The following is a 55,073-nucleotide window of genomic DNA, read 5'->3' on the forward strand; positions in this document are numbered from 1 at the left end:
GAACCCCAGCACGGCGATGAACCAGTAGCCGATATGAAACTGCGCCTGTTGCTTCACTATGCCTCCGATGAATATCCGCCCGCCTCCCGCGAGCCTCGCCCGCGCATTATCTGCGCAGCGGGCGGAAAGCGGGCAAGCCGGACGACGTCTCTGACCTTTGCATTATGGCCCGAACCGATAACGGCCATATGCTATGAAGCCGGCGGCATGGCAGGGACTCCATGACGCGTCCAGGAATCGATGCCCGCCCCGCACGGAAGGGGGATGGCCGTCCCTTGCCAGACATGTCCATGCGTATCCACACCCGGCTCGACCTTCGCCGCCTGATTCTCCTGCTCAGCCTGGCGGTCGCCCTGTTCAGCTTCTTCAACAGCTTCCATGCCAGCTACCGGACCCAGCGCGACCTGCTGATCGACCACACCCTGGAGTCCAACCGCGTCTATGCCGCCAAGCTGCGCCAGAGCGCCGAACAGCTGCTCGGCAGCATGCACCAGCAGCTGGCCTACAGCGCCGGCCTGCTGGCGGAGCGGATGAGCCAGCCGGAACGGCTGGCCGGCGAAACCGAACGCCTGACCCGCCAGAGCCGCCACTTCAACTCGGCCTTCGTGGTCCGCCATGACGGCAAGGTGCTGGCCGCCTCGCCCGAGAGCCTCGGCCTGCTCGGCCAGACGCTCGACAGCGCCGGCGCGCGGGAGGCCCTGGACAAGCGCCGCCCGCTGATCAGCGATCCCTATGTCAGCGCCACGAACAGGCTGGTGGTGTTCGTCTCGCAGCCGATCTTCGCCAGCGACGGCAGCTATCTCGGCTACGTCGGCGGCAGCATCTACCTGCAGCACGAGAACATCCTGCACAGCCTGCTCGGCGAGCACTTCTATCAGGATGGCTCCTATCTCTACGTAATCGACCGCAATCGCCGGCTGATCTACCACCAGGACCAGGAGCGGGTCGGCGAGATCGCCACCGGCAACCCGGTGGTCGAGCGGCTGATCCGCGGCGAGGAAGGCACCCTGGCGCTAACCAACTCCCGGGGCGTCGAGATGCTCGCCGGCTTCGCGCCGGTGGCGGCGACCGGCTGGGGCATCGTCGCCCAGCGCCCCCTGGACCTCGCCCTGCAGGAGCTGGACGGCCTGATGCTGAACATCCTGCGCCTGTCCCTGCCGCTGCTGCTGCTGTCCCTGGCCGGCATCTGGTGGTTGTCGCAGCTGATCTCGCGACCGCTCTGGCAACTGGCGAAAAGCGCCCAGCAATGGGAAACCGAGGCCTCGCCGGAGCAGGTGCGCCGCATCCGCGCCTGGTATTTCGAGGCCGACCAGCTCAAGCGCGCGATACTCGCCAGCCTGGCGCTGATCCATCAGCGCCTCGGCAGGCTCAGCCAGGAAAGCCTCACCGACCCGCTGACCGGGCTGGGCAACCGCCGCTGCCTGCAGGCGCAACTGGAGCGCTGGCAGGAACAACAGCAACCCTTCGCGGCCATCGCCCTCGACATCGATCATTTCAAGCAGGTCAACGACAACCACGGCCACGAATTCGGCGACCGCGTGCTGCAGCATCTCGCCCAGCAGATGAGCGACTGCTCGCGCGCCAGCGACCTGCTCTGCCGCAGCGGCGGCGAGGAATTCGTCATGCTCCTGCCGGGCGCCAACCTGGAGGCCGCCCGCCAGGTCGCCGAGCGGGTCCGTGCCAGGATGGGCGGCACCTGCTGCGAAGAGTGCCCGAGCGTCACCGTCTCGGCCGGCGTGGCGCACTGGCCGGACAGCGCCGCCAGCGTCGAGGAGGTTCTCAAGCGCGCCGATGCCGCCCTCTACCAGGCCAAGCACGCCGGGCGGAACCGGGTGGAGATGGCCTGAGCATCCGTCAGGCTCAGAGGCCGCCGGACACGTTCAGCGCCACCCCCAGTTCGGCGGCCAGGGTGAAGGGCAGGAACAGGGTGTCGAGCAGGACGCTGGCCGGCAGGTCGACGGCAGGATAGCGCGGCGGCTCGGCGCCGAAGCGGTCGAGCGGGCAGCAGCCGCCGTGCATCGCGTACCAGTCCAGACGGGTGCCGGAGTAGACGAGCGGCGTGTCGGGCTTGCCGGCGTTCAGGGTACGGAAGGTGGCGCAGCCGGCGAGCAGCTCCAGCGAAACCAGCAGGACTCCCGCAGCGATTCGACGAGACATGCGCGGGAGAGTTGTCGAAGCCAATGGCCATTGCTCCAGGTGGATGGCTGCCATGCAGGACGCTCCGCCTGCAGCCACATGGATTGTAGAGCACGGCTCCGCCCCCGGCGCATGCCTATCTGCGGCCGAACAGTCTGAGAATCTGCTGCTTCCAGACGTACTGCACCGCTTTCAACCACTTGCGCCCGCTCATTATCTTGAGTTCCTTCTCGGTGAGCGGCTGGTTCAATAGCTTCTTCTTGATCTTGAGAGCGCTGGCAAGATCGAGGCAGCGCAGCCGCGTCTTGAGAAAGCGCAACGGCCTTGGAATGACGATGGCCGAGGCGAAATCGACGATGAAAATCCCGCCCTGCCGGTCAACAAGGATGTTCGCCCCGCGCAGATCGTTGTGAATGATGTCGTTGCGGTGCAGCATGTTGATCGCCTTCAGGATGTCGTGAAACCTGATCCGGGCTCCGTCCCTGACCGACTCCCTGACGTTCTTCCCGTCAATGTACTCCATCGTGAAGCTGAACTTGTCGTCCACCCTGACGAGATCCGGGCAGCACGGGATATCCCTGACCCGCTGCAGAAGCTTGGTCTCTCTCCCGATGATGAAACTGGCTATGGGCGACAGCAGGGTGTTCCTGTATCTGCTGTAGTCCTTTCTGACGACCATCCGGTCCTCAAAGGGGCTGACGACAACATCTGCCTTGAACAGGCCCTTTCCCTTCTGAATTGACGCCTCTTCGCTATGCATATTGGTCATGGGGAAAACTTCGGCTGAGATTCGCGACAAGATTCCTTGAGGAAACCCTGAAAAAACCCCCTTTCACCCCAAAGGCACGCGCGGAAAGCCGCTCGCTCACGGAGTTGGCTGTTTATAGGTCTTATAAGTCGCGAAAACAGGCTTTTTCAGATCCTCCCTGACCCGCCGGGATCTTAACAAATTTTTCACATTCACCGACAAACCAATGGCTAATTGCTCTCCCGAAAGCCACGACGGCGCGACGGGAACTATGCGAAACGGCTCTTGCGGGGTGGTTTTGGCGGCAAATGGGCCGTCCCGCGCATCCACGGGCACAATCCACCGGCGACGCGGCACGCCGGCGAACCGGCCGGGGGCGTTGTCGATATGGCGCGGTTATCGCGGGGTACGGTGCAGAAAGTGCCAGGCTACAGGCCGGCGGCCCGAGGCAGAGCCACAGGCTATTCCTCGCCGCTGGCCCGATAGTGCTCGCCCCAGCGCGGCAGCATGTCCTGGGGGATCTCCAGCAGGTTGAGGATGCGCGCCACCACGAAGTCGACCAGGTCGTCGAGGCTCTGCGGCTGGTGGTAGAAGCCCGGCGAGGCCGGCAGGATGATCGCGCCGAGGTTCGACAGCTTGAGCATGTTCTCCAGGTGGATGGTCGAGTACGGCGCCTCGCGCGGCACCAGGATCAGTTGGCGGCGCTCCTTGAGGGCCACGTCGGCGGCACGCTCGATCAGGTTGTTGCAGGCGCCGCTGGCGATCGCCGACAGGCTTCCGGTGGAACAGGGCACCACCACCATGGCGCTCGGCGCACTGGAGCCGGAGGCCGGCGGCGCCAGCCAGTCCTCCTGGCCGAACACGCGGATCTGCCCCGGCGCCGCGCCGGTGTACTCGCTGAGGAAGGCCTGCATGGCCTGCGGCTTGGCCGGCAGGGTGACGTCGGTCTCGGTGGCGATCACCAGCTGCGCGGCCTTGGAGATCAGGAAATGCACCTCGCGCTCCTCCTGTACCAGGCAGTCGAGCAGGCGCAGGCCGTACTGGGCGCCGGAGGCGCCGGTCATCGCCAGGGTGACGCGTTGCGGTCCGGCCATGCTCAGTCCTCCAGGGCCTTGGCCAGCTTGCCGTGCAGGCCGCCGAAACCGCCGTTGCTCATGATCACCACCTGGGTGCCGGGCGCCGCCTGGCTCGCGACCCGCGCGATGATCGCCTCCAGCGAGTCGCAGACCACCGCCGGCACCGGGCAGGCGGCGGCGGTCGCGGCCAGGTCCCAGCCGAGGTTCGGCGGCGCGTACCAGACCACTTGGTCGGCCTGGGCCACCGACTCCGGCAGGCCGTCGCGGTGGGCACCGAGCTTCATGGAGTTGGAGCGCGGCTCGATCACCGCGATGATCGGCGCCTCGCCGACCCGCTTGCGCAGCCCGTCGAGGGTGGTGGCGATGGCCGTCGGGTGATGGGCGAAGTCGTCGTAGATCGTCACGCCCCTCACTTCGGCGACCTTCTCCATCCGCCGCTTGACGCTCAGGAACGAACCCAGCGCGGCGATGCCCTGCTCCGCCAGCACGCCCACATGGCGCGCTGCGGCCAAGGCGGCCAGCGCGTTGGCGACGTTGTGCCGCCCCGTCAGCTCCCAGTCGACCACGCCCTGCAGGGCACCCTCGAACAGCACCTCGAAGCGCGAGCCGTCCTCGGCCAGCAGGCGCGCCTGCCACTGGCCGCCTTCCCCGGTGGTCTGCACCGGCGTCCAGCGGCCCATGGCCAGCACCCGCTCGATGGCCTGCTCGGTGGTCGGGTGGATGATCAGCCCCTGGCTGGGAATGGTCCGCACCAGGTGGTGGAACTGCCGCTCGATCGCCGCGAGGTCCGGGAAGATGTCCGCGTGGTCGAACTCCAGGTTGTTGAGGATGGCGGTCCGCGGCCGGTAGTGGACGAACTTCGAGCGCTTGTCGAAGAAGGCGCTGTCGTATTCGTCGGCCTCGACCACGAAGAACGGCGTGCCGCCCAGGCGCGCCGAGACGGCGAAGTTCTGCGGCACCCCGCCGATCAGGAAACCCGGGCTCATCCCGGCGTGCTCCAGCACCCAGGCCAGCATGCTGCTGGTGGTGGTCTTGCCGTGGGTGCCGGCCACCGCCAGCACCCAGCGGCCCTGCAGCACATGGTCGGCCAGCCACTGCGGACCGGAAACATAGGGCAGGCCCTGGTTCAGCACGTGCTCCACCGCCGGGTTGCCGCGCGACAGGGCGTTGCCGATCACCACCAGGTCCGGCGCAGGCTGCAGATGCTCGGCAGAGTAGCCCTGCAGGAGCTCGATGCCCTGGGCCTCCAGCTGGGTGCTCATGGGCGGGTAGACGTTGGCGTCGGAGCCGGTGACGCGATGGCCCAGCTCCTTCGCCAGGACGGCCAGCGAGCCCATGAAAGTGCCGCAGATGCCGAGTATGTGGATGTGCATGAATGAATCCTGGCCTGAAAAGCGATGCGCGGCAGGTTAGCACAGCGCCCGGCGCCGCAGCAGGCGGCTGGGCGCTGCGGCGAGGCCTGCCTCATTGACATCCTCCCCGCCCTCTCGCTTCGCTCGCAGCCAAGCTGGAAGGGCGGGGATTCCTACCATGTTCAGCCCAACAGGGCCGACTCACCTCGGTGGGTTCCTGCTGCTGGCGGCATTACCGCACCGCTCACCTCACAGGCGAACCGGGCATCGTCCTGCCCTTCGAGCGTTTTCAATCCGCGCTCACGGATGTTCCTTGCCGCAACCCGGTCGGCGTTCTCGCTGTGGCCGCAGGCCACACAGAGAAACAACGATTGGGTCTGGCGATTGTCGGCGTCAGTATGTCCGCACTCGGGGCACTGCTGGCTGGTGTGCTGGGGCGGCACGGCCACCAGCCAGCCACCGGCCCACTGAGCCTTGTAGTCGAGCTGGCGGCGAAACTCGCCCCAGCCCTGGTCCAGGATCGAGCGGTTGAGCCCGGTTTTCTGCCGGACATTGCGCCCTGGTTGCTCGGCGCTGCCCTTGGCCGACCGGCTCATGTTGCTGACCTGCAGGTCTTCGACACACGCCAGCGCGTGGCTTTTGCTGATGGCGTGTGACGCTTTGTGCAGGTAGTCCTGGCGGGCGTTGACGATCTGGCGGTGGATACGCCGGACCCGAGCCTTGGCCTTGAGCCAGTTGCGGCCGAACTTGGTCTTGCGGGCCATCTGCCGCTGTGCCCTGGCCAGCCGCTGCTGGTGCCGGGCGAAACTGCCCAGCGGTTCCAGCACGGTTTCCTTGTGGCCATCCCAGAGCGTGGCGAAGCGCACCACCCCCAGGTCGATGCCGACCGCGCCACCGTTCGGGATGGGTTGCGCAACCTCGCGCTCGGTCTGGATCGACACGAACCACTTGCCGCAGCTGGCCGACACTGTGACCTGCCTCACCTCGCCCAGCACCTCGCGGCTGTTGCGATAGCGCAGCCAGCCGAGCTTGGGCAGGAAGAGGCGGCCGTTGGCCTGGTCGAGCTTGATCTGGTTCGGGTCGGGATAGCGGAAGCTGTCGCCCTGGCCTTTCTTCTTGAAGCGCGGAAAGTCGGCCCGCTGGGCGAAGAAGTTGGCGTAGGCCTGCTCCAGGTCCTTGAGCATCTGTTGCAGCGGGTGGGTCGGGGCGTCCTTGAGCCACGGCGTTTCCGTACCGTTGCGCCACTCGGTGAGGCGCTTGCACAGCCCGGTGTAGCCGAGCTTCTTCTCGCCGTGCTCGTATCGCTCCTTCTGCAGCGCCAGCGCCAGTGCCTTGTTGAACACGAACCGGCACGAGCCAGCGAAGCGGCGCATCTGGCGCTGCTGCTCGCCGGTCGGCTCGATGCGGAACTTGAAGGCTTGGCGTCTAAGCATGGGGATGCTGGCTATCCGTACAGACATAAATATAGGGCCGCTTCGCATCCCGCGCTATCCTTCCCCGCCCTGAAGGGCGAGGCTTGCCGCGCGCACTGGGTCAGTCGCCTTCGCGGCGGATGCCGTGGCGCTGCAGCTTGCGGTAGAGGGTGTTGCGGCTGATCCCGAGCTGCTCGGCGGTACGGCTCACGTGCCAGTGATTGGCATCGAGGGTGGCCAGCAGGGCGTCGCGCTCGGCCTGCTCCAGCAGGCCGCTGGCCTCCAGCGGCGCCGGCGCCGGCAGCACCGGGGCCAGGCGCAACTCCGCCGGCAGGTCGGCCAGACGGATCAGGCCGTCCTCGCAGAGCGCCGCCTGGGCGCGCAGCACGCTGCGCAGCTGGCGCACGTTGCCCGGCCAGGCATAGCCGAGCAGGGCCTGGCGCGCCGCCGGCTCGAGGCGGATCGCCTCGCCGCGCGCCTCGCGCTCGAGCAGGTGGTCGATCAGTTCGCCCTTGTCGGTCCGCTCGCGCAGCGGCGGCAGGGTCACCGCCAGACCGTCCAGGCGGTAGAACAGATCCTCGCGGAACAGCCCGGCGGCGACCCGCTCGCGCAGGTCGCGGTGGGTGGCGCTGATCACCCGCACGTCCACCGGCTCCGGCTCGCCGCCGATCGGCACCACCTGGCGCTCGTCGAGCACGCGCAGCAGGCGGGTCTGCAGGGCCAGCGGCATATCGCCGATCTCGTCGAGGAACAGGGTGCCGCCGTCGGCCTGCTGCAGCTTGCCGCGCATGCCTTCCTTGCGCGCGCCGGTGAAGCTGCCGCCGCGGTAGCCGAACAGCTCGCTCTCGATCAGGTTCTCCGGGATCGCCGCGCAGTTCAGCGCAACGAACGGCCGCTCGGCGCGGCGGCCGGCCTGGTGCACGGCCTTGGCGAAGGCCTCCTTGCCCGAGCCGGTCTCGCCGTGCAGCAACAGCGGCACGTCGCGCTCGACCACCCGCAGCGCGCGGCGGAAGGCCTGCTGCAGATTGAGATCGCCCAAGCAGATGCTCGCTGGCACCGCGGGCACAGCGGTGCCCTCCACCGCCACCGCGCTCACCGGACGGCGCGGCCGCCCGCGCAGCAGGGCAAAGAGCATCCGCCCGTCCTGGGTGCGCAGCGGCCAGCTGGCGTTCGGCTGCTCGCTGGCCAGCGCCAGCAGGTCGTCCAGGCGGCTGGCGAAGAGGGCCTCGACCGACTGGCCGAGCAGCTCGCGGCGGCTGCCGCCGAGCAGGTTGATGGCGGTCTGGTTGACCGCCAGCACCCGCCCCTCGCCGTCGAAGGCCAGCAGCCCCTCGCTGAACAGCCCGACGTATTCGGCCTGCAGATGGAAGCGCAGCAGCCACTCGTTCTCGAAGCGGCGCAGGAAATAGCAGCTTTCGATCACCTTGGCCGAGAGGTTGACCAGCGCCATGGTGTGGAACTGGCTCTGCCGCGACACGTTGCCCTGCAGCGAGGACACGTCGAGCACCGCGAGCAGTTCGCCGTGCGGATCGAACACCGGGCTGGCCGAGCAGGTCAGGCCGGTGTGGCAGCTGCGGAAGTGCTCCTCCTGCTGGATGGTCAGCGGCTGGCGCTCGACCAGGCAGGTGCCGATGCCGTTGGTGCCCTCGCAGGCCTCGCTCCAGTCGGCGCCCAGCCACAGCCCGGCGTGCTCGAAGGTCGACTGTTCGGCGGCGGCGCTGACGCGGTTGAGGATCACCCCGCGGGCGTCGGTCAACAGCACCGCATGGGCGCTGCCGGCCAGCTGCAGGTGAAGGCTGTTCATCTCGCCGCTGGCGATCTCCAGCACCTGCTGCAGGCGTTCGCGGCGCTCCAGCAGATGGGCGTGCTCCAGCACGCTGGTCGTCAGCGGCAGCGACGGGTCCAGCCGGTGCTGCTCCAGGCAGCGCAGCCAGGAACGGGCGATGGAGGGATCGTTGGCCGGTCCGATGGCCCTTCCCTCGGCCAGGGTCCGCACCTGTTGGGCGTGGCGCAGCATGCGGTTCGCTTGCATTGTCATTGTTGTCTCCGCGTTGATCGGCGGGCAGCTCCCGTAGTGACCGCACAGCATCGTCCAGCCGTGGCGGCTTTGCAATGGCGTCACGTCCGGACTCGAGTGTCACTGTCAAGCTTGCGGGACAAAATGTCACGCCCCTGTTCCAGCCATGCCACAGAACACCCCGGCGCAGGCCCGGCAAAGCGCGGCAAATCCGCGCAGCTACTGGGGTTGCGGTGACTTGGCCCACCCCTTGCTATATTCCTTTGCAGACGTGCTCTTGCGCACTCCCCAGAAAATCCAAGAACCACAAGAATCAGGAGAATCCTCCATGCGGTATGCCCATCCCGGCAGTGAAGGCGCCATCGTTTCCTACAAGGTCCGCTATGGCAACTATATCGGCGGCCAGTTCGTGTCCCCGGTGAAAGGTCAGTACTTCACCAACAGCTCGCCGGTCACCGGCGAGGAATTCGCCGAATTCCCCCGCTCCACCGCCGAGGACATCGAGAAGGCCCTGGATGCCGCCCACGCCGCCGCCGGCGCCTGGGGCCGCACCTCGGTGCAGGAACGCGCCGCCGTCCTGCTGAAGATCGCCGACCGCATCGAGCAGAACCTGGAAGTGCTGGCCGTCACCGAAACCTGGGACAACGGCAAGCCGGTCCGCGAGACCCTGAACGCCGACGTGCCGCTGTCCGCCGACCACTTCCGCTACTACGCCGGCTGCATCCGCGCCCAGGAAGGCAGCGCCGGCGAGATCAACGAGAACACCGTCGCCTACCACTTCCACGAGCCGCTGGGCGTGGTCGGCCAGATCATCCCGTGGAACTTCCCGCTGCTGATGGCCGCCTGGAAGCTGGCCCCGGCCCTGGCCGCCGGCAACTGCATCGTGCTCAAGCCCGCCGAGCAGACCCCGCTGTCGATCACCGTGCTGCTCGAACTGATCGGCGACCTGCTGCCCCCGGGCGTGCTGAACGTCGTCCACGGCTTCGGCCGCGAGGCCGGCGAAGCGCTGGCGACCAGCAAGCGCATCGCCAAGATCGCCTTCACCGGCTCCACCCCGGTGGGCGCGCACATCCTCAAGTGCGCCGCCGAAAACATCATCCCGAGCACCGTCGAGCTGGGCGGCAAGTCGCCGAACATCTTCTTCGAGGACATCATGCAGGCCGAGCCGGCCTTCATCGAGAAGGCCGCTGAAGGCCTGGTGCTGGCCTTCTTCAACCAGGGCGAGGTGTGCACCTGCCCGTCGCGCGCGCTGATCCAGGAATCCATCTACGACGACTTCATGAAGGTCGTGATGAAGAAGATCAGCCAGATCAAGCGCGGCCATCCGCTGGACACCGAGACCATGGTCGGCGCCCAGGCCTCCAGCCAGCAGTTCGAGAAGATCCTCTCCTACCTGGAGATCGCCCGCAGCGAGGGCGCCGAGGTGCTGACCGGCGGCGCCGCCGAGCGTCTGGAAGGCAGCCTGGCCAACGGCTACTACATCCAGCCGACCCTGCTCAAGGGCCACAACCAGATGCGCGTGTTCCAGGAGGAGATCTTCGGCCCGGTGGTCGGCGTCACCACCTTCAAGAACGAAGCCGAAGCCCTGGCCATCGCCAACGACACCGAGTTCGGCCTGGGCGCCGGTGTCTGGACCCGCGACATCAACCGCGCCTACCGCATGGGCCGCGGGATCCAGGCCGGCCGCGTATGGACCAACTGCTACCACCTGTACCCGGCGCACGCCGCCTTCGGTGGCTACAAGAAGTCCGGCGTCGGCCGCGAAACCCACAAGATGATGCTCGACCACTACCAGCAGACCAAGAACCTGCTGGTCAGCTACGACATCAACCCGCTGGGCTTCTTCTGATGCACTGCCCCCGTCCCCGGCCCTTCACGGGCAGGGGACGGGATTGAATCGAGACGGTCAGGGCGAACCCTCGCCCGAATCACGATAAAAACCTGGTCGATGGCCGCACCTCCCCGCCAGTGCCCGCGTGCGCGACCCGCGCGGGCATCGGGAAGGTCCGGCGCGGCCGCCTGGTGTGCAAGGTCGCCTTAAAAACAAGACAACAACAGAGAGGAAATCCTCATGAGCAGCACCTTCTTCATCCCTGCAGTGAACATGATGGGCATCGGCAGCCTCGACGAGGCCATGGGCGCAATCAAGAACCACGGTTTCCGCAAGGCGCTGATCGTCACCGATGCCGGCCTGGCGAAAGCCGGCGTGGCCGACAGGGTTTCCCAGTTGCTGGCCCAGCAGGATATCGACTCCGTTCTCTATGACGGCGCCAAGCCGAACCCCACCGTCAGCAACGTCGAAAACGGCCTGACCCTGCTCAAGAGCAGCGGCTGCGACTTCGTCATCTCCCTGGGCGGCGGCTCGCCCCACGACTGCGCCAAGGGCATCGCCCTGTGCGCCGCCAACGGCGGCCACATCAGCGAGTACGAGGGCGTCGACCGCTCGGCCCGCCCGCAGCTGCCGCTGGTCGCCATCAACACCACCGCCGGCACCGCCAGCGAGATGACCCGCTTCTGCATCATCACCGACGAAACCCGCCACGTGAAAATGGCCATCGTCGACCGCAACGTCACCCCGCTGCTGTCGGTCAACGACCCCTCGCTGATGGCCGCCATGCCCAAGGGCCTGACCGCCGCCACCGGCATGGACGCCCTGACCCACGCGGTCGAGGCCTACGTCTCCACCGCCGCCACGCCGATCACCGACGCCTGCGCCCTGAAGGCCGTCGAGCTGATCTCCGCCAACCTGCGCAACGCAGTGGCCAACGGCAGCGACATGACCGCCCGCGAGAACATGGCCTATGCCCAGTTCCTCGCCGGCATGGCCTTCAACAACGCCTCCCTCGGCTACGTGCACGCCATGGCGCACCAGCTGGGCGGCTTCTACGACCTGCCCCACGGCGTCTGCAACGCGGTCCTGCTGCCGCACGTGGAAAGCTTCAACGCCAGCGTCTGTCCGGACCGCCTGCGCGACGTCGCCAAGTCCATGGGCGTCGACGTCCAGGGCATGAGCGCCGAACAGGGTGCCCAGGCCGCCCTCGCGGCGATCCGCACCCTGTCCAAGGACATCGGCATCCCGGGCGGCCTCGGCGAGCTGGGTGCCAAGGCCGACGACATCCCGGTCCTGGCGGCCAACGCCCTGAAGGACGCCTGCGGCCTGACCAACCCGCGCCCGGCCGACCAGCAGCAGATCGAGGAAATCTTCCGCAACGCCTTCTAAGGCGCGCGGATCGCCCAGGCCGGCCGCCCCGCTCCGGCCGGCCCGGGCGCCCACGGACTCACCGTCACTGTGCTCCCCGCCACGGTCACCCCTCTGGTGGCGGGGGGCAACTTTTTCGCCCCCCTCCGCACTCCGTCCGCTGCCCTGGCGAGCCAGCCCGATCCGGCATTTACTGATTGGGTCACCCATCCGCTCCACGAGGGCCACCACCATGGCCAAGACGATGAAGGCTGCCGTTGTCGTCGCGTTCGGCAAGCCGCTGGAGATTCGCGAAGTACCGGTGCCCACCCCCGGCCCCGGGCAACTGCTGGTGAAGATCGCCGCCTGCGGCGTCTGCCACACCGACCTGCACGCCGCCGAAGGCGACTGGCCGGTCAAACCCAATCCCCCCTTCATTCCCGGCCACGAAGGCGTCGGCCAGGTCGTCGCCGTGGGCGCCGGCGTCAGCCACATCAAGGAAGGCGACCGGGTCGGCATTCCCTGGCTGCACTCCGCCTGCGGCCACTGCGAGCACTGCCTGGGCGGCTGGGAAACCCTCTGCCACGCGCAGAGCAACACCGGCTACTCGGTGAACGGCGGCTTCGCCGAATACGCCCTGGCCGAGGCCGAATACGCTGGCCGCCTGCCGGACAACGCCGACTTCATCGAGATCGCCCCCATCCTCTGCGCCGGGGTGACCGTCTACAAGGGCCTGAAGATGACCGACACCCGTCCCGGCCAGTGGGTGGCGATCTCCGGCGTCGGCGGCCTCGGCCACATGGCCGTGCAGTACGCCCGGGCCATGGGCCTGAACGTCGCCGCCGTGGACGTCGACGACGCCAAGCTGGAGTTCGCCCGGCGGCTTGGCGCCAGCCTCACCGTCAATGCCCGCCAGCAGGACCCGGCGGCCTTCCTGCAGCAGGAAATCGGCGGCATGCACGGCGTGCTGGTCACCGCCGTCTCGCCGAAGGCCTTCGAGCAGGCCCTGGGCATGACCCGCCGCGGCGGCACCGTCGCCCTCAACGGCCTGCCGCCCGGCGAGTTCAGCCTGTCGATCTTCGACATGGTGCTCAACGGCACCACGGTGCGCGGCTCCATCGTCGGCGCCCGCCTGGACCTGCAGGAAGCGCTGGACTTCGCCGGCCAGGGCAAGGTGCGGGCCACGGTCGCCAGCGAGCCTTTGGAAAACATCAACGACATCTTCGCCCGCATGCACAAGGGGCAGATCGAAGGCCGCATCGTCCTCGACCTCGCCGCCTGAACCTCCGGCCTGCGCCAGCCGGCGCAGGCCTTGCTCCTGGATCACGGCGCCCTTAAGGTGAGCCCTCCGTGTTCTGGAGCCTCTGCCGATGTGGTCCTTCCGCGCCTGGCGCCGCCGGCGCATCCTCGCCCGCTTCCCGGTCGATGCCGAACTCTGGCGCCAGGTCCTGGGCAGCCTGCCGATCCTCGACGGCCTGAGCGCCGAGGAGACTGGGCGGCTGCTCGAGCGCTGCGTGCTCTTCCTGCACGCCAAGCGGCTCACCGCGCTGCCGGGGGTCGAGCTGGATGGCTTCGCCCGCCTGCGCCTGGCCGCCCAGGCCGAGCTGCCGCTGCTCAACCTGCCGGAGTTCGACTGGTACCGGGGCTTCCACGAACTGGTGCTGTACCCCGACGACTTCCTCAGCCCGCAGAAGCACCGCGACGCCACCGGGGTGGTCCACGAATGGGACGCCGAGCGCAGCGGCGAGGCCTGGCACCAGGGGCCGGTGATCCTCGCCTGGCCGGGCATCGCGGCCAGCGGCGAGTGGGACGGCTACAACCTGGCGATCCACGAGCTGGCGCACAAGCTGGACATGCTCAACGGCGAGGCCAACGGCCTGCCGCCGCTGCACGCCGACATGCGCGTGCAGGACTGGGCCGCCGCCCTGCAGGCCGCCTACGACGACCTCGACGCCCGCCTGGAGGCCGACCCGGACGCCGAGACGCCGATCGATCCCTACGCCGCCGAGGACCCGGCGGAATTCTTCGCAGTGACCAGCGAGTACTTCTTCAGCGCCCCCGACCTGCTCGTCGAGGCCTACCCGGCGGTCTATGACCAATTGGCGACCTTCTACCGCCAGGACCCGCTGGCACGATTGCGCCGCCTGCAGGTCGAAGATCCCCAGTACCGCGCGGCGGCCGAGCCTGCAACCAAGGGCTGAGCCGGCCGTCATGGCAAGCGCACGGAAATCTACCTATAATCCCGGCCACTTTTTGGCCTTCCCTGAGAGTCAATCCATGAGCTACAGCAAGATCCCCGCGGGCAAAGACCTGCCGAACGACATCTACGTCGCGATCGAGATCCCGGCCAATCACGCGCCCATCAAGTACGAGATCGACAAGGACAGCGACTGCCTGTTCGTCGACCGCTTCATGGCGACTCCGATGTTCTACCCGGCCAACTACGGCTACATCCCCAACACCCTGGCCGACGACGGCGACCCGCTGGACGTGCTGGTGGTGACCCCCTACCCGGTCGCCCCCGGCTCGGTGATCCGCGCCCGTCCGGTCGGCGTGCTGCACATGACCGACGAAGGCGGCGGCGACGCCAAGCTGATCGCCGTACCGCACGACAAGCTGACCGTCCTCTACCAGGACGTGAAGGAATACACCGACCTGCCGGCGCTGCTGCTGGAGCAGATCAAGCACTTCTTCGAGAACTACAAGGACCTCGAAAAGGGCAAGTGGGTGAAGGTGGAAAGCTGGGGCGACGCCGAAGCGGCTCGCGCCGAGATTCTCAAGGCGGTCGCGGCTTACCAGAAGTAAGCCAGCCTCCCCTTGGAAAAGCCGGCCACAAGCCGGCTTTTTTCATTTCCGCAGCAATTCGAGCTTTTCCGCGAACCCTAGCTAGCATGCGGGTTCCAGCCTATCATCCGTCCGTAATCGTCCGATCTTCACTGTCGCTTTCCGCGAAAAAGTGGGGGAACAAATGGGGGAACAGAATTCGTTCCCCCACCTGTGGAGTGGAGCATGGGCAAGCTGAACCCGAAGCAAGTCGAGAACCTGACGGAGCCGGGCACCTACGAAGACGGTGACGGCCTGCGCCTGATCGTGAAGGCCACCGGGAGCAAGTCGTGGGTACTGCGTTTCCAGATCAACGGCAGGCGCCGCGAGATGGGATTGGGTAGCTACCCTGAGGTGGGCTTGAAGGACGCCCGCCTGGCCGCTGGGGATCAACGTAAGCTGCTGGCTGCCGGCACCGATCCGATGGCCGCCCGCGATGCCGAACGCGAGCGCCAGCGGGAGGAACAGCGGGTCAAGGAGGCGCGCAAAGTCACCTTCGATGCGCTGGCCACCGAGTATTGGCAGGCGCATGGTTCGTCCTGGTCGGAGAAGTGGCGGGCCGGCTGGCTGCGAAAGCTGGAGCTGTACGCCTTTCCCGTCGTCGGCAGGATGCCGACCTGCGACATCGAAACGGAACACGTCCTGCGCGTGCTGCGCCCCATCTGGACGGAGAAGACTCGCACCGCCGACGAGGTGCGCGGACAGATCGAACAGGTATTGGACGCGGCCAAGTCCCGCCGCCTGCGCGATGGCGACAACCCGGCCCGCTGGCGTGGGCACTTGGCAAACCTGCTGGGCAAGACCGAGAAGCGCAAGGCCCGCCAGCGCCAGCACTTCACCGCGATGGCGTGGCGCGATGTGCCGGCACTGATGACCGCGCTTGCCGGGATCGACAGCCACACCGCCGCAGCGGCCCGCCTGCTGATCCTGACCGGCGCCAGATCGCACATGGTCCGCTTCGCCGCCTGGTCGGAGTTCGACCTAGAGGCCGGCGTCTGGTCGCTGCCTGCCGAGCGAATGAAGATGCGCCAGGCATTCGCCATTCCCCTCGCCCCGGAAGTGGTCGAGCTGCTGGAGAACATCCCGCGAATCGACGACAGCCCCTATCTGTTCCCCGGCCAGGGCAAGTCCGGCGTCATGCACGCCAACGCGATCCGCAATCTACTGCATGGCCTCGGGCACGACGACGTGACCCGCCACGGCTTCCGGTCGAGCTTCCGCGACTGGGCAAACGAGCGCACCCACTACCCGCGGGAGGTCTGCGAGCTGGCGCTCGCCCACGATGAGCGCGACCAGACCGAGGGCGCCTATTCCCGGTCGGACTTCATCGAGAAGCGCCGCGCCCTGATGGCCGAATGGGCGAAGTTCATCACCACACCGCCAGCGGAAAACGTCATTCAAGGCGACTTCAAACGCGCCTGATCGAGTTACCGGCTGGCCTAGGGTCGCCCCCGAAAAGCGGACTTCCCACCCGCCTGACCAGCCGATCTATTCAAGAAGTGGGAGCGCCTGGGAGGGCGTGATATGGCGAAGATTGACCGAGTGGAAGAGCTGCCAGAGTGGTTCAACTTGGAGAAATACCAAGAAGCTGAATCGTTCGGTGCGCCTGAATGGCACTATGAACTATCTAGACGGAGCCAATTATTTAACATTGGCCAGAGGTATAAATCTAACCCAAGCAAAATAGGAGAAGCAGAGACTTCTATGTTTAAAAGGCACGCCGAGTACGTGCGACAAAATCCCATTGGAATTATGAAATTTGATTCCGCCGATCTAGAACTTGAATTTATGCCCGTAAAAAGCATTCGCACATTTGATCTGAGAATGCAGGCGCATAGGGATGAAAGAGCAAAAAAACATGGCCTGTGTCATCCAAGCATGGCTGCCCGCTGGGCTGCCATTGGAGATCCAACATATTCAATAAAGTCAGCAGTCGAAGTAACAGACCTACCTATTGAGATCGACTTTTATGACTCCCGGCCCCCGTCAGCTGTTGTAAAAGTTGATCTATCTGCATCAGATACAAAGCTCAAAGCGGCGTTTGAGGTCTGGCTAAAGGCAGCTAGAAAAAACCAAAAAACTGTCACTACGAAGCTTCGCAAGCCGCTCTATGCCCGCTGGGTACGTTATGGATTGCTGCCCTATCTAGACCTACTGATTTGGGCGATGGAAACCAACATACATATTCCAGATCGCGTAATGTCCGCAGCTATAAGCCGCTATGACGCCGGAGAGGCAAATCTACGTAAGACCATTGCCCCTTTAGCGGCTGACATCATGCGCGACTTATCAGAGCTTGAAACATTTGCCTTCCTCGAAACAGCAACCAGAACGCTAGCCAAGCTAGAAACTGTTACGGACTGAAAACTTCCGGAAGCTTTTCTAGCCTAAAGTTTCCGGAAACTTTCGACAACTGAAACTCGGATCGAAATCACTCGCCCCGCTGTATCAAATAGCCATCGTCCGCCCCGCACCGGGGCATGCCTAGAGGTATCGACGATGGCCAAAGCCGTTCAACAACCCCGCTGTATCTGGCGCTTGCCGACCGTGAAGGAGCGCACCGGCCTGGGGCGCACCACGATTTACGATCTGATGAAGGATGGCCGCTTCCCGAAGAACCGGCGCATCGCTGGCGCCCATGCGGTCGGCTGGGATTCGCTGGAGGTAGAGGCGTGGATCGCCGAGCAGCTTGGCAAGGTGGCCTGAAATGAAAAAGGCGACCCGTCCCGAAGAACAAAGCCGCCTGCTGCAAGGCCAGTCTATCACCACCAGCGCCAGCCCCGCCGAGCTGCAGGACAAGGCGCCGACCAAGATCGCCCGTGTGCTGGCCTACCTGCTGGCGCCGTGCAACTCGCTGAACCGCTTCGAGGCCGAACTCCTGGGCGATCACTGCCTCAACTCGACCATTGCCAAGCTGGCGCACAGCTACGGCCTGGAGTTCCAGCGCCAGCCGGAGAAGGTGCCAAACCGCTGGGGCGCCCCCTGCGATGTGACCCGCTACAGCCTGCCGGAGAGCCAGCACAAGCATGCCCGTACCGTGCTGGCGCTGCTGAACAAGCCGGCTAGGGGCCGCAAGGAGGCGGCGGCATGAGCGCACGCATCATCCCCTTCGACTACGAAGGCCAGCCGGTACGGTTCAACGCCGATGGCTGGCTCCATGCGACCGAGATCGCCGAGAGGTTCGGCAAGCACCTGCGCAACTGGCTCGACAGCGCCGAAACCCTGGAGTACGTCCGTGCCCTGGACGAACTCCAGCACCCTGATGATGGGCCGTCCGCAATCTCAAATGTCCGTGATTCCGGATATTTGAAGACCCGACGCGGGAACAACGGCGGAACGTGGCTTCACCCGAAGTTGGCCGTCGCGTTCGCCCGCTGGATCAGTCCGAAGTTCGCCGCCTGGTGTGACATGCAGATTGACGCCCTGCTGCGCGGTGACGGGAAGCCTTGGGCGAGCGCCAGGCGCGAGGCTGCCCTCGGCTACCGGGCCATGTGCGATGCGCTGGCGCTCCACCATGAGGCCCGTGGCAAGACGCCCCAGCGCCATCACTTCATCAACGAGGCCCGGCTTATCAACGAGACGATCACCGGGGCTTTCGCTGGCCGTAGCCGCGAGCAACTGAGCGCCGCCGAGCTGGAGCTTGTCACCCTGGTCGAACTGTGCGACACGGCGCTGATGGGCACCGGCATGCCCTACGCCGAGCGCAAGGCCAACCTGAGCCAGTACATGCAGGCGTTGCAGGGAAAGCGTCTAGCGGGAGGGCGTGCGGCATGATCGCCTCCAATGAAAAACGCGGGGCCACGGCAGATCGCCGCCCCCGCGTTGCTGGCCCGATGCGGACGGCCAGCGGATGCCCTCCTGTCGGAGCCGAGAGCTACATCAGCGTCCTGGCTGGCGAGTTCATCCGCAACCAGTCGGCCAGAGCGGCATCCATCCGGGCCTGCCAGCCGTCGCCCGTGGCGCGAAAGGCCTCCACCAGCTCGGGTGGTAACCGAACGGTGACGGAAACCTTGCCATCTGGTGGTAGCTCTACCGCCTCGCCGGCCTCCATCTGCCGCACGGACTCCACCAAGGCCTGTACAGAGTTCAGCAGATCGGTTTGGAACCGCTCCATTACCTTCTCCATGCTCGATCACCTCTTTCTGGTGGTTCATGCTGAAAGGAATGACACGGCCGAACGGCATATGCAACAACCGGGTGGCTATGGTCCCGATAGCCTGAAACCGGGGGTTGCACGCGCCAGCAGCTGGCGCTACTCTGCGCCGGTCACGGTCAATCCCGTGGCCGGGCGTCGCGGCCCGCTGGAAAACTTGGCGCACAAGCGCCCCCATCCCATTGCAGGCGCTTTTTTTGTGCCCGCAATGTCGTGTTATGGCGGCTGTGCGTGGGAGGGCTTCGGCCCTGCCGGGTTCCAAGTTTCCCGGTCCGCGAACCTGCGCACAGCTGCCACCCTAAATCGCGTCGCGGCGATTCGTGGCAGCTCCTCAATCAAACTTGGAGCTATACCCCATGAAGCACGACCCCGCCCTCAATCTGTCCGCACTCCGGCAACGCGCCAGCGCCCACCGCGCTATGGCCATGGCTGCCCTGCACGCCGACTCCTCCCTGTCCGTCCGCCTGCGCCGCTACAACGACCACATGGCCAAGGCCCGCGCCTTGGAAGCGCAGGAGGTGGCCCTGTGATCGCCGTCCAGCTGATCGACAGCACCGGGCGCGTCCTGGGCAATCTGCGTCTACCTTCCCACCTGAGCCTCGCCGATCTGGATCAGCTGGCGCTCGCTGCCGGCCACCAGCCCCTGCCCGAGCACATCGAGGAGCACACCGCCGCCAAGGCCCACCCTCAAGCCCCGAAAGCCGTGGAGGTGGCCCAGTGAGCCAGCGCACTACCCACACCACCGTCAACGCCGTGGCCGTCGCCGACGAAGCCCTGGAGCTGCTGGAGTCCACCCGCGAGCAGCTCGACACACTGGCCTCCCTGCTGCGCGCCATCTACCGGGCAACGCCTGGCGTGCTCGCCACCCTGAGCAGCCCCAGCCGCAGCGGAGCGCTCGACACCCAGTATCTCGCCGGCCTGGGCGAGCAGGCCGCGGTGGACTGGTCCGAGTACTTGGAGCAGCAGACTGAGCAACTGAAAAGCCAGCTCGACGCCGCAGGGGGTGCCCAATGACGCCCACCTGGCACAACCTCACTCGCGCCATTACCACCCGCGCCGGCCTGAGCTTCACCGGCTACACCGCCGACGAGGATCCGCGCTTCATCAACTGGGCGCCCGCCCGGGTGCCGCCCCAGCCCAACCAGTGGAACATCGAGCACCGCCTCGGCGAGTCCCTGCTCGAGGAGGTGCGCACCCTGCACGCCGTTGACGAGGTGGAGGCCTTCGAGGCGATCCAGTTCGCCCTGATGTCCCCCTACTGGAAGACCGGTGGCGCTGGCGCCGAGTGCGGCTTTGCCACGGGCCTGGCTGCGCTGGCCGTAGTCGGCATGCGAGCCCTGCGAGCGGGCGCCGAGCCCTTCGACCCCGAAGCCTTCGAGGACTGACCCATGCGTGATTTTCAACGCTGCCAACCGGCGGCGACGGGATCGGCTTGCCCGGAGAAAGGCCCGGCCCTGCAACTGACCCCGCACCACCTGGAGCTGATCCGCACCGCGCAGCAGGCGCTCCACCGTGCCACCGACCAGACCAGCACCACCGCCGAGCACGGCGCCGCACTCGCCGACTGGCAGGCCGCTGCCGAGCGGCTGGCCGTGGCGCTGATCGCCCGCCTGGAGAGCATCGAGGAGGTCCGCCCATGACCGTTGTCCCGTTCAATCGCGGCGGAGGCGAGCCGCCGCACATCGACGCCCGGAGCTTCCGCCTGCTGATAGACGCGCAGATCGAGGCCCGCGTGCTGGCCGACGAGGAAACCGACCCGCAGCGTCGCGCCGACCTGGAACGGCTGGCCGGGCAGTTGCTGGCGCTGGTCGAGCGGCTGATGCCACCGAAGGGGGCCGCATGAGTCTCGATTGCGTGACCGCCTTCCGTGACGCCCTGCAAGGCGCCTTCGGCCCGCTGGAGTGGCTGCCCGAGCCTGATGCCCAGCTCCACCGCTTCCACGTCCCCGGCGACCGCAGCGGCAGCCGCAACGGCTGGTATGTGCTGTTCCCGGACGGGCTGGCCGCTGGCGCCTTCGGCAGCTGGAAGGCTGGCGCGGTCCACCACTGGAGCAGCCGCCAGCCCACCGACCCGCAGGAAGCCGAGCAGGTGCGCCAGCGCATCGAGCAGGCCCGGCGCCAGCGAGAGGCCGAGCAGCGCCGCCGCTGGGCGGCTGCCGAAAGCTGGGCCGCCCGCTGCTGGCAGGGAGCCCGCCGCGCCGAAGCCGGCCACCCGTACCTGGTCGCCAAGGGTGTGAAGCCCCACGGCCTGCGCCAGCGCGGCGGCGAGCTGCTGGTGCCGCTGTTCCATGCCGCCCGGCTGGTGAACCTGCAACGCATCGCCCCGGACGGCGGCAAGCGCTTCCTGCCCGGCGGGCGGGTGACGGGCTGCTACTGCGCCCTGGGCCGGATCGAGGCCGGCCGGCCGCTCTACCTCTGCGAGGGCTGGGCGACCGGGGCGACGCTCCACGAGCACAGCGGCGCCGCCGTAGCCGTGGCCCTGAACGCCGGCAACCTGCTGGCGGTCGGGCAGCACCTGCGCCGCCGCTACCCGGACGCCGTGCTGATCGTGGCCGGCGACGACGACCGCCAGACCGAGGGCAACCCCGGACGCACCAAGGCCAACCATGCCGCCGGCCTGCTCGGCTGTGGCGTGGTGTTCCCGCCCTGGAGCGGGAAAGAACCCCTGTCCCTGTCCGACTTCAACGATCTTCGCCAGTGGCGAGAGGCCAACCAATGACACCGACCAATGCAACCATGCCGCCCACGGATGAGGCCGGAGCGCTCATTCCTGCGCCAACCTATCCCGAGCCGCTGCCGCTGCTGCCCAACCTGGAGGCCGCCGCGCCCTATCCGCTCGCTGCCCTGGGCGATCTGCTGGGAGGAGCTGCCGCCGCCATCATCGAAGCCGTACAGGTTCCCGATGCCCTGGCCGCTCAGTCCGTTCTGGCTGCTGCCGCCATGGCCGCCCAGCCCCACGCCAACGCCCAGCGCGCCGGCCAGTTGATCCCGCTTTCCCTGTTCGCGCTGACTGTCGCCGAGTCGGGCGACCGCAAATCGGCCGCCGATCGCCTGGCACTGCGTGCCCACCACGACCGCCAACGGGAGCTGCTGGACTCCTACAAGGCGGAGGCGAAGGCATACCGGGACAACCGGGACGCCTACCAGCGCGTGCGCGCCCTGGTGCTGGACAAGGCCAAGGGCACGCCAGAGGCCGTCGCCGCCGAGCTGGCCAGACTGGAGGAGCCTGCGCCGCCGCTGCTGCCGTTCATCCTGGCCGAAGAGCCGACCCTTGAAGGGCTGCAAAAGTCCCTGCTGAACGGCCACCCCTCGCAGGGGCTGTTCAGCGACGAGGGGGGCCAGTTCTTCGGGGGGCATGCCAGCAAGCCCGAGAACATGCTCAAGAGCGTGGCGGGCCTGTCCAAGCTGTGGGACGGGGCGCCAATCACCCGCACCCGTGCCGCCGAGGGCGAGAGCGCATCGCGCAGCGGCTGCCGCCTGAGCGCGCACCTGATGATCCAGCCCATCGTGGCGCAGGAAGTGCTGGGCAACCCGCTCATGCAGGGGCAGGGCTTCCTGGCGCGCTTCCTGATCGCCTGGCCGCAGTCGCTGGCGGGTAGCCGCTTCTACCGCGACTCGGACCCAGCCAAGGACGCCCGGCTTGGCCACTACTGGCAGCGTATGGCCAGGCTGCTGGCGCTGGCCCCGCCGCAGGATGAGCGCGGCGAGCTGGCGCCCCCGGCCCTGCCCCTGGAGCGGGAGGCGCTGGCCGCGTGGATCACCACCCATGACGCCATCGAGGCCGAGCTGGGCAAGGGCGGTGACCTTCAGGAGATCAAGCCGACCGCGGCCAAGGGCGGGGAAAACGTGCTGCGCATCGCCGGAGTGCTGGCCGTCATCGAGGAGTCCGGCGCCATCACCCGGCCCATCCTCGAGCGTGCCGCCATCCTGGTGCGCTGGTATCTGGTCGAAGCCCTGCGTCTGACCAACCCGGCCAAGGCAGAGCCGCACCTGATCCAAGCACAGCGGCTGTTCGACTGGCTGGGCGCCAATGGCTGGCAGACCTTCGAGGCGCGCACCTTGCAGCGGGAGGGTCCTCCCATCGCCCGCAAGAGCGCCAAGCAGCGCGACCAGCTGTTGGCCGTGCTGGTCGAGCACCACCACCTTTTGACCAGCGACGGTAAGCACTTCCGAATCAATCCGGCTGCGACTGCGACAACTGCGACAACTGCGACAACTGCGACAAAGCCCGCACAGCAAGGCCCGGAGGGTTGCGACACCCTTGCGACAAGCTGCGACACGCCACCCACCACTCTGCCGCTGTCGCAACCTGTCGCAACCCTGTCGCAATGCACAAAGCCAGCAAATACGGTGGCTGTCGCAGATGTCGCAAATGTCGCAGTCGCAACCCATGCAAGGTACGGGGGTGAGCTGTGACCGCCGCCGAGCTGCTGGGCATGGCCCAAGCCGAAGGGGTGGTGCTGGCGCTGTCTGGCGGACGCCTGACCTGGGAGGCCGACCACCAGCCGCCCGCCGAGCTGATGGCCGGTATCAAGGCGCACCGCCTGGAGATCGTCGCCGCCCTGCGCGCCGCCAATGATGCCCAGCCTGCCAGCAGCGAGCACCACCGCAACGCCTGGACGATCACCCGAGGCGGGAAGCCGGTCTGCACCATCTGCGGCACCCCCATGACCTATTCCGAAGCCTTGGCCGAAGCCCGCTGGCGCTGGCCGGATGCCGACATCCTGGAGAACTGACCCATGACCACGAGCCACCCACAAGCCATCCTTGCCTTGGCGAACATAGCCATGAAACCCGAGGCCACCTTGCGCACCCGGTTGATCGTCGCCCGCCGCGTGTTGCGCCGCGTCTGCGCCTACCGTGAGGCCATCCACGACGAGCGCCGCGCTCTGCGCCGCAAGGCCAACCAACTGCGCCAGCATCTGCCGTTCACCAAGCTGGCGATACACAGCCTTGAGCAGCAGGCGAGCGACTACGGCGCCGAGCAAATGGAGGCCACCCGACAGGTGCTGATGTCCTACGGGGAGGAGCTGCTCCATGACCGGGCCGGCTATCTGGCCGCCCTGGGCTTCGACGGGCTGTGCGACCTGTTGAGCGTCAACCCGGTGGAGCGGGAGCAGGTCCGCCGCGAAGGTGTGGCCGACCTGGCCGACCTGATCTTCATCCACAACCTTGAGGAAAGCGCCAGCCATCGGGGCGAGGACTTCAAGAGCGGCCCGCTGTTCGAGGCGTGTTTCGCCGCCATGGGTGAATTCATCCGCACCGCACCGGAAGGCGCGCTGCCCGATCCGTTCGGCCCTGGTGGCCCGCTGTACGGCGCCCCGGTTCGCATGGCTCAGCCGGACGGCACCGTGACCATCAAGCGCCCGGACCTGACCGCGCATGACGCCAGCGGCTCCCGTGTGGTGAAGCGGTAAACCCTGCCGGCTGCCGGTTCGAGCAACCCAAGACGGCCCGTCGCACTGACGGCGGGCCACAACTTCCCAGCAGGCGCCAGGCTGGCGCCGACCATCCCACACCCTGGAGTCGATCCCATGACAGCGAACGATTCGCCCGAGCGAACGAAACAGCGGGTTTCAGAAGAACAACGCCGCCGCGTGCTGGACCTGCGCCGCCGGATGTCGCTGCGCCAGGTGGCCACCGCCACCGGCTTGCCGCTGGGCACGGTGAAGACCCTTGTTTCACGCTCCGGCGCCTTCCGCGACAACCTAGAGCACCGGGCCTTCTTCACCCTGCCCCCATTCCGCCCCAGCGCCAGCACGAACCTGAGCACACGCGCCGCACCGCCGCAGAGGACCATAACCGGCGACAAGGAGGTTGATGCCCTGCTGTGGCTGCGCGAGTGCATAGAGACGGGGGACGAGGCGCTGATCGGCCTCGCCCTGGAAGCATCGAAGCGAATCGCCACGCCCCACAAGGAGCTGGACCAGCGCTTCCGGGAATGGGAGTGGAAGCCGTACCGGCTCGGCCTGAAGCCGGGCATTCCGCCCTTCCGCTTCCATGGGCTTCACGAGCTGGAGGGGCTGGCCAGGGACTCGCTGGCGCTGGCGAAGGATCGCGCCGAGGCCGCCGGACGCTTCGGCAACGTCAATGCGGACACCGATCAAGAGCACTGGTGTTGCGTGGTGCTCGCCGGCCTTGAGCCGGACGGCATGGGCCTCTACGACGATGCCAAGGCCGCCGAGCGCTTCAAGGCCCACCCCGAGCAGCTACCGCACACCCTGGCCGACTGCCTGCATGAGCTGGACTACTGGCATGACCTGTGGCGCCTGCGCCGGGCCTGTCCCGAGTCGCCTGGCGCCTATACCTACGAAGGACCGAGCGAGGCGAGCGCTCGGCGCTTCTTCGTCGAGGGCCTGCTGGCGGAGATTCGCCCCCGCAACCGCGACGAGGCAAAGGCCGTGCTGCGCCATGCCACCGCGCACCAGCGACTCGAAGGCGCCACGGGCGACGCCATCCTGGAGAACCTGATCGGCTGACCCGAGCGCATCGGCTGGCGCGCTCGCCGCGGTGGCCAGCACCGGTCAGGCGTCACGCACCGTCACGACGAGTCACGCACTACTCAGCGGGCACAAAATTGTGCCCGTGGGGCTGTCATGACTGCGCGGCCTGAATGTGTCGGCTGGATTGGCAGCCTTGGAACGTTACTTCACCGTTACACGGCCGCTGCCGAACTGTTGCACATCCGTTGAACGTCCGCTGAGCGGACGTTGAGCATTCGACGAGCAGACGGCGACTGTTCGACTAGTCGTCGGCGAGCTGCTGGCGCCTGGCCGATCACCTGAGAGGGTGCCCTGATCCGGGGCACCCTTGCCCAGCACCACCCCAAGCCGGCGGCACCGCCATGGTCTGCCATGCCTTCGAGTGAGCCAGACCAGCACCGAGCCAGGCATCGCCAAGGCGCTGCTCGGCACTGGCGTAAAACGCTACCTCGCCGTTACTTCACCGTTACACGACCGATACCCTACCGTTGTGCATCCGTTGATGCGTCGCACTACATGTGCGGAAGATGACGAGATACTGATTCTCGGCAGCCACACAAATGCTAAGGAAACCCTGAAGAAGACTTTCTGAATCTGGTGAAATACGCCGATCCCGTTGCCCGAGTTTCCCGATGAAGCAGATGACCTTTGCCGATGCCGAGTACGCCGGCAAGCGCAAGCAGACCCGTAAGGAGTTGTTCCTGATCGAGATGGATCAGGTGGTGCCGTGGTCTGGGCTGATCGCCCTGATCGAGCCGCATTACCCGAAGGGTGAAGGCGGTCGTCCGGCGTATCCGCTGATGGCGATGCTGCGCGTGCATCTGATGCAGAACTGGTTCGGTTACAGCGATCCTGCGATGGAGGAGGCGCTGTACGAGACCACTCTCCTGCGCCAGTTTGCCGGATTGAGCCTGGAGCGTATCCCTGACGAAACCACCATCCTCAACTTCCGTCGTCTGCTGGAGAAGCATGAGCTGGCGGCTGGGATTCTGGCGGTGATCAATGGCTACCTGGGTGACCGGGGCCTGTCGCTGCGCCAGGGCACCATCGTCGATGCCACGCTGATCCATGCGCCGAGCTCGACCAAGAACCAGGACGGCAAGCGCGACCCCGAGATGCACCAGACGAAGAAGGGCAACCAGTACTACTTCGGCGCGAAAGCGCACATCGGTGCCGACGATGAATCGGGCCTGGTGCACAGCGTGGTGGTCACGGCGGCCAATGTGGCAGATGTCACCCAAGTCGACCAACTGCTGCATGGCGAGGAAAACGTGGTCTGTGCCGATGCCGGTTATACCGGGGTCGAAAAGCGCCCCGAGCATGAAGGTCGTCAGGTCATCTGGCAGGTCGCGGCTCGGCGCAGTACCTACAAGAAACATGGCAAGCGCAGCGTGCTCTACCAGCAGATCCGCAAGATCGAGAGAGCCAAGGCGCAGGTACGAGCGAAGGTCGAGCATCCGTTCCGGGTGATCAAGCGCCAGTTCGGTTACGTGAAGGTACGCTTCCGGGGCCTGGCCAAGAACACCGCGCAGTTGGTGACGCTTTTCGCGCTGTCGAACCTGTGGATGGCGCGCCGACATTTACTGGCGAATGCAGGAGAGGTGCGCCTGTAATGCGGGAAACGGTCGCTGCGACGTGCTCGCGGTGGCTAAAAAACGCAGAAACGAGCGGGTGATCCGATCGTTTTTGATCGATTCTCCGCTTTCAAAGTCGGCGGGGGCTGAAGTCAGCCAGAAATACATGACTACTTCAGACCATCCCTAAGCAAGTCCTACTGTGTTGGATGGCTATTCTTGCATCTTCAACTCAGGGAAGGAGACGCTTTAATGGCTACTCTGTATACATTTGTATGCACTGAAAGCGGCAAATTGACATGGCGTCGTGGGAGTTCTTTATTCACGCGCGCCATGGAGGATGGCAGTATAAAAAAGTGGATTCTGCCAATTCTAAATAATGATGAAGAATGCAAGATTATTGGGAATTTGGCGCTGCCTCGGATCTATCAGACGCAAAAATCTAGATAATTGTTTCGAGACTCGGTTGCTGGAGATGATTGTCGCTCTGCTCTGGTAGCTGGAGAGCTATCGGCGAAATCTGCCGGTAAGCGCCCTGGTGGCTGGCCAGTCGAGCCGATGCCGACCTGGCTCCCTGTCGAGCAATACGCGCGCGCGAGACGGAGCGATTCGTTCTCCCTACCAGCTGTGCCACCAAGACGCACGCAAGCCAGCACCGCCCCGCCGTCATGGCCGGTATGGGAGGCAGGAGGCGAGCGCTTCAAGCGGTATGAGGCCGGTATCGTCCGTATCGAGGTATTCACTTGAAGCCGCACCAGCCGCTGCCCCTGGCGCTTTTCGGGAACTCCAAAAGAAGAAGACCAGCGGGCCGCTCGAACGGGCGGTGGCTCTGCCGGCTATGCCACTCAGCCAAGACCGGTGGGAGGATGGCGGCTTCGGTAATGGTCGGCTTCGTGTGCAGTGATGCGTCAGCGCTATGCTGGGATACCGGCAGTACGTACCGACCCGCTTTTCCAGCTGCGGCCCGCACCAGTCGGGCAGTACAGGGCAGGTTCTGGAACCTCCAAGATGGAGGACTAGAGGCAGCCAGCAGGTCAACAAGCGCGACCGGGCTTCGGGTAGCTCGTGGGAGCTGTGCCGCGCCCTGGGCTGCCAGGAGGGGTTCCTGATCCGCCCTGCCGAGCTGATCCGCAAGCCCAAGGGCATGCACTGGCGGACGTTCGGGCAGAAGATCGAGCAGCTCAAGCGAGTGGATGCCCGTGCCCTGGAGGATGCCGCTGCCATGCTCGCCAGCATCGAACGCGGCGTGAAGATTGCCGAGGTGGCTCTGTCGCACTGCTGATTGGGGCAATGCCTTGGTGGCCGGCGCCCGCGAAACTACCGGCTTCAGTCGAGACTACCGGGATTGGTAGTTTCGATGGCACCGCCTGACTCGTAACTTTAACTGGCTGGTCGTGGATAATGATCAGTGCGCTGGCAACAAATTTGGAGGAGTATCACTCGCTACTTGGGGAAAGCTCATATACGACAGATGCGCCCTCCGACAAAAGCCACTAACAAGGAAAGAAGGCCAGCTAGTAGGCCGGAAAATGCAAAAGACCTTGCTTTCGGATTATCTTTATAGTCTGGATGATTCCAATTCGTAGCGACCTTTAATCCAAGCCAACCAATCATGGCAGCAGGCGTTCCAGAGATATTGAGCGCTACTAATATGGTGAAGAACAATCGCTCCATTGCTCCCGTGAGCCAAGGCGGGACGCGCTTGGGATTGTCGAGGAGCAAGGGCTTTTCCCCGAGAGCCATCTTTTTCCGAAGAGCCCAAAGGAAGTACTCGACAATAAAGTGGCCAAGGAGCAGCGAAAACAAAAGCCCAAACACCCAGCTCATAATTCCTCCACAAACTAAAGTCTTTATTGAACAGCATACGCTCGATAAGCTGCCAAGCAGGATAAACAAGAGCATACGCGCGATAATATGCCTGCTCTATTCGGTTCGACTGCTCTGAAAATATGCCTTCCATAGGCGGTATGGCCCATGCCGACCAGTATTGAATTTAGACGCCCATGCGTGAAAAACCACACGGCTTTCATCAAGCGCAGCACGTTGCACCTGCCGAGCTTCACGCTGATAGCCGCACGCCTCACCAACCGGCGAGCGCACTATGCTCGACCACCTGACTCACCGCACGCTGCCGCCCGGCAACTGCTGTCGCAGATGAAGGATTGACCTAGCTCGTCAAGGATGGAGGGCAGCACCAGACTGGCACTGGGCCGAGCACAGCTAAGGCAGTGACAGGCCCCCCGCCACGGGTCCTTCCAATCCCCGCCACCCCTGCGGGTAATTCGAGCCCCGACTCTGGACTACATACGGGCGATCTGCCGCCGGCCTGTTTCCGGTTCCGGTTTTGCCTGGAAGCCGCGCCAGCAGTCGCACAGAGGCCGATGGCCATGCGGAAACGACCGGACATAGCCAGCAGGGAGGGGGAGGCTCGAAACTTTCAGCCCTTGCGCGCCTAGACCGCGCCCTGAAGTCTTTTTTCACGCCCGCGAAATTAAAAATTCGGGAGTTGGCCGATGGCAGGCCACCGCGAAAGGCGCAGGCGCAGCCGGGGGGACCCTGGCACTCCTCCCACCCCCGCGGGGAAGGCGTCGAGCCGCGCGGTAACCGACAATTTTTCGATTTTTCGGATGCTCCACCACAACCCTTTCTTCGATCCGCTGGAGGCCGCGCAGCCTCTGGCTTCCAGACGTTTGACAGGGGTGGGCAGGGTGAGCATTTGCCGAAAGTCAATGTACAAGAGGATCACCACTCGCGAATCGCTGGAAGCCGCGCCGCTGCTGGGCTGACGCCGATCCGCTGGCTTGTGTGGCTTGTACATCGGTGCTTAGCTGTCTGCGCGCGGGGCTGACTGTCCGCAGATCGGACTTTGAGCCGCCCCCGGCGCCAGTACATATCCGGAAAGTCGGGAATGATCGCCGGCCAATCCGGGGCGGGCATCCAGTTTGCCGCTGGCCGATCTGCTGCGCCAGTGCTGGCGAGTCGACTGAGCATCGCCAAGGCCGCGCTTGGCAACGGGCCCACTGTCAAGACAGTGACCAGCACCGGACGTTAAGCATTAGAGCCCGTTACCGTAACTGCTAACCGTCAAACGATCCCGGATTAATGCGGGCTTTTCATTACCTTGTCATGCGGGACATGGCAGTTTGGCGCGCCCAAAAACCTAGAGATCCGCTGAATGGCCAAAACTTGGCGCATCACGCTCGACGGGCAGTCCTACAACATTACCCACTCAGAGCTGCTGACCGACCACCTGGGACAGTGGTCGCTACATCTATCGTATGGTAGAGAGATCATCAAAACTCTGTGCGGCTCCTATCAACACCTGCGCGAGCTGTTCGACCAGTGCAAGGCTGTCGGTATCCACTGCGAGCGCAACAGCGTGGATTGACCTGCTTCGCTCGCAAGAGCAGTACGCCGGATATGGGAAAACACCCCATGCAAGCCGCCTGTAAAGCGCGTTTACAGTCCTGCCCGGCTTTGCGAAAACCAACCCAATGGATGAGGCCGGCACGGTAAGAACACGGTAAGGCCGGAGGGGTGGCCATGATGACCACACCCCAAGGCATCCCCGCGTAAAGCCGGGGAAATCCCGGAATAGCACGCGCCAGCTGATCCGGTAGCCGATGGCCTGGCCTGATCCTGTTCGCGTCTGGTGCTGGCGCTGGTGGCCGATGGGAGGGGGTGGGTTGAAACTTCGAGGCTCGCCGCGCCGGAAACCGCCCGATCCCTCACGTGTAGAAAATCTCCCCGTTAACGGAAGTCGTTAACTTAACTGTTAACAGGGAGGGAATCGCCGCCCTGGTGCTGGCGCTGGTTTCCATCGAGGTTTCCACGCAGGTTGCCAGCAAAACAGCGGCAACCGTCACGCACCCTTCACGCAGGATCGCCACGCACCGGCCCGCCTTGGTGCTGCCCTGAGTGGCGAGAGCGCCACACTGAGGCAGGCCCGCCAGCAGGAGGCGGATGGTCTGGTTCTGGACCATGCCAGGAGGGGCGCGGACATTGGCCGGAAGCTCGGCTGATCTACTCGGCCCGTGTGCGTGTGGGACTGGCTGAAGGGGGGCGATTTACCCCCCTTGCGAAACAACCCGCCCCGCGTGCTCGTGGGGCTGGCTGCGCTCCCCGCTGGCCGATCACCGGAAGGGCGCCCCGATCTGAGGCCCTCATGCCGAGCAGTACGCGCACGCGAGGGGCTGGCACACTACGCCGACAGACCATCAGCGAGGCCAGCACCATGACCGCCATTCAGCGGGACTACCTGGACGACTACGACCGCCAGCGCAAGCCAGCGCCATTCCCCCGCGACCTGGCCGCCGCCATCGCACGCAAGGCCGAAGCCATGGCCCGCCGTTTCGAGGAGCAGGCCGCCGCGCAGTTGGTGAGGGACGCCCAGCGCGCCCTGCGCCGCGGGCAGTCACCGGAGAGCATCGCGCAAGAGCTGGGGCTGTGAGACTGCTGGCGATCGATTGCGCCGCCCGCTGTCGCCCTGCTGTGGTCGCTGGAGAGCTACCGGCGAAATCTGCCGGCTACTGTATTAATAACCAGTTACCACCAGCGCCAGCCAGAAGGTAGCGTGGAGTCGCCGCCCCCTGGTGCCGATCACCGCATAACCACCAGACCACCAGACCACCAGCGGCGGAACACCGGTGGAGATCACCATGGGCGATGGAGTGACGACGATCACCAGCGCCAGCAGTGCGTCACCCTGGTGGCGATCATTGAGGCCGGCGGATGGGGGAACACTTCACGCGTCGCCAAAGTGGGGGAACAAATGGGGGAACAAATGGGGGAACAAATCGAGTATCGGCCTCAAAGTCAAGAAACTGCGCGGCCTACAGCGAAAAAAACGCCGGCCACAAGCCGGCTTTTTTATTTTCAGCATCGCGAGCCGTGCGAATTCCAGCAGCCCTTCCCCCTTATTGCCGGCCGTTTCTTGATGCGAGGCAACTTTTTGAAGTGCCTCGATTCACGCAGCCATGCACTTTCGCTAACGTGTCGCTTCCCTGGTTGGAGTGACAGGATGCGCATCCTCCTGCTGGCGCTGATTCCCCTGGCCCTGCTGGCCTGCAAGATGGAACCGGACCCGATCCGCATCGGCGGCAATCGCTGGCCCGGCCATGCCCCGCTGTATCTGGCCGACGAGCTGCAATGGCTGGAGCCGGCCGGCCTGCGGCTGGTCGAATACCCCAACGCCAGCGGCGTGCTGCGCGGCTTCCGCAACGGCCTGCTGGATGCCGCCCTGCTCACCCTGGACGAAGCCCTGACGCTGCAGAGCAGCGGTCTGGACCTGGAGATACTGCTGGTCACCGACCTTTCGGCCGGCGCCGATGTGCTCTATGCCCGGCCGCCGATCCTTGCGCCCGCCGACCTCAGGGGGCGGCGTGTCGGCGTGGAAAGCAGCGCCCTCGGGGCCTTCTTCCTGTCGCGCATCCTCGACCGGACCGGCCTGCGGCCCGACGAGCTGAGCGTCGTCAGCCTGCCGATCCACGAACAGGCCGCCGCCCTGGGCGCAGGCCGCGTCGATGCGCTGGTCAGTTTCGCCTCCCAGGGACCGACCCTGGAGGCGCTCGGCGCCCGGCGCATCTTCGACAGCCGCGAGCTGCCCGGCGAAATCATCGACGTGCTGGTGGTCGACCGCCGGCGCGTCGCGGCCGGACAGCGCAGGCGCCTGAAGTCGCTGTGGTACGAAGCCCTGCACCTCTGGCAGGCGTCCCCCGACTGCGCCGGCCCGGCGCTTGCGCAGCGCCTGAGGCTGGGCGCGCAGACCCTGCAGGACAGCCTCACCGGGCTGCTGGCGGGCGATCCCGCCCTCAACCGGCAGATGCTGGCGGACGGCCGCCTGCTGCGCAGCATCGAACGACTCAACCGCTACATGGTCGAACGCCGGTTACTGTCCCGCCCGGCCAGGCCACGGGAACTGCTCGCCAGCTGCGGGGCCTACGGATGCTGACTCAACTTGCCCAACTGTCTCTGCGCAAATCCCTGCCGCTGCTGCTCGGCCTCTTCGCCCTGCTCTTCACCCTGCTGCTGACCACGCTTTACCTGCCGCGCAGCATCGACAAGGAGCTGCATGCCTGGCGCAACCACACCAACCAGCTGCTCGTGCTGCTGCAGAGCACCCTGAGCGACCACCTGCGCCACGGCCGCCAGGCGGAGCTGGAAACCGCGCTGGCCGACTTCGCCAGCCTGCGGGGCGTCCGCTGGGCCATGGTGGCCGACCCGCAACTGCGGGTGCTGGCGGCCACCCGCCTGGGCCTCGCCCCCCGGCAGCTCGGCATCGCTGCCGAGCGGGTGCAGGCACAGCTGGCCAGCGGGCACCCCGCCTGGCTGGAGCACGCCAGCCAGCGCTATCTGGCCATCCTCCCGCTCGACCAGACCAGCCAGCGCAATGGCGAGAGTGGCGAGGCGCTGCTGGTCGATCTGGACTTCAGCCCGCTGCTCAGCCAGACCCGCCTCGAAGCCTGGCTCTACCTCGGCCAGATCCTCGTGCTGCTGCTGCTGCTCGGGCTGGCCCTCAACCGCCTCTACCACCGCCTGATCACCCGGCGCCTGGCGCGCATCGACCGCGCCGCCCGGCGCTTCGCCGCCGACCAGCAGCCGCAGCCGGCCGCGGTCGACGGCCACGACGAGATCGGCCAGCTGGCCGAGACCTTCAGCCAGATGATGGGCCAGCTGCACGAGCGCCAGCAGGCCCTGCAGGACAGCGAGCAGCTGATGCGCGAGCTGTTCGACAGCTCGCCGGCCGGCATGCTGGTGGTGAGCGGCGGGCTGCGGGTGGAGCAGGCCAACCCGGCGGCGGCGGCGCTGTTCGGCTGCGCGCCGGAGGACTTGCCGGGCAGGCGCCCGCGCGACCGCCTGCTGACCGGCGACTCGCTCAAGCGTCTGCTGCGCACGCCGGCCAATAGCCCGGTGGAGCTGACCGGCCTGCGCCAGGGCCGGGAACTGCCGCTGGAGGTCACCTGGACGCCCTTCATGCGCGACGGCCGCCAGCGCTACCTGCTCCTGCTGCGCGACATCAGCGAACGCCTGCAGGCCGAGCAGCGCCTGCGCTTTCTCGCCCATTTCGACCCGCTGACCCACCTGGCCAACCGCCACTGCCTGGTCCAGCGCCTGGAGCAGCTGCTGGCCGCCCACACCCCGCTGAGCCTGCTGTTTCTCGACATCGACCACTTCAAGCGGATCAACGACACCCTCGGCCACGAGGTCGGCGACCGCCTGCTGGCGGAGATCGCCCGGCGCCTGACCCGGCTGGTTCCCGAGCAGGCCCTGGTCGCGCGCTCAGGCGGCGACGAGTTTCTCCTGCTCCTCGAGGGGCGCACGGCACAAGAGGCCCGCGAGCTGGCCGAAACCCTGCTGCGCGACTTCAAGGCGCCCCTGCAGCTCGGCCAGTACGAATGCTTCGTCACGCCCAGCATCGGCATCACCGGCTGCGCCGGCCAGGGCGACGCCACCGAACTGCTCAAGCAGGCCGACCTGGCCCTCTACGCCGCCAAGGATGCCGGGCGCAACCGCCTGGCCGTCTACAGCCGCCCGCTCGGCGAGGCCGCCGAGCGCCGCCTGCAGCTGGAACAGGAACTGCGCCGCGCCCTCGACCGGCAGGAATTCGTCCTCCACTACCAGGCCCAGGTCGACGACCAGGGCCGCCCGCAGGTCATGGAGGCCCTGCTGCGCTGGCAGTCGCCGAGCCGCGGGCTGGTGCTGCCGGGCGAATTCATCCCGGTGCTGGAGGACAGCGGGATGATCATCGAGGCCACCCGCTGGGTGTTCCGCGAGGCCTGCCGCCAGGCCCGCCGCTGGGCCGAACAGGGCCATGCCCTGCGCATCGCGGTCAACCTGTCGCCGCTGGACTTCCGCCAGGCCGACCTGGCTGGCACCCTGCTGGCCATCCTCGCCGAGGAACAGACCCCGCCCGAGCTGCTCGAACTGGAAATCACCGAAAGCGCCCTGCTCGATGCCGGCGAGGAGGTCCAGCGGACCCTGGCCAGCCTCAAGGCTGCCGGCCTGCCGCTGCTGCTCGACGACTTCGGCACCGGCTACGCCTCGCTCACCTACCTGCAGCAGTTCCCCTTCGACGGCATCAAGATCGACCGCCAGTTCGTCGCCGGCCTGCCGGACAGCGAGCACTCGGTGGCCCTGGTGCGCGGCATCCTGACCATGGCCAGGCACCTCGGCCTGCACGTGGTGGCCGAAGGGGTCAGCAACGAGCGCCAGGCCGCCTTCCTGCGCTTCAACGGCTGTCCCAGCCTGCAGGGCTATCACTACTGCCGCCCGCAGCCGCCGGCCGACATCGAGCGCGACTGGCCCCGGGAGGTGCCCGGCCGCCGGCGTTAGCGTTTGCCGCCCTGCCCCGGCTCTGCTAGTGTCGCCGCGTTTTTTCAGAAGTGCCGCCGACACAGGTTCCCGCCCATGGCCCGCAAGAAAGCCGCCGTCGATTTCGAAAAATCCCTCGCCGAACTGCAGCAACTGGTCGAGCGCCTGGAGGGCGGCGAGCTGTCGCTGGAGGACTCCCTGGCCTGCTTCGAGCAGGGCATCCGCCTGACCCGCGACTGCCAGGCGGCGCTGAGCCAGGCCGAGCAGAAGGTGCAGATCCTCCTGGAGCGCGGCGGCACCCTCGAACAGGCCCCCTTCGACGCGGACAGCCAAGCATGATCGCGACCTATCAGAAGCAGTGCCAGGCCCGCGTCGACGCCGCCCTGGAAAGCCTCCTGCAAGCCCCGCGCGACGAGCTGGCGCGGCTCTACCAGGCGATGCGCTACAGCGTCGTCAACGGCGGCAAGCGGGTCCGCCCGCTCCTCGTCTACGCCGCCTGCGAGGCGCTCGGCGGCACGCCGGAGCGGGCCGAGGGCGCCGCCTGCGCGGTGGAGCTGATCCACGCCTACTCGCTGGTCCACGACGACCTGCCGGCGATGGACGACGACGACCTGCGCCGCGGCCAGCCGACCACCCACAGGGCCTTCGACGAGGCCTGCGCGATCCTCGCCGGCGACGGCCTGCAGGCGCTGGCCTTCGAGGTGCTCGCCGATCCCCGGCGCAACCCCGAGGAGGCCGGGCTGCGCCTGGAGATGTCGCGCACCCTGGCCCGGGCCGCCGGCCCCGCCGGCATGGTCGGCGGCCAGGCCATCGACCTCGAGGCGGTCGGCCGGGCGCTCGACCAGGGCGCCCTGGAAACCATGCACCGGCACAAGACCGGCGCGCTGATCGAGGCCAGCGTGCGCCTCGGCGCCCTGGCCAGCGGCCGGGCCGACGAAGCCAGCCTGGCCGCGCTCGCCGACTATGCGCGGGCCATCGGCCTGGCCTTCCAGGTGCAGGACGACATCCTCGACGTGGAAAGCGACACCGCGACCCTCGGCAAGCGCCAGGGCGCCGACATCGCCCGCGACAAGCCCACCTACCCGGCGCTGCTCGGCCTCGACGCCGCCAAGGCCTATGCCCTGGCCCTGCGCGACCAGGCCCTGGCCGCCCTCGAGCCCTTCGACACCGGCGCCGAGCCCCTGCGTGCGCTGGCTCGCTACATCGTCGAGCGGCGCCACTGAGCGGCGCCCGCGGCCCCTGCGACCATCGGCGGAGTCCGAGCGCTGCCAACGAATATCTAGACGTTGTCGCGATCGGGTAAAATGCCGCCTCTTTTACCTCCCGTAACAATCCTCCGATGCCCAAGACGTTCCACGAGATTCCCCGCGAGCGCCCCGCCACTCCCCTGCTGGACCGCGCCGCGACGCCCGACCGGCTGCGCCAGCTCGGCGAGGCGGAGCTGGAAGTGCTGGCCAACGAACTGCGCCAGGACCTGCTCTATACGGTCGGGCAGACCGGCGGGCACTTCGGTGCCGGGCTCGGCGTGATCGAGCTGACCATCGCCCTGCACTACGTCTTCAATACCCCCGAAGACCGCCTGGTGTGGGACGTCGGCCACCAGGCCTACCCGCACAAGATCCTCACCGGGCGCCGCGAACGCATGCTCACGCTGCGCCAGAAGGACGGCATCGCCGCCTTCCCGCGCCGCGCGGAAAGCCCCTACGACACCTTCGGCGTCGGCCACTCCAGCACCTCCATCGGCGCGGCGCTGGGCATGGCCATCGCCGCACGGATGAAGGGCGAGCAGCGCAAGTGCATCGCGGTGATCGGCGACGGCGCGCTGACCGCCGGGATGGCCTTCGAGGCGCTCAACCACGCCTCGGACGTGCAGGCCGACATGCTGGTGGTGCTCAACGACAACGACATGTCGATCTCCAACAACGTCGGCGGGCTGTCCAACTACCTGGCTAAGATCCTCTCCAGCCGCACCTACGCGAGCATGCGCGAGGGCAGCAAGAACATCCTCTCGCGCCTGCCCGGCGCCTGGGAGATCGCCCGGCGCACCGAGGAGTACGCCAAGGGCATGCTGGTCCCCGGCACCCTCTTCGAGGAACTCGGCTGGAACTACATCGGCCCGATCGACGGCCACGACCTGCCGATCCTGCTCGCCACCCTGCGCAACATGCGCGACCTCAAGGGACCGCAGTTCCTCCACGTGGTGACCAAGAAGGGCAAGGGCTTCGCCCCGGCCGAGGCCGACCCCATCGGCTACCACGCGATCACCAAGCTGGAGCCGGAGGGCAGCGAGCCGAAGAAGCCCAAGGGGCCGAAATACTCCAGCGTCTTCGGCCGCTGGCTGTGCGACATGGCCGCCGCCGACCCGCGGCTGGCCGGCATCACCCCGGCGATGAAGGAAGGTTCCGACCTGGTCGCCTTCAGCCAGCGCTTCCCGGAGCGCTACTTCGACGTCGCCATCGCCGAGCAGCACGCCGTGACCCTCGCCGCCGGCATGGCCTGCGACGGCATCAAGCCGGTGGTGGCGATCTACTCGACCTTCCTGCAGCGCGCCTACGACCAGTTGATCCACGACGTCGCGGTGCAGAACCTCGATGTGCTGTTCGCCATCGACCGCGCCGGCCTGGTCGGCGAGGACGGCCCGACCCACGCCGGCAGCTTCGACCTCTCCTACCTGCGCTGCATCCCCGGCATGCTGGTGATGACCCCCAGCGACGAGAACGAGCTGCGCCGGATGCTCACCACCGGCTACCTGTTCGAGGGCCCGGCGGCGGTGCGCTACCCGCGCGGCAGCGGGCCGAACGCGACCATCGAGCCGGGCCTCGAGCCCCTGCCGGTCGGCCGGGGCGTGCTGCGCCGGCAGGGCCGCAAGGTCGCGCTGCTGGTGTTCGGCGTGCAGCTGGCCGAGGCGCTGCAGGTGGCCGAGACGCTGGACGCCACGGTGGCCGACATGCGCTTCGTCAAGCCACTGGACGAGGCGCTGGTGCGCGAACTGGCCGCCGGCCATGAGCTGCTGGTGACCGTCGAGGAGAACAGCATCATGGGCGGCGCCGGCAGCGCGGTGGCGGAATTCCTCGCCGCCGAGAACATCGTCAAGCCGATCCTCCATCTGGGCCTGCCGGACTACTACGTGGAACACGCCAAGCCCGCGGAGATGCTCGCCGAATGCGGCCTCGACGCCGCCGGCATCGAAGCGGCGGTGCGCCGGCGCCTGGCGCAGCCGGACTGAACGGGCCGGACAGGGACGTCGAATGGAAAACCGCCGGCACGCCGCCATCGAAGGCGCACAATGACGGCTTCCCGCCTCGCCCTGGCCGCGCTCCTGCTGCCCGCCCCCCTCCTCGCCGCCGGCCCGGCCGACACCCCGCCGGCCTACCGCCTGCCGACCCAGACCGTCACCTCGCCCAAATCCGCCGATTTCGCCGAGCTGGCGAGCGCCGCCGCCACGGTGTTCGAGCGCGACGACATCGAACGCCTGCAGGTGCAGAGCGTGCCGGAGCTGCTGAACCGGGTTCCCGGCGTGGTCATGAGCCAGGCCGGCGGGCGCGGCGCGCTGAGCGGCGCCTTCATTCGCGGCGCCACGCCCACGCAGACCCTGGTGCTGGTCGACGGGGTGCGCATCAATGCCGCCGTCAGCGGCCTGGCCCGCCTGGAATTCCTCGACCCCGGGCGCATCGAGCGCATCGAGGTGATCCGCGGCCCGCAGGCCAGCCAGTACGGCGCCGATGCCATCGGCGGGCTGATCCGGATCACCACCCGCCGCGGCGAGTCCGGACTGCAGCCGCGCCTGCGCCTGGCGGCCGGCAACCGCGGCAGCTTCGAGCGCGAGCTGGGCCTGTCCGGCGGCGACGGCCGGACCCGCTTCGACCTCGGCGCCAGCCAGGCGGAGAGCCAGGGCTTCGACCGCAGCTCCGACGACCGCGGGCGCGACGCCGACCATGACGGCTTCCGCCGCCAGGCCCTCGACCTGACCTTGGAGCACCGTTTCACCGACCGCCTGCAGGCCGGACTGAACCTGCTCGACCAGCGCGGCGAAAGCGAGCTGGACGACGTCCACCGCTTCAGCCCCGGCGATCCCTACGAGCGCTTCGCCGTCAGCAGCCTCGCCGCCCATCTCGAGGCCAGACCGACCGATGCCTGGACCAGCCGCGTCGAGGCCGGCCACTCCGAGAACAAGAGCGAGAACCGCGACGACCACAACGTCGCCAACAACTACAGCTTCAACACCTACCGGGACTCGCTGACCTGGTTCAACACCCTGCGGCTCGACGAACGCCGGCAGCTGCTGCTCGGCGCCGAGTGGTACGAGGAACGCCTGAACAGCGATACCGACTACGCCGAGAGCCGGCGCTGGAACCGTGCGGCCTTCGTCCGCCACAGCTACCGGGGCGAGGGTTTCAGCGCCGAAGTCGGCCTGCGCCACGACGACAACCAGCGCTTCGGCAGCGAAGACAGCTGGAGCGCGGCGCTGAGCCTGAAAGTGGCAGCGGCCACCGAGCTGACCCTGAGCTACGCCGAAGGCTTCCATGCGCCGAGCTTCGGCCTGCTCTACTACCGGCGCACCCCGCTCTACGGCGGCAATCCCGACCTCTCGCCGGAACGCTCGAAGAGCTACGAGATCGCGCTGCGCGGCGAACACCTGCAGACCCGCTGGAGCCTGTCCGCCTACCGCACCGAGGTGGACGACCTGATCGTCATTGCCAGCCGGCCGGACAGCTTCTTCACCCGCCCGGAGAACATCGACCGGGCACGCCTGCAGGGCTTGGAGCTGGCCCTGTCGCGCGACCTCCTCGGCTGGCAGGCGACGCTGGCCGCCAGCCTGGTCGACCCGCGCGACCGCGACAGCGGCCACACCCTGCCCCTCCGGGCCCGGCGCAACCTGAGCCTGGACCTCGACCGCCGCTTCGGCGCCTTCTCCGCCGGCCTCGGCTGGCAGGCGGTGTCCAGCCGCTACGACGACGACACCAACGACCACCAGATCCCCGGCTACGCCCTGCTCGGCCTGCGCGGCAGCTGGCAGATGACCCCGGCGCTGAAGTGGCAGGCCAAGATCGACAACCTGCTGGACAAGGACTACTCGCAGGCACTCTACGACCGGCCGAACAATCCCCTCTACACCAGCGTCGGCCAGCACGAGTACCGCCAGGACGGCCGCAGCGCCCTGCTCTCGCTGACCTGGACGCCGTAGCCCGGCAAATTTTCGCCGCTCCGCCGAGCTGCTATCATCCGCAGCCCTTTTGCGCGGCGCGGCGCGATCTGCCCAGCCTTTCCCTGAACCGGGGCACCGACGGAGATCCGCATGCTGGAGAAGCTGTTCCGACTCGAGGCGCACGGCACCACGCTGCGCACCGAGCTGCTGGCCGGCCTGACCACCTTCCTGACCATGGCCTACATCCTCTTCGTCAACCCGAGCATCCTCAGCGAAACGGGCATGGACAGGGGCGCGGTATTCGTCGCCACCGCCCTGGCCGCAGCGATCGGCTCGGCGCTGATGGGCCTGATCGCCAACTATCCGATCGCGCTGGCCCCCGGCATGGGCCTCAACGCCTTCTTCACCTACGGTGTGGTGCTGCAGATGGGCCACAGCTGGCAGGTCGGGCTCGGCGCGGTGTTCCTCTCCGCCTGCCTGTTCCTGCTGATCTCGGTGCTGCGCATCCGCGCGTGGATCATCGACAGCATCCCGCTGGAGCTGCGCCTCGCCATCGGCGCCGGCATCGGCCTGTTCCTCGCGCTGATCGCCCTGCAGAACGCCGGCATCGTCGTCGACCATCCGGTGACCCTGCTGACCCTCGGTGACCTGACCGAGGCCCCGCCAGTCCTCGCCGCGCTGGGCTTCCTGCTGATCGTCACCCTGGAAGCGCGGCGAGTCCCCGGCGCGGTGCTGCTCGGCATCCTCGCCGTGACCCTCGTCGCCGTCGGGCTCGGGGTCACGCCCTTCGCCGGGCTGCTGGCGCTGCCGCCGTCGCTGGCGCCGACCCTGCTCCAGCTGGACATCGCCGGCGCGCTGGAGATCGGCCTGGTCAGCGTGGTCTTTGCCTTCCTGTTCGTCGACGTGTTCGACAACTCCGGCACCCTGATCGCGGTGGCCCGCCGCGCCGGGCTGATGGCGCCGGACGGCCGCCTGCCGAAGATGGGCCGCGCGCTCATCGCCGACAGCGCCGCGGCCCTGGGCGGCGCGCTGCTCGGCACCTCGACCACCACCAGCTACATCGAGTCTGCCGCCGGGGTGAGCGCCGGCGGGCGCACCGGGCTGACCGCCTGCACCGTCGCCGTGCTGTTTCTGCTCAGCCTGTTCTTCGCCCCGCTGGCCGCCAGCATTCCGCCCTTCGCCACCGCGCCGGCGCTGCTGTTCGTCGCCGTGCTGATGGTTTCCTCGCTCGCCGAAGTCGACTGGAGCGACCTGACCACCGCCGCGCCGGTGCTGGTCACCGCCCTGGCCATGCCGCTGACCTACTCGATCGCCAACGGCATCGCCTTCGGCTTCATCGCCTGGAGCGCGATCAAGCTCTGCGCCGGCCGCCGCCACGAGCTGAACCCGGCACTGCTGATCCTCGCCGGGCTGTTCGTGATCAAACTGGGCTGGTTCAACGCATGAGCCGGATTGGACGCGCCTGCCTCGTCGATGCCCCCGCAGGGTGGGAAACGGCCGCAGGCCTTTCCCGCCAGGCCGGCTGGAAAATCGCTGCGCGCGTTTTCCAGCCTGCGGCAGCCCCCTGAAAACCAGCAGCCGCACAAGCCCCTATCCGCCCCCGCAACCTACGAGTAACCCCATGAGCCTCCCGCACTTCGATCCCTCGCACTACGACACCCAGCTGGCCGGGAAGAAAGCGCGCCTGGCCGAATTGCTGGTGCCCTTCGCCGCCCCCGAGCCTGCGGTGTTCGATTCGCCCCGCGAGCACTACCGCCTGCGCGCCGAGTTCCGCCTGTGGCGCGAGGGCGAGGAACGCCACTACGCGATGTTCGATCCCGGCGACAAGCGCCAGCCGATCCTCCTCGACGACTTTCCCATCGCCAGCGAGCGCATCAACCGGCTGATGCCGCAGCTGAAGGCCGCCTGGCAGAACAGCGCGGCGCTCGCCTTCAAGCTGTTCCAGGTGGAGTTCCTCACCACCCTGGCCGGCGACGCGCTGATCACCCTGTGCTACCACCGCCCGCTGGACGCCTTCTGGCAGACCGCCGCCGAGCAGCTCGCCGCGGAACTGGGGGCGAGCATCGTCGGCCGCTCGCGGGGCCAGCGGATCGTCGTCGGCCGCGACTACGTGGAGGAGGAACTGGAGGTGGCCGGACGGCGTTTCCGCTACCGCCAGCCGGAAGGCGCCTTCACCCAGCCCAACGGCGTGGTCTGCCAGAAGATGCTGAACTGGGCCTTCGAGGCGCTCGGCGAGCGCGACGACGACCTGCTGGAGCTGTACTGCGGCAACGGCAACTTCACCCTGCCGCTGGCGACCCGGGTGCGCCGGGTGCTGGCCACCGAGATCAGCAAGACCTCGGTGAACGCCGCGCTGGCCAACCTGGACGACAACGGCGTGGACAACGTGACCCTGGTGCGCCTGTCCGCCGAGGAGCTGACCCAGGCGCTCAACGAGGTGCGGCCGTTCCGCAGGCTGGCCGGCATCGACCTCAAGGGCTATGACTTCGGCAGCGTGTTCGTCGACCCGCCGCGCGCCGGCATGGACCCGGACACCTGCGAGCTGACCCGGCGCTTCGAGCGCATCCTCTACATCTCCTGCAACCCGGAAACCCTGGCGGCGAACATCGCCCAGCTCCACGACAGCCACCGCATCGTGCGCTGCGCGCTGTTCGACCAGTTCCCCTACACCCATCACATGGAGTCGGGCGTGCTGCTGGAACGGCGCTGAGAGGCGCTCAGTCCTGGCGCGCCTGGTCGGGCCGGTCGAGCGTCGGCTCCTGGCGGCGCTGCAGGCGGCCGAAGTCGTCGTCGAACTCGCCCCTGGGTAGCTCTGCCGGCGGGAGCGGCACGGGCGGCTCCGCTGCGGGCGCGGGCTTCAGCCGGTACAGGGCGAGCAGCGCCAGCAGCGCGCTGCCCACCTTGTAGGCCAGCGCGCCAAGGTCCAGATTGCGCAGGGTGCCGCCATCCAGCCACAGCGAGCCCAGGCGCGCCAGCACCAGCGCCGCCTGCATGGTGATCAGCAGCACCAGGGCGCTGCGCAGCCGTTCCGGGCGGCGGGTCGACCACAGCAGGAACAGCGCCAGGCCCAGCTGCAGGCCACCGTAGTAGACCCGGGTGTTGCTCACCGAGACCGCTTCCATCAGCAGCATGCCGTTCAGGTTGGCCATTTCGTAGGGGCGCAGCCAGTAGGCCAGGCCCACGCCGCCCATGACCACGACCTGGACCAGCAGGACGATTCGGGCGAAAAGCATGTCGGTTCTCTCCATCAAAAAAGGATGCGCCGCGTCCCAACCGGGACGGCATTTGGCCATCTGTGCGTCGGTCCACAAAAGACCCGCTCCTGCATCATTCGTTCGCCACAGCGGACATCCCGGCAGGCTTGGGCTGCCGAAAGGGAAGGACTATCCTGCACGCCTGCCCCAGCCGGAGATCCCCATGCGCCGCCTCGTCCTGCTCGCCCTCACCCTCGCCAGCGCCGTCCAGGCCGCCGAGCCCGTCGCCATCGATGTGTACCGCGACCCCAGCTGCGGCTGCTGCCAGGACTGGATCCGGCACCTTCAGGCCAACGGCTTCGCCGTCACCGACCATGTCGAGACGAACATGGGCGCGGTCAAGTCGCGCCTCGGCGTGCCCTACAGCCTGGGCTCCTGCCATACCGCGGTGATCGACGGCAAGTTCGTCGAGGGCCATGTGCCGGCCGCCGACATCCTCAGGCTGCGCCGCCAGCCCGATCTGATCGGCGCCGCGGTGCCGGGCATGCCGGTCGGCTCGCCGGGCATGGAAATCGGCGACCGCCAGGATGCCTACCAGGTGATCGGCGTCACCCGCGGCGGCGAGCGGCGCGTGCTCGCCGACTATCCGGCGCACTGATCCCTGCCCGGCAGCAATCGACCTAGACTGAGGGGTATCGTTCAAGCCAAGGGGATGCCGCCATGCGCTGGAAACGGGCACGACGCAGCGACAACGTGGTGGATGCGCGCGGCGGTGGCCTGCGCTTCGGCGGCAAGGGCCTGGGCCTCGGCGGCATCGCGCTGGTGGTGATCGTCGGCCTGTTGATGGGCCGGGACCCGGGACAGATCCTTACCGAACTGACCACCCAGAGCTCGGTCGATTCGCGGCAGGCCGGCGCACCGCCCGCCGGCGACGAGCACGCCGAATTCGTCCGCGCCGTGCTCGGCGACACCGAGGACACCTGGCGAGCGCTGTTCCAGCAGGCCGGGCGCGAGTACCGGGACCCGGCCCTGGTGCTGTTCAGCCAGGGCGTGAACTCCGCCTGCGGCTTCGCCAGCCAGGCGGTCGGCCCCTTCTACTGCCCCGCCGACCAGCGGGTCTACCTGGATCTGGCGTTCTTCGACGAGCTGGCCCGGCGCTTCGCCGCCGCCGGCGACTTCGCCCAGGCCTACGTGATCGCCCACGAGGTCGGCCACCACGTGCAGACCCTGCTCGGCGTCTCCGCCCGGGTGAATGCCGCCCGCCAGCGCGGCGAGCCTCTGGAGGGCGCGACCGGCCTGCAGGTGCGCCAGGAGCTGCAGGCCGACTGCCTGGCCGGCGTCTGGGCCCATCATGCCCAGCAGCGCCTGGAATGGCTGGAGCCCGGCGACCTGGAGGAAGCCCTGAACGCCGCCAACGCCATCGGCGACGACCGCCTGCAGCGCCACGGCCGCGGCCAGGTGGTGCCCGACTCCTTCACCCACGGCACTTCGGAGCAACGGGTGCGCTGGTTCAAGCTGGGCTTCGAGGGCGGCGAGGTCAGGCGTTGCGACACCTTCCAGACCAGCAGGTTGTGAGGCGCGGCCGGCGTCCTTGAGGCAGGCTCAGCCCACCGGCAGCTGCGCCAGCAGCTCGAAGCAGTCGCGCACCTGCCAGTCGGTCAGCTCGGGCCAGGGGTTTGCCGCGGGGCAGATCAGCACGGCGTGCGCGCCGGCGCCGCGCGCGCACTCCAGGTCGTTGCGGTAGTCGCCGACCATCACCAACTCTCCGGGCACCACGCCCCAGGCCGCGGCCAGCTGCAGCAGGCCGCCGGGATGGGGCTTGGGCGGCGCCTCGTCGCGACCGACGATGTCCGCGCGGGCGAAGCAGTCGGCCAGGCCGATCGCCTGCAGGGTGAGCAGCGCCAGTTCGTGGGCATTGCGGGTCAGCAGGCCGAGGCGGCAGCCGCGCCCGTGCAGGGTGCGCACCAGCTCCACCGCGCCGCTGGCCGGGCGCGCGGCCAGGGCCAGCGCGCGCTCGTGCTCGAGCAGCCAGGCGTGCTTGGCCGCCGCCTGCGCCGCCGGCAGGGCGGCCAGGTGATGGAGGATGTCGTCCTCCGGCGGGATCTCCAGGGCACGGCGGATGGCGGCGAAATCGTGCACGGCGACAGTCAGGGTGCCGTCCATGTCGAACACCCAGTGGCGGGCGGCGGCGAACCTCATTGCCAGTCCTCGCGCCGGCGGATCAGGCCCTCCTGGGCCATCGAGGCGACCAGCCGGCCGCTGCGGTCGAACACGTGGCCGCGGGCGAAGCCGCGGGCGTTGGCGCTCCAGGGGCTCTCCACCGCGAACAGCAGCCAGTCGTCCAGGCGCAGGTCGCCGTGGAACCACAGGGCATGGTCGAGGCTGGCCACCTGCATGAACTTCTGGAACACCGACACCCCGTGCGGCTGCAGCGCGGTGTTCAGCAGGGAGAAATCCGAGGCGTAGGCGAGCAGGTAGCGGTGCAGCTGCGGATCGTCCGGCAGGCGTCCGTCGGCGCGGAACCAGGCGTAGCGGATCGGCGCGCAGGGCTCGGGCGAGAAGGGATTGACCCGGGTCACCGGGCGGATCTCGATCGGCTTGGCGCTGATCGCCCAGTCGTGGAGGCGCTCCGGCAGCTGGTCGGCGACCTGCCGCGCCAACTCGGTTTCCGAGGCCAGCCCCTCCGGCCCCGGCACCTCGGGCATCGTCGGCTGCTGGTGTTCGAGCCCCTCCTCGCCGGCCTGGAAGGAGGCGGAGCAGGTGAAGATCGGCCGGCCCTTCTGGATCGCGGTGACCCGCCGGGCGCTGAAGCTTTTGCCGTCGCGCAGCGGGTCGACCTCGTAGAGCACCGGCAGGCTGGCGTCGCCGGGGCGCAGGAAGTAGCCGTGCAGCGAGTGCACCTGGCGGCCGGGCTCGACCGTCTGGCTGGCCGCCGACACCGCCTGGCCGAGCACCTGGCCGCCGAACAGCTGGCGCAGGCCGAGGTCCTCGCTGCGGCCGCGGAACAGGTTTTCCTCGATGGGCTCGAGGCTCAGCAGGGCGACCAGGTTGTCCAGAATCTCCGTCATCGAGTGTATCCCTCACGCAAGGCTTGGCGGCGTCCAGACGGCCGCCTGAGGGATACGACTTTGCCAGTGCCGGCCGTCCGGGCCAAGGGGCAGCAGCTAGGGTCTGTTGACGTTTTGGCGTGAGCCGCGTTGCCGCGTCAAATGCCGCCAGGCAAGGCGCGGGTCGCCGGCAATGGTCATTCCCTTGCCAAGACCCGCAACGCCGCATGGCGGCATTTGCCGCGCAACCCGCAGGGACGGGGCCCGTTTGGCGCAGCACGACGTCGCTCGTCGTTCATTTGGAATGACCAGACTTCTCTCCTCGTTCCTTGTTCTGCGCCAAACGGGCCGCCGTCGCGGCCTACGCCAAAACGTCAACAGACCCTACCAGTAGTTCTCCACCGCCACCTGGCCCGGCTGGCGGTTCAGGCTGAGCTGCAGGCCACGCGCCTTGAGCAGCGTCCGGCAGTCCTTGATCATCTGCGGATTGCCGCAGAGCATCAGCCGCGAGTGCGCCGGCTCGATCGGCAGGCCGGCGGCGCGCTCCAGCCCACCGCTGTCGAGCAGCGTGGTGATGCGTTCGTGCAAGGTGCCGGGCACCGTCTCGCGGGTCACCAGCGGCAGGTAGCGCAGCTGCTCTCCGCCACCCGGCGCCTGCATGCGCGCCGGCAGCCCGGCGATCTGCTCGCGGTAGGCCAGCTCGCCCGCGGTGCGCACGCTGTGCACCAGCAGGATGTGCTCGAAGCGCTGCCAGACCTCCGGGTCGCGCAGGATCGAGAGAAAAGGCCCGAGCCCGGTGCCGGAGGCCAGCAGCCAGAGGTCGCGGCCGTCGGGGAAGCGCTCGAGGGTGAGGAAGCCGTAGGGCTGGCGCTCGACGAACAGCGTGTCGCCGGGCTTCAGGCGGCGCAGCTCGCTGGTGAACTCGCCGCCCGGCACCACCACGGAGAAGAATTCCAGCTGCTCCTCGGCCGGCGCCGAGACCATCGAATAGGCACGCCAGACGCTGTTGCCGTCGGCCTTGCAGAGGCCGAGGCGGGCGAACTGGCCGGCGCGGAAACGGAACTCCGGCGGGCGCGTACAGCGCAGGCTGAACAGGGTGTCCGTCCAGGGCCAGACCTCGAGCAGCGTCTGCCGGGTGAACTTGTCTTCGCTGGCGGTCATACTTCGCTCCTCGTTCGCCGCCGGTATCCGGGCGAACGCCATGACTGTGTCCGGGCCGGCGCTCGCGGCCGGGGCGGATCGACCGCCCGGCAAAGACGCCGGCCTCTCTTTGGTATAGACAAACGCCGTCCCGCCATGCCCATTCTCGACACCCCGTTCGCCCGTCTCGAGCTGCAGCGCCAGCCGCCGCGCCGCGACGACCCCCTGCAGGCCTTCGACGCCGCCGACGAGTACCTGCTGCAGCACCTGCACGCGCAGGGCCTGCCCGCCCAGGCGCGGGTCCTCGTGCTCAACGACGCCTTCGGCGCGCTGGCCTGCGCCCTGGCGGGCCATGCCCGGGTGACCAGCAGCGGCGACTCCCATCTGGGCTGGCTGGCCCTGCAGGACAACCTGCAGCGCAACGGCCTGGCCGCGGACGCGGTGGCCTTCGTGCCGGCCAGCGCGGTCGCCGAGGGGCCTTTCGACCGGGTGCTGATCCGCGTGCCCAAGACCTTGGCGCTGCTCGAGGAGCAGCTGATCCGTCTGCACGGCCGGCTGGCGCCGGGCGCCCAGGTGATCGCCGCCGCCATGCTCAAGCACCTGCCGCGTGCCGCGGGCGACCTGCTGGAGCGCTACGTCGGCCCGCTGCAGGCCTCGCTGGCGGTGAAGAAGGCGCGCCTGCTGTTCGCCACGCCGGAGACAAAACCTGCCCCGCGCTCGCCCTACCCGAGCCGCTACCGCCTCGACCAGCCGCCCATCGAGCTGGCCAACCACGCCAACGTGTTCTGCCGCGAAGGGTTGGACATCGGCACCCGCGCCTTCCTCCCCCACCTGCCGCGCAACCTCGGCGACGCGCGGGTCGCCGACCTCGGCTGCGGCAACGGGGTGCTGGCCATCGCCTGCGCGCTGGCCAATCCCGAGGCGCGGCTGACGCTGGTCGACGAGTCCTACATGGCCGTGCAGTCGGCCGAAGAGAACTGGCGCGCCGCGCTCGGCGCGCGGCCGGTGGAGATCCGCGCCGCCGACGGCCTGGCCGGGCAGGCGGAGCAGTCGCTGGAGGTCGTGCTGTGCAACCCGCCGTTCCACCAGCAGCAGGTGGTCGGCGACTTCCTCGCCTGGCGCATGTTCCAGCAGGCACGGGCGGCGCTGGTGCCGGGCGGCGCGCTGTGGATCGTCGGCAACCGCCACCTGGGCTATCACGTCAAGCTCAGGAAGCTGTTCTCCCGCGTCGAGCAGGTGGCGGCGACGCCCAAGTTCGTCATCCTCAAGGCAACCCGCTGAACAGGAAACGAGCAGCTCCGCCCAAGGCCCGCCGCGGGCGGACCTCGAGCCCTTCGTGCGCAACTTATCCACAGGCTGCCGCACAGTCTCGCTGGACACATCGATAGTATCTGCAGACCGGTTGAGGTCGAGCGCACATTTCCCTTGACGCCAGAAAAATCGCCTGCTCCAGGATATTCACCGCTCTCGATACGCAGTCTTCCGCCGGTCCCGCCGCACGCCGCGGCGCGTCCCGGGCAAGCGATTTGTTCCCAGGCTTATCCACAGGCCTTTTCACAGAAATTGCGGAAATTCCCCACGCCAACTGGGTGCTTTCCCGAGATTCGCGCCACTTCCCATAGTGGGAGCATGCCCGCCGCCATACCGGCGGAGTACCATGGGCGTCCCTGCTTCCCAAGGACCTTTTCCATGCGCCCTCTCGTCGCCACGGTCGATCTGGCCGCCCTCCGTCACAACCATGCCCTGGCCAAGGGCTGCGCGCCGGGCGCGCGGGCCTTCGCGGTGGTCAAGGCGAACGCCTACGGCCACGGCGTGCGCGAGGTGGTGACGGCGCTGCACGACGACGCCGACGGCTTCGCCGTGGCCTGTCTGGAGGAAGCCGCCGAGGTCCGCGCCCTGCACCAGAGCGCGCGGATCCTGCTGCTGGAGGGCTGCTTCGAGCCGCTGGAGTACCAGGTCGCGGCGCACCTCGGCCTGGACGTGGCGGTGCAGGGCGGGGAACAGGCCGAGGCGCTGCTCGCCGCCGAGCTGGAGCGCCCGCTGAACCTCTGGCTGAAGCTGGACAGCGGCATGCACCGCCTGGGCTTTTCCGCGCCGGACCTGCGCGACTGGCACGCCCGCCTGCAGGGCGCCCGGCAGGTCGCCGAGCTGAACCTGATGAGCCACTTCGCCTGCGCCGATGAGCAGGGCCATCCGCTCACCGCGCAGCAGCTGGAAAGTTTCCTGAGCCTCGCCGACCTGCCGTTCGCCGCACGCAGCCTGGCCAATTCGGCGGCCATCCTGAGTCTGCCGCAGGCGCATCTCGACTGGCTGCGCCCGGGCATCATGCTCTACGGCGCCAGCCCCTTCGCCGGGCGCGACGCCACGGCGCTGGGCCTGCAGCCGGCGATGAGCCTGACCGCGCAGCTGATCGCCATTCGCGAGGTGCCGGCCGGGGAAACGGTCGGCTACGGCGCGGCCTGGCGGGCCGGGCGACCGGCGCGGATCGGCACGGTGAGCTGCGGCTACGCCGACGGCTACCCGCGCAACGCGCCCGCCGGCACCCCGCTGGCGATCCGCGGGCGGCGCGTGCCGCTGGCCGGGCGGGTGTCGATGGACATGCTGACGGTGGACCTGAGCGAGCTGCCCGAGGCGCGGACCGGCGATCCGGTGGAGCTGTGGGGTGCCGGATTGCCGGTCGACGAAGTGGCCCGCGCCTGCGGCACCATCGGCTACGAACTGCTGACCCGGGTAACCGCGCGGGTGCCGCGGCGCTACCGTTTCTAGCGGCGCGCCCGCCCCGCCCGGGCGGGCGGAATCCGGCCTATAGCCGAGTGTTTCGCTCGGCTTTCTGCTCATTTTTTGTGCTATATTGCGCGCCCGTTTTTCTCCGCCCCGGTCCTTGCCATGCACGCAGCCAAGCCGCTCTTCGACTATCCCAAGTACTGGGCCGAATGCTTCGGACCGGCGCCCTTCCTGCCGACGAGCCGGGAGGAAATGGAACAGCTCGGCTGGGACTCCTGTGACGTGATCATCGTCACCGGCGATGCCTACGTGGACCATCCGTCCTTCGGCATGGCGATCATCGGCCGCCTGCTGGAGGCCCAGGGCTTCCGGGTCGGCATCATCAGTCAGCCGGACTGGCGCGCGAAGGACGACTTCATGAAGCTCGGCAGGCCGAACCTGTTCTTCGGGGTCGCCGCCGGCAACATGGACTCGATGATCAACCGCTACACCGCCGACCGGAAGATCCGCTCCGACGACGCCTACACGCCCGGCGGCCTCGCCGGCAGGCGTCCGGACCGTGCCAGCCTGGTCTACAGCCAGCGCTGCAAGGAGGCCTGGAGCGAGGTGCCGGTGGTGCTCGGCGGCATTGAGGCCTCGCTGCGGCGCATCGCCCACTACGACTACTGGCAGGACAAGGTGCGCCGCTCGATCCTGATGGACGCCACCGCCGACCTGCTGCTGTTCGGCAACGCCGAGCGCGCCGTGGTGGAAGTGGCCCACCGGCTGGCCGCCGGCGAACGCATCGAGTCGATCACCGACATCCGCGGCAGCGCCTTCGTCCGCCGCGACACGCCGGAGGGCTGGTTCGAGATCGACTCCACGCGCATCGACCGGCCGGGCAAGGTCGACAAGATCATCAATCCCTACGTCAACACCCAGGATCTCGAGGCCTGCGCCCTCGAACAGGCCAGGGGCGAGCCGGAGGACCCCAACGCGGCGCAGCCGGTCGAGCTGCTGCCGCACCCGAAGCTGAGCCGCGAGCGCACGGTGGTGCGTCTGCCGTCCTTCGAGAAGCTGCGCAACGACCCGGTGCTCTACGCCCACGCCAGCCGCGTGCTGCACCAGGAGACCAACCCCGGCAACGCCCGCGCCCTGGTGCAGCGCCACGACACCCTGGACGTCTGGCTCAATCCGCCGCCGATCCCGCTCTCCACCGAGGAGATGGACTACGTGTTTGGCCTGCCCTACGCCCGGGTGCCGCATCCGGCCTACGGCGGCGAGCGCATTCCGGCCTACGAGATGATCCGCTTCTCGGTGAACATCATGCGCGGCTGCTTCGGCGGCTGCACCTTCTGCTCGATCACCGAGCACGAGGGACGGATCATCCAGAACCGCTCGGAGGAGTCGATCCTGCGCGAGATCGAGGAGATCCGCGACCGGGTGCCGGGCTTCACCGGGGTGATCTCCGACCTCGGCGGGCCGACCGCCAACATGTACCGCATCGCCTGCAAGAGCCGGAAGATCGAGGCCGCCTGCCGCAAGCCGTCCTGCGTCTACCCGGGCATCTGCGACAACCTGAACACCGACCATTCGGCGCTGATCCACCTCTACCGCTCGGCCCGCGACCTGCCGGGGGTGAAGAAGATCCTGATCGCCTCCGGGCTGCGCTACGACCTCGCCGTGGAGTCGCCGGAGTACGTCAGGGAGCTGGTCACCCACCATGTCGGCGGCTACCTGAAGATCGCCCCGGAGCACACCGAGCAGGGTCCGCTCTCGAAGATGATGAAGCCGGGCATCGGCACCTACGACCGCTTCAAGAAGCTGTTCGACAAGTTCTCGAAGGAGGCGGGCAAGGAGCAGTACCTGATCCCCTACTTCATCGCCGCGCACCCCGGCACCAGCGACGAGGACATGATGAACCTCGCCCTGTGGCTCAAGCGCAACGATTTTCGCGCCGACCAGGTGCAGGCCTTCTACCCCTCGCCGATGGCCACGGCGACCGCCATGTACCACTCGGGACGCGATCCGCTGCACAAGGTGACCTACAAGAGCGACGCGGTGACCATCGTCAAGAGCGAGCGGCAGCGCCGCCTGCACAAGGCCTTCCTGCGCTACCACGACCCGCAGAACTGGCCGCTGCTGCGCGAGGCGCTGAAGGAGCTGGGCCGCAGCGATCTGATCGGCAGCGGCAAGCACCAGCTGATCCCGGCCTACCAGCCGGACACCGACGGCTATCAAAGCGCACGGCGCAAGAATTCCACACCGGCCGGCAGCAAGAAGGCCGGCAAGCCTTTGCTCACCCAGCACACCGGCCTGCCGCCGCGCAGCCACGACGGCAACCCGTGGGACAAGCGCGAACAGGCCAAGGCCGCCGCCGAGGCGCGGCGCAAGGCCGACAAGGGCGGCAAGTCGGGCGGCAAGGGCGGCAAGGGCGGCAAGGGCGGCAAGCCCAAGCGGCCGGTGGCTCCGCGCTAGTTCCGCACCGCCAGCCGAGGCCGGCGCCGGCTGGCTGTCCGAACGGGATTTCGTGGCGCCGCCCGGGGCGCACCGCGAACGCCATCCCGCTCTCCTCCGGAGCGGGCAGCAATGCGAACGCATGCCGTTTGTAAACCCCTCGCGCCCCAGCCGAAAACTCAATAAAGTGCCTGCCCCGTAGCGCTCCTCCCTTTCGTGCAGGACCTTGCAATGCCCCGCTCCCTCCGGCTCGGCACCCTTCGCCAATGGCACTGGATCAGCTCCGCCCTCTGCCTGGCGGGCATGCTGCTGTTCGCCATTACCGGCATCACCCTCAACCACGCCGAGCAGATCGAAAGCCGTCCGCAGGTGGAGAACCGCAGCGCCCGGCTGCCCGCGCCCCTGCAGGCCGACCTGCTGGCGGCGGTGCCCGAGGCCGGCCTGCCGCCGGCGCTGCAGCAGTGGCTGGAGGGCGAACTGGACATCCGCCTGGCCGGGACCGAGGCCGAGTGGACCGACGGCGCGCTGTACATCGGCCTGCCCCGGCCGGGCGGCGATGCCTGGCTGAGCCTGGACCTCGCCTCCGGCGCGCTGGAGTACGAGTCCACCGACCGCAGCTGGATCGCCTGGCTCAACGACCTGCACAAGGGCCGCAATACCGGCGAGGCCTGGACCTGGTTCATCGATGCCTTCGCCGGGGTTTGCGTGATCTTCAGCTTCACCGGGCTGCTGCTTCTGCAGCGCCAGGCCGCTTTCCGCCCGAGCACCTGGCCGCTGACCGGCCTCGGCCTGCTGCTGCCGCTGCTGATCGTCCTGCTGTTCGCCCATTGAAGGAGTCATCCATGCGTCACCGCCTGCTGTTGTCCCTCTGCGCGCTGTTCGCCGCGCCGGCCTTCGCCGCCGAGCTGGAAATCGGTCTGGAAATCCCCCGCCTGGAGGTCGCCGAGTACCACCGCCCCTATGTCGCCGTCTGGCTGCAGCGGCCGGACAAGACGCACGTCGCCGACCTGGCGGTCTGGTATGGCATGAAGATGAAGAACAACAAGGGCGAGAAGTGGCTCAACTCCCTGCGCCAGTGGTGGCAGATCAGCGGCCGCCACCTCGACATGCCGGTGGACGGCGTCAGCGGCGCGACCCGTCCGGTCGGCGAGCACCACCTGACCTTCAGCGACGACCGCGCACCGTTCAAGGACCTGCCGGCCGGCGAATACCATCTGATGGTCGAGGTGGCTCGCCAGGGCGGCAAGCGCGAACTGCTGGGCGCGGCCTTCACCTGGCCGCCCGCGCAGGCCGAACACTTCCAGGCCCAGGGCCAGCTCGAACTGGGCGCCATGACCCTCCGCCTGACACCCTGAGCCGCAGCAGGCCCTCAGCGCTCCGCCTGCTGCGGAGCGCGCCAGGCCAGCAGCCCCAGGGCGGCCAGCACGGTGAAGGCGGCACCGGCGAGGAAGGTCGCAGCGGCGCCGAACTGCTGCCACAGGGTGCCGGCGATCACGCTGGCCGCCAGCAGCGCCAGGCCGCTGAGCAGATTGAAGAAGCCGAAGGCGGTACCGCGCAGGGCCAACGGCGCGCTGTCGGCCACCAGCTTGGCCAAGAGGCCCTGGCTGAAGGCCATGTGCAGTCCCCACAGGGCGGCACCGGCGAAGGCCAGCCAGGGGCTGCCGGCGCCGGCCAGCAGCAGGTCGGCGAGGATCAGCAGCAGCAGGCTGAGCAGCAGCAGCCGGCGCGCATCGAGACGGTCGGCGGCCTGGCCGGCCGGATAGGCGCACAGGGCATAGAACAGGTTCATCACCACCAGCGCCAGCGGCACCAGACCGAGCGGTACGCCCACATCCTCGACGCGCAGGATCAGGAAGGCCTCGCTGAAGCGCGCCAGGGTGAACACCGCGCCGATGCCCACCACCCACCAGTAGGCGCCGCCCAACCGGCGCACATCGCCCAGCCGCAACGGCGGCCGGGCGCCCTCCTCGGCCCCAACGCGCGCCGGCTCCCGGACGTAGCGCAGCAGCAGGGCCACGGTGAGGAAGGCCGGGATCACCGCCACCCACATCACCGCCGCGATGTCATTGGCGAACCAGAACATGAACAGCAGCGCCAGCAGCGGACCGATCACCGCGCCGAGCGAG

Annotated in this window: 56 protein-coding genes (2 of these 56 only partly in view); 41 read left to right on the forward strand and 15 right to left on the reverse strand. The window is 67.6% G+C overall.

Features of this window, described 5'->3' with window-relative positions:
• Window positions 1-57, reverse strand: partial view of an ATP-dependent zinc metalloprotease FtsH gene (ftsH, locus tag ACG10_RS17560; protein ID WP_089169206.1) — the 5' end (the start) only. 1,794 nt of this gene lie to the left of the window's left edge; 57 of the gene's 1,851 nt are visible here — the first part of the coding sequence; its start codon is at window positions 55-57; its stop codon lies off the left edge, out of view.
• Window positions 58-290: 233 nt separating this feature from the next.
• Between ftsH and ACG10_RS17565 the strand changes: the two genes are divergently transcribed.
• Complete coding sequence (locus ACG10_RS17565) at window positions 291-1,847, forward strand: sensor domain-containing diguanylate cyclase (RefSeq protein WP_089169933.1); 1,557 nt, start codon at window positions 291-293, stop codon at window positions 1,845-1,847.
• Between the two features lie 13 nt (window positions 1,848-1,860).
• On the opposite strand, the gene ACG10_RS17570 is transcribed toward ACG10_RS17565, so the two are convergent.
• From ACG10_RS17570 to ACG10_RS17595, 6 genes are all read right to left on the reverse strand, one after another.
• Window positions 1,861-2,157, reverse strand: a complete 297-nt coding sequence (locus ACG10_RS17570; protein ID WP_039805928.1) for a YceK/YidQ family lipoprotein — start codon at window positions 2,155-2,157, stop codon at window positions 1,861-1,863.
• Between the two features lie 115 nt (window positions 2,158-2,272).
• Entirely contained in the window at window positions 2,273-2,905 is a 633-nt protein-coding gene (locus ACG10_RS17575) for a protein kinase domain-containing protein (RefSeq protein ID WP_089169207.1), read from the reverse strand.
• Between the two features lie 440 nt (window positions 2,906-3,345).
• The gene (ubiX, locus tag ACG10_RS17580; RefSeq protein ID WP_039805930.1) at window positions 3,346-3,978 is read right to left on the reverse strand and encodes a flavin prenyltransferase UbiX; all 633 of its coding nucleotides are present in this window, start codon (window positions 3,976-3,978) and stop codon (window positions 3,346-3,348) included.
• A gap of 2 nt (window positions 3,979-3,980) precedes the next feature.
• Complete coding sequence (gene mpl, locus ACG10_RS17585) at window positions 3,981-5,333, reverse strand: UDP-N-acetylmuramate:L-alanyl-gamma-D-glutamyl-meso-diaminopimelate ligase (RefSeq protein WP_089169208.1); 1,353 nt, start codon at window positions 5,331-5,333, stop codon at window positions 3,981-3,983.
• Window positions 5,334-5,494: 161 nt separating this feature from the next.
• A complete protein-coding gene (locus ACG10_RS17590) occupies window positions 5,495-6,745 on the reverse strand; it encodes an RNA-guided endonuclease InsQ/TnpB family protein (protein WP_089169209.1) in 1,251 nt (416 codons plus the stop codon).
• 100 nt (window positions 6,746-6,845) lie between these two features.
• Entirely contained in the window at window positions 6,846-8,756 is a 1,911-nt protein-coding gene (locus ACG10_RS17595) for a sigma-54-dependent Fis family transcriptional regulator (protein WP_193388230.1), read from the reverse strand.
• Window positions 8,757-9,069: 313 nt separating this feature from the next.
• Here ACG10_RS17595 and exaC point away from each other — a divergent pair, with 313 nt between their 5' ends.
• From exaC to ACG10_RS17645, 10 genes are all read left to right on the forward strand, one after another.
• Window positions 9,070-10,590 (forward strand): acetaldehyde dehydrogenase ExaC, encoded by a 1,521-nt coding sequence (gene exaC, locus ACG10_RS17600; RefSeq protein WP_089169210.1) that lies wholly within the window; start codon window positions 9,070-9,072, stop codon window positions 10,588-10,590.
• A 222-nt stretch (window positions 10,591-10,812) separates the two neighbouring features.
• Entirely contained in the window at window positions 10,813-11,961 is a 1,149-nt protein-coding gene (yiaY, locus tag ACG10_RS17610; RefSeq protein WP_089169211.1) for an L-threonine dehydrogenase, read from the forward strand.
• Window positions 11,962-12,172: 211 nt separating this feature from the next.
• The gene (gene adhP, locus ACG10_RS17615) at window positions 12,173-13,201 is read left to right on the forward strand and encodes an alcohol dehydrogenase AdhP (RefSeq protein ID WP_089169212.1); all 1,029 of its coding nucleotides are present in this window, start codon (window positions 12,173-12,175) and stop codon (window positions 13,199-13,201) included.
• Window positions 13,202-13,289: 88 nt separating this feature from the next.
• Complete coding sequence (locus ACG10_RS17620) at window positions 13,290-14,120, forward strand: M90 family metallopeptidase (protein ID WP_039805936.1); 831 nt, start codon at window positions 13,290-13,292, stop codon at window positions 14,118-14,120.
• A gap of 76 nt (window positions 14,121-14,196) precedes the next feature.
• Window positions 14,197-14,724, forward strand: coding sequence for an inorganic diphosphatase (gene ppa, locus ACG10_RS17625; RefSeq protein ID WP_039805937.1), 528 nt, complete (start codon window positions 14,197-14,199; stop codon window positions 14,722-14,724).
• Between the two features lie 204 nt (window positions 14,725-14,928).
• The gene (locus ACG10_RS17630; protein ID WP_089169213.1) at window positions 14,929-16,164 is read left to right on the forward strand and encodes a tyrosine-type recombinase/integrase; all 1,236 of its coding nucleotides are present in this window, start codon (window positions 14,929-14,931) and stop codon (window positions 16,162-16,164) included.
• Between the two features lie 102 nt (window positions 16,165-16,266).
• Window positions 16,267-17,106 carry a DUF6387 family protein gene (locus ACG10_RS23845; protein WP_157731478.1) on the forward strand — a complete coding sequence of 280 codons (840 nt, stop codon included), beginning with the start codon at window positions 16,267-16,269 and terminating at the stop codon, window positions 17,104-17,106.
• 135 nt (window positions 17,107-17,241) lie between these two features.
• Window positions 17,242-17,448: a helix-turn-helix transcriptional regulator gene (locus ACG10_RS17635; protein ID WP_089169214.1), complete on the forward strand. Its 207-nt coding sequence runs from the start codon at window positions 17,242-17,244 to the stop codon at window positions 17,446-17,448.
• Window position 17,449: 1 nt separating this feature from the next.
• Window positions 17,450-17,833 (forward strand): hypothetical protein, encoded by a 384-nt coding sequence (locus ACG10_RS17640; RefSeq protein WP_089169215.1) that lies wholly within the window; start codon window positions 17,450-17,452, stop codon window positions 17,831-17,833.
• The gene (locus ACG10_RS17645) at window positions 17,830-18,516 is read left to right on the forward strand and encodes a KilA-N domain-containing protein (protein WP_089169216.1); all 687 of its coding nucleotides are present in this window, start codon (window positions 17,830-17,832) and stop codon (window positions 18,514-18,516) included. The genes ACG10_RS17640 and ACG10_RS17645 overlap by 4 nt, the downstream gene beginning before the upstream one ends.
• Before the next feature lie 100 nt (window positions 18,517-18,616).
• On the opposite strand, the gene ACG10_RS17650 is transcribed toward ACG10_RS17645, so the two are convergent.
• Window positions 18,617-18,868, reverse strand: coding sequence for a BrnA antitoxin family protein (locus tag ACG10_RS17650; RefSeq protein ID WP_089169217.1), 252 nt, complete (start codon window positions 18,866-18,868; stop codon window positions 18,617-18,619).
• Window positions 18,869-19,251: 383 nt separating this feature from the next.
• Here ACG10_RS17650 and ACG10_RS24160 point away from each other — a divergent pair, with 383 nt between their 5' ends.
• From ACG10_RS24160 to ACG10_RS17710, 13 genes are all read left to right on the forward strand, one after another.
• A complete protein-coding gene (locus ACG10_RS24160) occupies window positions 19,252-19,425 on the forward strand; it encodes a hypothetical protein (protein WP_198318966.1) in 174 nt (57 codons plus the stop codon).
• Entirely contained in the window at window positions 19,422-19,616 is a 195-nt protein-coding gene (locus ACG10_RS17655; protein ID WP_089169218.1) for a hypothetical protein, read from the forward strand. The genes ACG10_RS24160 and ACG10_RS17655 overlap by 4 nt, the downstream gene beginning before the upstream one ends.
• Window positions 19,613-19,909 carry a hypothetical protein gene (locus ACG10_RS17660; protein ID WP_089169219.1) on the forward strand — a complete coding sequence of 99 codons (297 nt, stop codon included), beginning with the start codon at window positions 19,613-19,615 and terminating at the stop codon, window positions 19,907-19,909. Before ACG10_RS17655 ends, ACG10_RS17660 begins: the two co-directional genes overlap by 4 nt.
• Window positions 19,906-20,280, forward strand: a complete 375-nt coding sequence (locus ACG10_RS17665; protein WP_089169220.1) for a hypothetical protein — start codon at window positions 19,906-19,908, stop codon at window positions 20,278-20,280. Before ACG10_RS17660 ends, ACG10_RS17665 begins: the two co-directional genes overlap by 4 nt.
• 3 nt (window positions 20,281-20,283) lie before the next feature.
• Window positions 20,284-20,535 carry a hypothetical protein gene (locus ACG10_RS17670; protein WP_089169221.1) on the forward strand — a complete coding sequence of 84 codons (252 nt, stop codon included), beginning with the start codon at window positions 20,284-20,286 and terminating at the stop codon, window positions 20,533-20,535.
• Window positions 20,532-20,738: a hypothetical protein gene (locus tag ACG10_RS17675; RefSeq protein WP_089169222.1), complete on the forward strand. Its 207-nt coding sequence runs from the start codon at window positions 20,532-20,534 to the stop codon at window positions 20,736-20,738. The genes ACG10_RS17670 and ACG10_RS17675 overlap by 4 nt, the downstream gene beginning before the upstream one ends.
• Window positions 20,735-21,613 carry a toprim domain-containing protein gene (locus ACG10_RS17680; protein ID WP_089169223.1) on the forward strand — a complete coding sequence of 293 codons (879 nt, stop codon included), beginning with the start codon at window positions 20,735-20,737 and terminating at the stop codon, window positions 21,611-21,613. Before ACG10_RS17675 ends, ACG10_RS17680 begins: the two co-directional genes overlap by 4 nt.
• A 17-nt stretch (window positions 21,614-21,630) precedes the next feature.
• Window positions 21,631-23,310 (forward strand): YfjI family protein, encoded by a 1,680-nt coding sequence (locus ACG10_RS17685; RefSeq protein ID WP_089169934.1) that lies wholly within the window; start codon window positions 21,631-21,633, stop codon window positions 23,308-23,310.
• The gene (locus ACG10_RS17690; protein ID WP_089169224.1) at window positions 23,307-23,630 is read left to right on the forward strand and encodes a hypothetical protein; all 324 of its coding nucleotides are present in this window, start codon (window positions 23,307-23,309) and stop codon (window positions 23,628-23,630) included. Before ACG10_RS17685 ends, ACG10_RS17690 begins: the two co-directional genes overlap by 4 nt.
• 51 nt (window positions 23,631-23,681) lie before the next feature.
• Window positions 23,682-24,311, forward strand: coding sequence for a hypothetical protein (locus ACG10_RS17695; protein WP_232487138.1), 630 nt, complete (start codon window positions 23,682-23,684; stop codon window positions 24,309-24,311).
• Between the two features lie 117 nt (window positions 24,312-24,428).
• A complete protein-coding gene (locus ACG10_RS24540; protein WP_089169226.1) occupies window positions 24,429-25,373 on the forward strand; it encodes a hypothetical protein in 945 nt (314 codons plus the stop codon).
• 635 nt (window positions 25,374-26,008) lie between these two features.
• Window positions 26,009-26,989, forward strand: coding sequence for an IS5 family transposase (locus ACG10_RS17705; RefSeq protein WP_089166808.1), 981 nt, complete (start codon window positions 26,009-26,011; stop codon window positions 26,987-26,989).
• An 877-nt stretch (window positions 26,990-27,866) separates the two neighbouring features.
• Entirely contained in the window at window positions 27,867-28,232 is a 366-nt protein-coding gene (locus tag ACG10_RS17710; protein ID WP_232487139.1) for a hypothetical protein, read from the forward strand.
• Window positions 28,233-28,408: 176 nt separating this feature from the next.
• On the opposite strand, the gene ACG10_RS23850 is transcribed toward ACG10_RS17710, so the two are convergent.
• A complete protein-coding gene (locus tag ACG10_RS23850) occupies window positions 28,409-28,777 on the reverse strand; it encodes a hypothetical protein (RefSeq protein WP_136888461.1) in 369 nt (122 codons plus the stop codon).
• A gap of 1,348 nt (window positions 28,778-30,125) precedes the next feature.
• On the opposite strand from ACG10_RS23850, the gene ACG10_RS17720 reads away from it, so the two are divergent.
• Complete coding sequence (locus ACG10_RS17720; RefSeq protein WP_089169228.1) at window positions 30,126-30,338, forward strand: hypothetical protein; 213 nt, start codon at window positions 30,126-30,128, stop codon at window positions 30,336-30,338.
• A 340-nt stretch (window positions 30,339-30,678) separates the two neighbouring features.
• On the opposite strand, the gene ACG10_RS23855 is transcribed toward ACG10_RS17720, so the two are convergent.
• Complete coding sequence (locus tag ACG10_RS23855) at window positions 30,679-30,840, reverse strand: hypothetical protein (protein WP_157731479.1); 162 nt, start codon at window positions 30,838-30,840, stop codon at window positions 30,679-30,681.
• A 344-nt stretch (window positions 30,841-31,184) separates the two neighbouring features.
• On the opposite strand from ACG10_RS23855, the gene ACG10_RS17730 reads away from it, so the two are divergent.
• From ACG10_RS17730 to trmA, 9 genes are all read left to right on the forward strand, one after another.
• Window positions 31,185-31,400, forward strand: coding sequence for a hypothetical protein (locus ACG10_RS17730; RefSeq protein WP_089169230.1), 216 nt, complete (start codon window positions 31,185-31,187; stop codon window positions 31,398-31,400).
• A gap of 570 nt (window positions 31,401-31,970) precedes the next feature.
• Window positions 31,971-32,900: an ABC transporter substrate-binding protein gene (locus ACG10_RS17735; RefSeq protein ID WP_089169231.1), complete on the forward strand. Its 930-nt coding sequence runs from the start codon at window positions 31,971-31,973 to the stop codon at window positions 32,898-32,900.
• Window positions 32,894-35,281, forward strand: a complete 2,388-nt coding sequence (locus ACG10_RS17740; RefSeq protein WP_089169232.1) for an EAL domain-containing protein — start codon at window positions 32,894-32,896, stop codon at window positions 35,279-35,281. The genes ACG10_RS17735 and ACG10_RS17740 overlap by 7 nt, the downstream gene beginning before the upstream one ends.
• 75 nt (window positions 35,282-35,356) lie before the next feature.
• Window positions 35,357-35,599, forward strand: a complete 243-nt coding sequence (locus ACG10_RS17745) for an exodeoxyribonuclease VII small subunit (RefSeq protein WP_039805942.1) — start codon at window positions 35,357-35,359, stop codon at window positions 35,597-35,599.
• Window positions 35,596-36,483 carry a (2E,6E)-farnesyl diphosphate synthase gene (gene ispA / locus ACG10_RS17750; RefSeq protein WP_089169233.1) on the forward strand — a complete coding sequence of 296 codons (888 nt, stop codon included), beginning with the start codon at window positions 35,596-35,598 and terminating at the stop codon, window positions 36,481-36,483. Before ACG10_RS17745 ends, ispA begins: the two co-directional genes overlap by 4 nt.
• A gap of 116 nt (window positions 36,484-36,599) precedes the next feature.
• Window positions 36,600-38,486 (forward strand): 1-deoxy-D-xylulose-5-phosphate synthase, encoded by a 1,887-nt coding sequence (gene dxs, locus ACG10_RS17755; protein WP_089169234.1) that lies wholly within the window; start codon window positions 36,600-36,602, stop codon window positions 38,484-38,486.
• Window positions 38,487-38,546: 60 nt separating this feature from the next.
• Window positions 38,547-40,445: a TonB-dependent receptor domain-containing protein gene (locus tag ACG10_RS17760; protein WP_089169235.1), complete on the forward strand. Its 1,899-nt coding sequence runs from the start codon at window positions 38,547-38,549 to the stop codon at window positions 40,443-40,445.
• A gap of 111 nt (window positions 40,446-40,556) precedes the next feature.
• Complete coding sequence (locus ACG10_RS17765; protein ID WP_089169236.1) at window positions 40,557-41,852, forward strand: NCS2 family permease; 1,296 nt, start codon at window positions 40,557-40,559, stop codon at window positions 41,850-41,852.
• A 175-nt stretch (window positions 41,853-42,027) separates the two neighbouring features.
• On the forward strand, window positions 42,028-43,116 hold the full coding sequence (trmA, locus tag ACG10_RS17770) for a tRNA (uridine(54)-C5)-methyltransferase TrmA (RefSeq protein WP_089169237.1): 1,089 nt from the start codon (window positions 42,028-42,030) through the stop codon (window positions 43,114-43,116).
• 7 nt (window positions 43,117-43,123) lie between these two features.
• Here trmA and ACG10_RS17775 read toward each other — a convergent pair whose 3' ends face one another.
• Window positions 43,124-43,639, reverse strand: a complete 516-nt coding sequence (locus ACG10_RS17775) for a DUF4345 family protein (RefSeq protein WP_089169238.1) — start codon at window positions 43,637-43,639, stop codon at window positions 43,124-43,126.
• Between the two features lie 184 nt (window positions 43,640-43,823).
• On the opposite strand from ACG10_RS17775, the gene ACG10_RS17780 reads away from it, so the two are divergent.
• Window positions 43,824-44,258, forward strand: a complete 435-nt coding sequence (locus ACG10_RS17780) for a DUF411 domain-containing protein (protein ID WP_089169239.1) — start codon at window positions 43,824-43,826, stop codon at window positions 44,256-44,258.
• A 62-nt stretch (window positions 44,259-44,320) separates the two neighbouring features.
• Complete coding sequence (ypfJ, locus tag ACG10_RS17785) at window positions 44,321-45,175, forward strand: KPN_02809 family neutral zinc metallopeptidase (RefSeq protein WP_039805950.1); 855 nt, start codon at window positions 44,321-44,323, stop codon at window positions 45,173-45,175.
• A gap of 27 nt (window positions 45,176-45,202) precedes the next feature.
• Here ypfJ and ACG10_RS17790 read toward each other — a convergent pair whose 3' ends face one another.
• The 3 genes from ACG10_RS17790 to ACG10_RS17800 form a co-directional block, all read right to left on the reverse strand.
• Entirely contained in the window at window positions 45,203-45,799 is a 597-nt protein-coding gene (locus ACG10_RS17790; RefSeq protein WP_089169240.1) for an HAD family hydrolase, read from the reverse strand.
• Window positions 45,796-46,668 (reverse strand): acyl-CoA thioesterase II, encoded by an 873-nt coding sequence (gene tesB / locus ACG10_RS17795; RefSeq protein WP_089169241.1) that lies wholly within the window; start codon window positions 46,666-46,668, stop codon window positions 45,796-45,798. Before tesB ends, ACG10_RS17790 begins: the two co-directional genes overlap by 4 nt.
• A gap of 363 nt (window positions 46,669-47,031) precedes the next feature.
• The gene (locus ACG10_RS17800; protein WP_089169242.1) at window positions 47,032-47,808 is read right to left on the reverse strand and encodes a ferredoxin--NADP reductase; all 777 of its coding nucleotides are present in this window, start codon (window positions 47,806-47,808) and stop codon (window positions 47,032-47,034) included.
• Window positions 47,809-47,943: 135 nt separating this feature from the next.
• On the opposite strand from ACG10_RS17800, the gene ACG10_RS17805 reads away from it, so the two are divergent.
• The 5 genes from ACG10_RS17805 (at window position 47,944) to ACG10_RS17825 (ending at window position 54,302) form a co-directional block, all read left to right on the forward strand.
• The gene (locus ACG10_RS17805) at window positions 47,944-49,068 is read left to right on the forward strand and encodes a methyltransferase (RefSeq protein ID WP_089169243.1); all 1,125 of its coding nucleotides are present in this window, start codon (window positions 47,944-47,946) and stop codon (window positions 49,066-49,068) included.
• 408 nt (window positions 49,069-49,476) lie between these two features.
• Complete coding sequence (alr, locus tag ACG10_RS17810) at window positions 49,477-50,553, forward strand: alanine racemase (protein WP_089169244.1); 1,077 nt, start codon at window positions 49,477-49,479, stop codon at window positions 50,551-50,553.
• 120 nt (window positions 50,554-50,673) lie between these two features.
• The gene (locus ACG10_RS17815; RefSeq protein ID WP_089169245.1) at window positions 50,674-52,968 is read left to right on the forward strand and encodes a YgiQ family radical SAM protein; all 2,295 of its coding nucleotides are present in this window, start codon (window positions 50,674-50,676) and stop codon (window positions 52,966-52,968) included.
• A 210-nt stretch (window positions 52,969-53,178) separates the two neighbouring features.
• Window positions 53,179-53,778 (forward strand): PepSY-associated TM helix domain-containing protein, encoded by a 600-nt coding sequence (locus ACG10_RS17820; RefSeq protein ID WP_089169246.1) that lies wholly within the window; start codon window positions 53,179-53,181, stop codon window positions 53,776-53,778.
• Between the two features lie 11 nt (window positions 53,779-53,789).
• Entirely contained in the window at window positions 53,790-54,302 is a 513-nt protein-coding gene (locus tag ACG10_RS17825; RefSeq protein WP_089169247.1) for a DUF2271 domain-containing protein, read from the forward strand.
• Between the two features lie 14 nt (window positions 54,303-54,316).
• Here ACG10_RS17825 and ACG10_RS17830 read toward each other — a convergent pair whose 3' ends face one another.
• Window positions 54,317-55,073 carry the 3' portion of an MFS transporter gene (locus tag ACG10_RS17830; protein ID WP_089169248.1) on the reverse strand. It continues 461 nt past the right edge of the window, so only the last 757 of its 1,218 coding nucleotides appear in the window; its start codon lies beyond the right edge, outside the window; the stop codon is at window positions 54,317-54,319.

Source organism: Azotobacter chroococcum, from assembly GCF_002220155.1.
Lineage (GTDB): Bacteria > Pseudomonadota > Gammaproteobacteria > Pseudomonadales > Pseudomonadaceae > Azotobacter > Azotobacter chroococcum.

Coding starts and splice junctions, on each gene's coding strand:
- ACG10_RS17565 (WP_089169933.1), top strand. CDS start 291: ATGCGTATCCACACCCGGCTCGACCTTCGCCGCCTGATTCTCCTGCTC.
- ACG10_RS17570 (WP_039805928.1), bottom strand. CDS start 2,157: ATGTCTCGTCGAATCGCTGCGGGAGTCCTGCTGGTTTCGCTGGAGCTG.
- ACG10_RS17575 (WP_089169207.1), bottom strand. CDS start 2,905: ATGACCAATATGCATAGCGAAGAGGCGTCAATTCAGAAGGGAAAGGGC.
- ubiX (WP_039805930.1), bottom strand. CDS start 3,978: ATGGCCGGACCGCAACGCGTCACCCTGGCGATGACCGGCGCCTCCGGC.
- mpl (WP_089169208.1), bottom strand. CDS start 5,333: ATGCACATCCACATACTCGGCATCTGCGGCACTTTCATGGGCTCGCTG.
- ACG10_RS17590 (WP_089169209.1), bottom strand. CDS start 6,745: ATGCTTAGACGCCAAGCCTTCAAGTTCCGCATCGAGCCGACCGGCGAG.
- ACG10_RS17595 (WP_193388230.1), bottom strand. CDS start 8,756: ATGCAAGCGAACCGCATGCTGCGCCACGCCCAACAGGTGCGGACCCTG.
- exaC (WP_089169210.1), top strand. CDS start 9,070: ATGCGGTATGCCCATCCCGGCAGTGAAGGCGCCATCGTTTCCTACAAG.
- yiaY (WP_089169211.1), top strand. CDS start 10,813: ATGAGCAGCACCTTCTTCATCCCTGCAGTGAACATGATGGGCATCGGC.
- adhP (WP_089169212.1), top strand. CDS start 12,173: ATGGCCAAGACGATGAAGGCTGCCGTTGTCGTCGCGTTCGGCAAGCCG.
- ACG10_RS17620 (WP_039805936.1), top strand. CDS start 13,290: ATGTGGTCCTTCCGCGCCTGGCGCCGCCGGCGCATCCTCGCCCGCTTC.
- ppa (WP_039805937.1), top strand. CDS start 14,197: ATGAGCTACAGCAAGATCCCCGCGGGCAAAGACCTGCCGAACGACATC.
- ACG10_RS17630 (WP_089169213.1), top strand. CDS start 14,929: ATGGGCAAGCTGAACCCGAAGCAAGTCGAGAACCTGACGGAGCCGGGC.
- ACG10_RS23845 (WP_157731478.1), top strand. CDS start 16,267: ATGGCGAAGATTGACCGAGTGGAAGAGCTGCCAGAGTGGTTCAACTTG.
- ACG10_RS17635 (WP_089169214.1), top strand. CDS start 17,242: ATGGCCAAAGCCGTTCAACAACCCCGCTGTATCTGGCGCTTGCCGACC.
- ACG10_RS17640 (WP_089169215.1), top strand. CDS start 17,450: ATGAAAAAGGCGACCCGTCCCGAAGAACAAAGCCGCCTGCTGCAAGGC.
- ACG10_RS17645 (WP_089169216.1), top strand. CDS start 17,830: ATGAGCGCACGCATCATCCCCTTCGACTACGAAGGCCAGCCGGTACGG.
- ACG10_RS17650 (WP_089169217.1), bottom strand. CDS start 18,868: ATGGAGAAGGTAATGGAGCGGTTCCAAACCGATCTGCTGAACTCTGTA.
- ACG10_RS24160 (WP_198318966.1), top strand. CDS start 19,252: ATGAAGCACGACCCCGCCCTCAATCTGTCCGCACTCCGGCAACGCGCC.
- ACG10_RS17665 (WP_089169220.1), top strand. CDS start 19,906: ATGACGCCCACCTGGCACAACCTCACTCGCGCCATTACCACCCGCGCC.
- ACG10_RS17670 (WP_089169221.1), top strand. CDS start 20,284: ATGCGTGATTTTCAACGCTGCCAACCGGCGGCGACGGGATCGGCTTGC.
- ACG10_RS17675 (WP_089169222.1), top strand. CDS start 20,532: ATGACCGTTGTCCCGTTCAATCGCGGCGGAGGCGAGCCGCCGCACATC.
- ACG10_RS17680 (WP_089169223.1), top strand. CDS start 20,735: ATGAGTCTCGATTGCGTGACCGCCTTCCGTGACGCCCTGCAAGGCGCC.
- ACG10_RS17685 (WP_089169934.1), top strand. CDS start 21,631: ATGCCGCCCACGGATGAGGCCGGAGCGCTCATTCCTGCGCCAACCTAT.
- ACG10_RS17695 (WP_232487138.1), top strand. CDS start 23,682: ATGAAACCCGAGGCCACCTTGCGCACCCGGTTGATCGTCGCCCGCCGC.
- ACG10_RS24540 (WP_089169226.1), top strand. CDS start 24,429: ATGACAGCGAACGATTCGCCCGAGCGAACGAAACAGCGGGTTTCAGAA.
- ACG10_RS17705 (WP_089166808.1), top strand. CDS start 26,009: ATGAAGCAGATGACCTTTGCCGATGCCGAGTACGCCGGCAAGCGCAAG.
- ACG10_RS17710 (WP_232487139.1), top strand. CDS start 27,867: ATGCTGGGATACCGGCAGTACGTACCGACCCGCTTTTCCAGCTGCGGC.
- ACG10_RS23850 (WP_136888461.1), bottom strand. CDS start 28,777: ATGAGCTGGGTGTTTGGGCTTTTGTTTTCGCTGCTCCTTGGCCACTTT.
- ACG10_RS17720 (WP_089169228.1), top strand. CDS start 30,126: ATGGCCAAAACTTGGCGCATCACGCTCGACGGGCAGTCCTACAACATT.
- ACG10_RS17730 (WP_089169230.1), top strand. CDS start 31,185: ATGACCGCCATTCAGCGGGACTACCTGGACGACTACGACCGCCAGCGC.
- ACG10_RS17735 (WP_089169231.1), top strand. CDS start 31,971: ATGCGCATCCTCCTGCTGGCGCTGATTCCCCTGGCCCTGCTGGCCTGC.
- ACG10_RS17740 (WP_089169232.1), top strand. CDS start 32,894: ATGCTGACTCAACTTGCCCAACTGTCTCTGCGCAAATCCCTGCCGCTG.
- ACG10_RS17745 (WP_039805942.1), top strand. CDS start 35,357: ATGGCCCGCAAGAAAGCCGCCGTCGATTTCGAAAAATCCCTCGCCGAA.
- ispA (WP_089169233.1), top strand. CDS start 35,596: ATGATCGCGACCTATCAGAAGCAGTGCCAGGCCCGCGTCGACGCCGCC.
- dxs (WP_089169234.1), top strand. CDS start 36,600: ATGCCCAAGACGTTCCACGAGATTCCCCGCGAGCGCCCCGCCACTCCC.
- ACG10_RS17760 (WP_089169235.1), top strand. CDS start 38,547: ATGACGGCTTCCCGCCTCGCCCTGGCCGCGCTCCTGCTGCCCGCCCCC.
- ACG10_RS17765 (WP_089169236.1), top strand. CDS start 40,557: ATGCTGGAGAAGCTGTTCCGACTCGAGGCGCACGGCACCACGCTGCGC.
- trmA (WP_089169237.1), top strand. CDS start 42,028: ATGAGCCTCCCGCACTTCGATCCCTCGCACTACGACACCCAGCTGGCC.
- ACG10_RS17775 (WP_089169238.1), bottom strand. CDS start 43,639: ATGCTTTTCGCCCGAATCGTCCTGCTGGTCCAGGTCGTGGTCATGGGC.
- ACG10_RS17780 (WP_089169239.1), top strand. CDS start 43,824: ATGCGCCGCCTCGTCCTGCTCGCCCTCACCCTCGCCAGCGCCGTCCAG.
- ypfJ (WP_039805950.1), top strand. CDS start 44,321: ATGCGCTGGAAACGGGCACGACGCAGCGACAACGTGGTGGATGCGCGC.
- ACG10_RS17790 (WP_089169240.1), bottom strand. CDS start 45,799: ATGAGGTTCGCCGCCGCCCGCCACTGGGTGTTCGACATGGACGGCACC.
- tesB (WP_089169241.1), bottom strand. CDS start 46,668: ATGACGGAGATTCTGGACAACCTGGTCGCCCTGCTGAGCCTCGAGCCC.
- ACG10_RS17800 (WP_089169242.1), bottom strand. CDS start 47,808: ATGACCGCCAGCGAAGACAAGTTCACCCGGCAGACGCTGCTCGAGGTC.
- ACG10_RS17805 (WP_089169243.1), top strand. CDS start 47,944: ATGCCCATTCTCGACACCCCGTTCGCCCGTCTCGAGCTGCAGCGCCAG.
- alr (WP_089169244.1), top strand. CDS start 49,477: ATGCGCCCTCTCGTCGCCACGGTCGATCTGGCCGCCCTCCGTCACAAC.
- ACG10_RS17815 (WP_089169245.1), top strand. CDS start 50,674: ATGCACGCAGCCAAGCCGCTCTTCGACTATCCCAAGTACTGGGCCGAA.
- ACG10_RS17820 (WP_089169246.1), top strand. CDS start 53,179: ATGCCCCGCTCCCTCCGGCTCGGCACCCTTCGCCAATGGCACTGGATC.
- ACG10_RS17825 (WP_089169247.1), top strand. CDS start 53,790: ATGCGTCACCGCCTGCTGTTGTCCCTCTGCGCGCTGTTCGCCGCGCCG.